The following is a 56371-nucleotide window of genomic DNA, read 5'->3' as shown; positions in this document are numbered from 1 at the left end:
GGGGGGGGGGGGGGCTGGCGACGCTGCTCGCGGCCCCGGCGCCGGGCGCGGGGGGGGCGCCGCTGGCGGGCGGCCTCCGCCGCCCCCCCCCCGCGCCGCCCTGCCCGCGCTCTGCCTGACGCAGATCACCAGCTGGGGCATCGTCTACTACGCCTTCCCCGTGCTGAATCCCGAGATCACGCACGCGACCGGCTGGCCCGCGGGCGCGACCACCGCGGCCTTCTCCCTCGCCCTCGTCATCTCCGCGCTCGCCGGAATCCGCGTCGGCCGGATCCTGGACCGGCGCGGCCCGCGCACGGTCATGACCACCGGATCGGTGCTCGGCACGGCAAGCCTGCTGCTCATCGCCGCAGCGCCCAACCTGCCGGTGTTCTTCGCCGGTTGGACGTTGGCTGGGCTGGCCATGGCCGCCACCTTCTACCAGCCCGCCTTCGTCGCCCTCACCCGCTGGTGGGCCCCACACCACGTCCGGGCCCTGACGATCGTCACTCTCGCCGGCGGACTCGCCTCCACCGTCTTCGCCCCGCTGACCGCCACTCTCGCCGACCACCTGTCCTGGCGGAACACCTACCTGGTGCTCGCCACGGTGCTCGCCCTGGTCACGGTCCCCGCGCACGCCCTGGCGCTCCGCGCGCCCTGGCCAGCAACCGGAGAGCAGGGCAGCCAAAGAGACGCACGGGCTGGGACCGTTGCCCGCACCCGGCCGTTCTGGATACTCGCCGCCGCCTTCGCCCTTTCGGCGTTCGCGATGTACGCCGTCGTCATTGCTCTTGTGCCCCTCCTGCTGGAACGCGGCTACACCACCAGCCAGGCAGCCTGGGCCCTTGGCCTCGGCGGCGCCGGGCAAACCCTCGGTCGCACCCTGTACGCCACGCTCGCCCGCCGCACCACCGCCCCGGCCCGCACCACCGCGCTGATCGCCCTCGGCGGCCTCACCACCGCAGCCTTCGCCGTAGCGCCGGGGCCTTACGCCCTGCTCGTGGCCGTATCCGTCGTTGCCGGCATGGCCCGCGGCACCCTCACCCTCCTGCAGGCCACCGCCATCACCGACCGCTGGGGCACCACCCACTACGGACGCCTCTCCGGAATTCTCGCCACCCCGGCGACCGCCGCCGCAGCCGTGGCCCCGTTCGCCGGCGCCGCCCTCGCGGCCCCCCTCGGCGGCTACGGCCCCCTCTTTGGCCTCCTGGCAGCAGTCTCCATGGCCGCTGCGCTCATCGCCCCATGGACAGCCGCTGGCGCAGCAGGCCGCCCAGCGCCACGGAGCTGACAGCGCCTGCGCTTTAGCCGACGCCCAGTGCCTCGTCTGGCCAGAGCAGACCGCTGACTGTGCGACGAGGCTCTGGGATCATCGGCGGATGGTCGACAACAGGGATCGCTCGGCACTTCGGCAGATGGTGAGTGATGTCGTCTCACCCCTCGGCGATGAGAACACGCACGCCGCGCTCAACACAGCATTTGCCCAGCTGGGCATGCCGCCGGTCCCCGAAGACGAAGGGTCGAAGCGCGTACGGGTCGAACGCAGCCTCGCCCAGGTATCCGACGGCGACCTTCCCCGAGTCGCGGAACACATCCTGGCCCGAAGGAACTTGACCCCCGCAACGCGCAACGCGATAGAGGACCTGCGGTGGGCGGAGACTTCACCGCCGGAGATACCCAAGAGGGTCCGTCGCGAGCTGGCACGCGCCCTGGACCTGACGGACATGGCCCGAAGCGAAGCCCGGTTCATGGCGCTCCTGGAGCGCTTCTGGGTGCTCGACCGCGAGGAATCCCTCGCTGACTTGCTGCTGCCCAGCGCCGACCGCACGCCGAGTTTGAGACAGCACATCCAGCAGCACGTCTTCCGCAACCCGGAGGACTGGTCGGCCGAGGACCTCTTCGAACACCTGGGGGCGTTCGAAACCGGCGACGCACGGTTCGCCCGGTTCCTCGAGCAGGTGGTCTCCGCAGATATCCTCCTCGACGAGCCCGCCCAGCGTCACCTCGTGAACGCGATCAACCAGCACATCCGCAACGCAGGGATCGAACTCCGCGAGACCGGATCCGACGGGGGCTACCCGCGCTTCACCATGGTCTCAACCCGCCTCGCCGACAACCGACGGCCGAAGAACGTCATCTTCGCCTCGCTCACCAAGCCGGACATCCGCTTCATGTCCACAGTGGACAACGACATCGAGATCGTCGGCGACCCCGACAACGTCCTCGTCTACGACCGCCAGATCACGGGCGACGGCATCCGCTGGCGAGACCTCCAGACCTGGTGGCAGGACGCTCAACAGCTCGCCAGCGAAGCCGAAGCCAAAAAGACCCTCTACCACCGGCTCCGCCGCAGCCTGCCCGGCAACTCCCCCGGACAGCGCAACCTCTTCGAGCTCTACCACCAAATTCTCGGGCCCGCCGTCTATGACCTGCCGGCACTCCTGCCCGAGGTGTGGCTCCACTGGGACCATAAGACGGTCCGCGAGCGGGGCCCCGAAGCGCTACTGCGCTCCCGCATGGACTTTCTGCTCCTACTGCCCCACGGACAGCGCATCGTTTTCGAGGTCGACGGATCCCAGCACTACACCCGAGACGACGGCCAGGTCCCCGACAGCTCCAAGTACGCGGAGATGGTGGCCGGCGACCGCGACCTCAAGCTCAGAGGCTACGAAGTCTTTCGGTTCGGCCACGACGAGCTCAGGGACATCGAACACGCTCGGGAACTCCTGCGGGAGTTCCTACCAGCCCTGTTCCAGCGCTTCGACGTGAACGGCTGGACCAGCTGACGATGACGCCCCGGCGCGGCGGGGCAGCACCAAGCGGGAGACCGGCCGCGCGACGGCAATAGGACCCGAACCCGTGCGACGATCCCCGACGCAGGGAGATGGCGTACGGGTTCGATAGGCATCGGCTTCGGGATTCCGCGAACCCGCGCGCTTCGACATGGCCACGCAGAAGATGACCGCGCCCCAGCTCGGTGACGAGCGGTGGAGCCAGCTGCTGGCTTTCTCTGCAGGCGGGCACGACACCGTGGTGAAGCAGACCACGGTCCGCGACGGCAGCGTGCTGCTGATCATCTCCGGCTCGCCGGCCCTGGTGGACCGGCACCTCGACAAGGCCGTCGCCAAGGCCACAGCAGCCCGCTGACAGCCAGCCAGCCAGCCAGCCAGCCACATGACGATGCCGGCGCTCCCGGCCACCACGGTCGGGAGCGCCGGCGCGCGTGGTCCCTGCGATACTCCACGGCGCCCGGTCCGGTACTGCTACAAGTGGAGCGGGTCGGGAGCGAGGGTGACGGTCATCCACGGCACGGCGCGCTGACGGAAGCTGTGCCCCACGGGCTCCAGGCCGCCGCTCTGCTCAGTGAGGCTGAACGTCGTCACCATGACCATGTCCGAGCCGTCGGCTACGGAGACGAGGTGGGTGCCGTAGCGCGCGCAGTGGCCGCGGCGCAGGGTCGGCCAGGTCGAGTACCACGTCGGCTCCCCGCCGCGGCCGGTCCAGGTCAGCGTCTCCCGGCGGAACCCGACCCACGCCATTGCCGGTGAACCGGACAACAGAGTGCAATGGCCACAGGAACATAAGTGCGGATCGTCCGGAACGCCTGCCACCTCGTACGCGATATCACCGCACTGGCAACGGCCCGTCCGCAGATCGGATGCGGTGGTCGATTCGGTCACTGCGGCATCTCCTTCGACGCGACGTGCACTTGCGGTGCCAGTGTGCTGCCCCCAAAGCAGCCCGCGCTGGTGTTCGGGGTTCCGCGCCCCGCGTGGAGAGGCATGTTCACTCCTCGCGGTGAACAGCGGCCCCGAGCACAAGAAGCCCGGCTGCCCCGAATCGGGCTGGCCGAGCTTCACGTGCGGCGGGCGGGCGCTCCGGCCGGCCTCGCCCTTCAGCCGGCCGGAGCGCGCAGGAGCCGCTCCCGCGTGCTCTCGGGCAGCACCCGGCGCAGGACCGGTGCGGTGGAGCTGAGCGCGTTGGCGAAGCACGCGACGAGGTCGTGCGGCACGCCGGCACCGAAGGACGCTGCCCACAGACATGGTGAACCCGGCGCCGGCTCGGCCCACGCCTGCCACCCGCCCGGCCCCACCTCATCGGCCTCAGCCGTCAGGGCGCGCGGGTCGGCGTCCTGGATGAGGGGTGGCACCTCGCCGAGGCTGATGTGCGAGGTGAAGGTCGGGTCCATCGCTCCCGCATGGGGCTGGTCGATGTCGCGGAACCAGCCGTGCGCGGTGACCGCGTCGAGGACCAGCTCGGGGCCGCCCAGCGGGACACCGGGCTGACCGCGGGCGTCGAGCGCGACGAGGAAGTCGACGAGGACCTCCCCCGGGACGTCGGGGGTGAAGTAGGCGGACCACTGCGCGAGCGGGCTGCTGGTGTCCGCGCGGGCGGAGACCTGCCAGGCGATCGGCAGCTCGCCCAGGTGGAACGGCTCGTCCGCCAGCACCCATTGGGCCCAGCGGAGGGTGTCGGGGCTGATGTGCAGGACGGTGCTGCGCAGGACCTGGCGGTCCTCCGGCGCCTCGTCCGGCTCCTGCCGTCCGCGGACGATCGTCAGGCTCGTCCAGCCGAGGCTGGCAAGCGTGTCGGCGACGGCGTCGTAGAGACGTCCGTCGTCACCGGCCAGGTAGCGGGGACCGACCCAGTACGCGCCCTGGGCTTTGTGCCAGTGGGACGGGTCGAACGGGAAGTCGGGGTTCAGGGCGCCTCCAACGGCACTGATGGGGATCTACTGTCCGCCGGCGGTACGGCGGGGACGGCGCGGAGGCGCCTGGACCGGAGGCTGCCAGGCCAGCAGGACGGCGACCTCGGGCGGAAGATGGCCGAGCTGCGTGTCCGCGTCCCGGCCCTCAGCGAGATAGACGACCTTCTGTCCGGTCTCGTCCATGGCCTGAACCACCTGTTCGAGGCGGTGCGCCATCGGGAAGAAGGGGTTCATCGCCTGGCGCACCGGAGCGCTCCGGTCGCAGGCGGACAACAGGTCGATGAGATCGCCGACGGTCAACTCCGTGTGAGTCACGGACAGCCTCCTGGTGCAAGAGAACGCAGTGAGCGGCGGCCTGTGATGCCGCCGGGGTACGGAGAGCAACCTCCAGTGTCGGACTTCCGGCTCGAGCCTCCGGGATTACGGACGCCGGGAGGTCTCCAGCACGCGCGCCACTGCGGCGGCGACGATATCGGCCGGCGTCTCGGTATCGAAGGACAGGTGGTAGCCGCGCACCTTGGCCGTGCCGGTGACGGCGATCTTCCACCCCTCGCCGTCGGTGCCGGGGCGCCCGAGCGGGAACCACCCGAGGTAGAAGCGACCGTCCTTGCTGCTGATGTGCACGTCCGCCCGGTCGTCCACAATCAGGTTGAAGTCCTCGGCAGAGAACTGGTCCATGACGAGCGTGGGCTGGCCCGGGCCGAGCTGCCACTCGCGCAGCCGCAGGGCTTCGACGGTGGTAGAGAATCCGGGGCTGGCGGGAGCCACGGTCACGAACAATCACCTCACTGACCTGGGATTTCCTACAAGGTCGTCTACGTTGACATGCCCCTGTCCGCATTGGCCAGTCTTTCGTGGATCTTCCCTGTCTGCCCCCGGCGAACTCCTGACTCCTGCCATCCAATCGAGGCGTTTGAAGCAGCGGGCAAGGACGGCAGAGACGCTGAACGCCGACAGTGGTGCCTCTCTCGCCTGTTCCTCCTCACCGCAAACCGATCAGCGTGATGAGACATCAGTTTTTGTCAGTGGCCGCTGATACACCCATATCCAGGAGGACGGCCTCATCAGGTTGCCAGGTCACAGGAGGGGGAACAGCATGCCTCCTGAGAGGTTCCACATCGTCCGCCAGCACATCCGCCGCAATCCGAGGGGCCCGGGTGCACTGCGGCGCTGCGCACCGAACTGGGGCGAACATGACCGCCAACGAAACTGCCACCGCCGCCCCGGCTCCCGCACCGGTCACCGGGCCCGGTGCCCAAGTCGTCGCCGCACTGCTGCGCCGCGACGACCACATCGTCCTGGTCCAGGAACAGCGCGATGGCAAGGAGATGTGGTCCGTCCCCGGCGGCGGCGTCGAGCGCGGCGAACTCCTCACCGAGGCCCTGGTGCGCGAGGTCAAGGAAGAGACCGGTCTGAACCTCACGACGGTGGGCCCGCTGGCCTACCTGGTCAACACGACAACCGACCGATACCCCTCCACCGTGGTGTTGACCTTCGATTGCACCGAGTGGGACGGCGAGATCGCGGTGCACGACCCGGACGGCAAAGTGACCGGCGCGGTCCTGCTGCCGCTGACCGAGGCCAGGGCCGTCCTGGCGTCTTCCACCGCGCCCCGACCCGAGATCGAACCCCTGCTGGACTACCTCAACAGCCTCAGCACCGGCCGCGTGTGGTCCTACCGGGACGACCAGCCCATCGAATGACCACTCCCAGGGCTCTGGCCTCGGGAGCTGGGAGAGACCCTATGACGCTCACCCGCGACCTCGGCTTGGCCACGGCCGCGTTCGCTTCGTTCAACGCCGACGCAGTGATGGGGCTTTGCCCGGGATCGTTATGCCTGGGTTCCGCGTAATTCCGCGGCCTGGAGATGCGAATCTGGGGTGTGACCTGGGCGGACATGGGTGAGAGCACCTGAGAGGCGTTTCTCTAGGTGCTGATGTTCGCGCAGGTCAGCGGGCTTCCTGCGACGGTCGGCGGGGTGGCAGTCCGACCGCCAAGTTCGATCTACACGATAGAGGCCCAGGGCTTCACTCGGCGTACAGGTGGCGTTTTGTGCCGCCTTGCGGTGCTTTGGTGGGGCGAGCTGCTGGGGCATTGTCGGCCGACCAGCATGGTCTGGCGCTTTGCTGACCTGCGCGTTTCTCTATGCCTAGAGAAACGCGCCACCGATGCGCTCCTACCTGTTTTCGCAGGTCACCGGCCTGTTCGAGCCTCTAGGCGTGACGAATTACGCGGAACGCAGGCTATGGAGTGACTTTGATGAGTGCCGAGGAGCAGTAAGCCGAGCATGCGAGCACCCAGAAGATGTACATGTCCATGGAGGCGGACGACTGGGTGGCTTCGTGCACTGCTAACAGCAGCATTTGTCCACCGATCGGGGAGGCACTGGGAGATCCGAGCGCACGCCGATGTTCATGGAAAATGACGGCACTCCGGGAGCCGCGAGCGCAGGAACGGCCGGCTGCGGCTGCTGGCGTCTGCCCGATGCGCTGCGTGCGGGCCGCGGCGATCAGTTGACGGCATCGGGTCCGCTGTCGGCGAACCCGCCTGAGTGCTCGGCGTTCGCGGTGCTTGGGTGTCGGGATGGAGATCTTGGTTCTGGGCGGGACGGCGTGGGTGGGCCGGGAGCTGTCGCGGCAGGCGATCGAGCGCGGTCATCGGGTGACCTGCCTCGCCCGCGGCGAAAGCGGAGAAGTCGCAAACGGAGCGGTGCTGGTGGCCGCCGACCGAAGTGATCCTTCGGCATACGCACCACTGCTCGACCGGCAATGGGACGCGGTCATCGAGGTGTCCTGGCAGCCGGGCTTCGTGCGTGCGGCGCTCAACGCACTGGGCGGCCGGGCCGGGCACTGGGTCTATGTCTCCTCCGGCAACGCATACGCCTCCCATGCCACGCCGGGCGCGGACGAGTCCGCAGCCCTCCTTGCTCCCACCGACCGCAGCGAGGTCGACCGCACGCTGTACGGCGAGGCGAAGGTTGCCTGCGAGCAGGCGTCCACGGCCGCCGTGGGCGACCGTCTCCTCATCGCGCGCGCCGGCCTCATCGGCGGCCCGGGCGATCACAGTGGACGCTCCGGCTACTGGGTGGCCCGTGCCGCACGCGATCCGCAAGAGCCGCTGCTGGTTCCCGACACACCGACCATGCCGACCCAGGCAGTCGACGTGCGGGACCTCACCGCCTGGCTGCTCGACACCGCGGAGACGGGAAGCACCGGCACCTACAACGCTGTCGGTCCGCTCGTTCCGTTCGGAGAATGGATCGAGCTGTGCCGCGCCATCGGCGGGCACACCGGCCCGGTGATCACCGCCGACTCGGCATGGCTGCTCGCGCACGGGGTGGCCCAGTACATGGGGCCCGAATCGCTGGCGATGTGGCTGGTCGAGCCGGGCTGGGAAGGGTGGTCGGCCCGGAACGGCTCTGCGGCGCGCGCCGCGGGGCTGCGTCATCGGCCCCGGGCGGAGATGCTGGCCGACACGCTGCACTGGGAACGCGAACAGGGTCTGGACCGGACAAGGCGTGCCGGCCTCAGCCCCCAACGTGAGCGCGAGTTGCTCGAGGCTCTGGGCTGACGGCTTCGGTCCACTGCCGTGTGCACCGCACCCCGATGCTGCCCTGGCAAGAACCCCGGCGCCTCCCCAACTCGTCGACATCGCCCATCCGTGGATTCGGGCGCCTCCCAAGCCCATCGACAACTGACTTCACTGCTGCTCGATAAAGCCAACGGGAGGGGGAGAAGGCGGAGTGACGTCGCTCGATACGCATTTCGGCCTGCACCACCAACGCGGTGGTGCAGGCCGAAATGATGAATGAGGCGCATTCGCCAACAGCGTCGGAGAGACCCGGAGGCTTGCTGGCCGAGGAGTGATCGTGGGTCAGCTGGTCTCGCCGTTGTCGTCGTGCTCGGGCTCGGCCGCCGTGTGGCGACGGGCGGCGACCACGGTGCCGATGCCGACAGCCACGAGGAGTCCAGCAGCACCGACGATCCACGGGGTGGCATCGGCGCCGGTGTCGGCGAGGGAGCCGGCCGAAGTCTTCGGCGTCGCGTCGTCGCCCGGGTCGGCCGCCAGGACGGGCGACGAGTCGGCGTCCGGCGTGCTGGTGCCCGTCGGGGCGGGCTTCGACCCGCCGGAGCCTCTCTCGCTCGGCTTGTTCCCGGGGGCGGAGGGGGTGGCGGTGGGCTTGTCCGTCGGCGTCCCCGACGGGTCGGGCTTCGGGGTGGTCGCGGTCTTGGCGTTGGCGACGGTCACGGTGACCGGGGCGCCGGGGCCGGCGGTGAACCTCTTGGACGGCTTGTAGAGGTCGTAGCCCTCGGGAGCCTTGATCTGCTTGACCCAGAACTCCGTCTTCCGGCTGGACACCGGGAGTTCGCCGAACGCCGTCCCCTTGGGACCGGTCGTGAGGGTGAGCAGGGTCTTGTCGCCGCTGCCGATGTTCACGGTGGAACCGGGCAGGAGCTTGCCTGTCTTGTCGTCCTTGGCCTTCAGGACAACCTGTGCGGCCTTGAACGGGTCGGTGATCGTCAGGTGGGCCGTGGCGCCGGGAGTGACGATGACGTCCTGGTCGGCGGCGACGTCGTGGAGCGGGCTGCCGCTGGAGGTTTCCTTGAGCCGGTACACGCCCGGGGCGAGGCCGGGGAATGTCAGCTTCCCCCGGGCGTCGGTCTTCCCGCGTCCGACTTCCTGCCCGGTGGTGTCCAGGAGGAGGAACGAGGCCCCTGCGAGGGGATCGCCGACCGGGTCCGTCTTGGTGATGGTGATGCTGCCGGCGTCGGGGGCGGGAGCCTCGACGGGAGTCTCGGCGGGAGCTGTGGAGGCAGAGGGCGTCGGCTCGGCCGACTGCGCGGTCGCGGTGGGTGCCCAGGTGAGGGTGCCGGTCACCGCGGTGGCGAGGGCGGCGGATCGGACGGCGCCGCGGATCATACGAGCGTGCACGAGAAGAAGGGCTCCTTGATCAGGTGGTGGGGAGGTCATCGGGTCCGGCCGGGACCTGGACCCGGAGGAGGCGGGACGACCTTGTGAGCGGTACGGCCGGCAGCGTGGCTCGGCGTCGACGCCTGCCACGCGCCGGGGAACCAGACGGCGGTGTACTGCTCGATGGCATCGCGCAGCCCGGTGGTGACGGCACCCTCCCACGGCGGCCGGCCGGGGCGGTGGTACTTGCCGAACGTGCCGTACTGCTTGCTGTTCGCGGAGGTGTGGTGGGCTTCGTCGCGGCGGTGGAAGGTGCCGTGGTCCACGAAGCTGAGAGCCACCGCATCGATCTCGCCCCGGTCCGCGTGGACGACCGCCAGGCGCAGACCACCGTAGGTGTCCGCGTGGATGGTGCCGGTGAAGCCGATGCGCAGCCGCAGCGGTGCGCCCGCGACGGGGGTGGCGTAGTAGGTGTTGCCCACGACGGTGCTGTCGGTGAAGGGGAGGCACAGTTCGGCGAAGAACTCGGGGGCCTGCAGGGACAAGAGGGGTCTCCGGTCGAGGTCGTGCCGGCGTTACCGGCGGGGGCCCGGTAGGGCCGGGCGGCTGGTAGTGCTCCAGCGCGGGACGCTGGCGGCGGGGAGGGCGGCCGGGCGACGGGCGACGGCCCGCTGGACGTCGAGCGGCGTCGGGGCCGGTGGGCGCGGCGGGAGGATCGGGGTGAGGCGGGCCATGCCCTCGACGTAGCTGTGGGTGTCCTCGCGCCAGCGGGGCAGGGGGGCGGGGTCGGAGACGCACTCGGTGACGGCCCGGACGAGGGCGACGGGGGTGTCGGTGCTGGCGGTGGCGTACCAGAAGGGGCAGTCAAGGGACTTGCCGGCCCACAGCTGCCAGCGGGCGTCGCGGGTGGTCAGCTCGGCTTCCGGATCGAGGGCCCCGGTGGTGAACTCCAGCCCGGCGAGTCCGTCGGCGGACCGGACGGCGAATACTCCCCAGCGGGGGCGGTCGATCTGCCAGCCGCGGTTGATGAGCGGTACGACCGCGAGGAACGGGTCGCGGTCCTTGCTTCTGGGGTCGGGGGCGGCGAGGTAGGCGTCGGGGCCCTGTTCGTATGCCTTGGCGAGCGCGGTGGTGAAGGCGGTGACGAACTCCGTGGGACAGGAGTCGTTGAAGCAGACGCCCCAGGCCGGCGGTCCGAACGGGTCCTGGTAGGCGTTGATGCGCCACAGGCCGTCGTCCTCACCTTCCGGCAGGTAGCCGAGGGTGACCTTGCGGTCGGGAGCGTTCAGGTAGGCGTTGCCGAGGTCGTCGTTTGCCAGTTCCCAGCCGAGGTCGCGGAGCGGGGTGAAGCCGGGGTCGCCGATCGCGGTGCTGCCGGCGAGGTAGCGCGGGGAGACGTAGACGTCTCCGTCGATGTCGTAGCGCAGGTCGGGCTGAGGGCTCACCGGGCCGCCTGTGTGGTCACGGTGATTTCGTCGGTGGCTGTGTCGAGGCGTTCGTTGACCTCGGTGGTGTCACGGCCGGTGACGATGTAGAACCCGGCCCTGGCGGTGAACAGGTCCCCATCGGGCGGCAGAAGGAGCGGATCGCCGACCTGGTGGGTCCACTGGACCTGCTGCAGCCAGGGGGTGTGGGCGGCGAACGGCTGGTTGATCTTCCGTTCGGTGAGGGTGCCGGAGGCGGCCGGGTAGAGCATGCGGATGCCGGCGGCCCCGCGACGGGTCGGGGTGAGGTCCGGGGTGCGCCCGCAGGCGAGGTCAGCGGCGGCCTTCGGCAGGTCGATGCCGGTGGCGATGCGGACGAGGTGGCCGATCATGTCGCCGCCGATCCTGGCGTTGACCTCGATCAGGCGGGGGCGGCCGTCGACCAGGCGCATCTCGACGTGCTGGATGCCATCGGTGATGCCCAGGGCCCTGATGGCGGCGGAGGCGACTGGGGCGACCAGGGCGAGGAGCGGATCGCGGGCGTCGACGGTGTGCCCCGTCTCGTTGAAGTACGGTGCCGGGCCGAGGCTCTTGCGGGTGACGGCGACGGCGGTGGTCACCCCGTGATGGGTGACGCACTCGACGGAGATCTCCGGGCCGTCGAGGTACTCCTCGACCAGGACCACGGTGTTCTCACGGCTCTGGCTCGCGCCGGCCGAGGCGAACTCGAAGGCGCTGGGCAGTTCTTCGGGCCGGTCGACACGGATCACGCCGATGCTTCCGGCGAAAGCAGCGGGCTTGAACACGGCGGGGTAGCCGATGGTCATCGTCGCCAGCCCGGCCTCCAGCAAGGACCGGGCCGTCCTCGAGGCGGCCGACGGCACCCCGTGGCGGGCGAACAAGGTGCGGGCGATGGCCTTGTTACGGCAGGCCCGCATCACCTCGACGGAGTTCGAGGGCAGACCGAGCGCCCGGGCAAGGCGAGCGGTGGGAACGAGATGCCACTCCGACCAGGTGACGACGCCGGCGAGTTCGTGCCGTGCCGCCAGGGCCCGCCCGGCGGCGAACAGGGCAGTGGTGTCGTGGAGGTCGGCAACGGCATGGTCGACGATGTACGGCTTCTCCCACGACGGCTCGGTGCCGGTGAGCAGGACGACGTCGTAGAAGGCGGCGACCTGCTCCAGACAGTAGCCGCGATAGGTCTGGTCACCGGAATCGACGACGAGCACGAGGGGGCGAGCGGACAAGAAGGGATTCTCCGAATCAATGAAGGACAAGGACGAATAGAGGGGACGCGCTGTCAGGCGGCGCGGCGACGGCGCAGTTCGAAGGCTGCGGCCCACTCGGGATGTGCGGCGATCAGCCGCCTGGCATAGAGGGCGGTGAAGTTGTTGTTCAGCCCGGCTACGCCGTACGGAAGTTGTCGGCGCAGGTCTTCGAAGAGGTTCTTGAGGCCGACGCGTGTGGCACCGGCGGCAAGCCGACGGGCGGTCATGCGTTCCAGGGCGCGGTAGACGTGCGGGTTCTGGGCGTCGAAGGCGTGGAACTGCTCGGTGATGGTGCGAGCACGCGCACGGTTCGGCCCGGGGCAGGCAGAGGGCATGGCGAGTTCTCCACAGGTTGGGGGAAGAGAATCTGGTCAGGTGCGCACGGCGGGGTCTTTGCGCATACGGGTGAAGGCGAGTGCCAGACCGAGGGCTTGCAGGACGCCGCACGCGGTGATGACGTGGCTGAGCGCGTCGGGCGGCGTGAGTGCGGTCAGCACGCCGGCGATGGGAAAGGGCAGCAGGAGGATGAGGATGGTCGCCGACAGGGTGCTGCCGAACCTGTCCGGGGGGATCAGGCGGGAGCGCAGGGTGCGCAGGACTACCGTCATGCCGCCCTCTGCGGCCATCAGGACCGCGACCAGGACCAGGTAGGAGAGGTAGTCGGGGGCCTGGGCGGCGGCCAGGCAGGCGAGCGAGGCGAGAGCGGCGCAGGTGGCGCCAACGGGCCACAGGCCGAGGCGGTCGATCGTGAATCGGCAGGCAGTGACGGTGAGGAGGGTGGCTGCTGCTGCGGCGGACCAGACCAGGCCGACGGCGGTGGTGGACTGCCCGTAGTGGTTGACGACGATCACGGGGCCAGCGGCCTGGAGGAAGCCGATGGCGAGGTTGGAGAGTGTCAGGCCGGTGACGAGCCAGCCGAGTGCCGGTAGGGAACGGATGGTGCGCCAGCCGGTGAGCAGTCCCGCGCCCGTGCTGTTCTTCGACGCGCGGGCCGGGGCGACCGGCGACGGCGGTGTGCGCAACGCGAGCAGCGCGGCGAGCAGCGAGAACACCGTGATCACGGCGAGCATCCGGGGCGGGCCGGCGAGCAGCAGCAGACCCGCCAGCGCCGGGCCGGCCAGGATCGCGGTCTGGTCGATCCCCAGCAGGACGGCCTGCACGCGGTGGGCATGCGCCCCTGCCCTGCGTCCGGCGACAGCGCCTGCGGTCTCGGCCGCGATGTAACTGAACTCCGTGAGCACCCCGGTGACAGCCGCGAGAGCCATCACCGTCACGCTCGCCACGGTGCCGGCCGGATAGAGGGAGAGGACGACCACGCCGACGGCGATCACGAGCGCGCGGCCGAGGGAGGCGAGGAAGAAGACGACCGAGGCCCCGCGCCGGTCGACGACCGCGCCGGCCCACCCGAACGTCGCCAGCCGGGGCACCCATTCCAGGGCGAAGGCCAGACCCGTGAGTGCTGCGGAGCGGGTGATGGCCAGGACCATGAGCGGGATGCCGTAGGTGGACATGGCGGACGCGAGGGCGTCCGCCGTGCGCGGCAGGTAGATGCTGCGGAGCAGTCCTGCAGTGTGGCGGGCGTGCTGGGAGGCGGTGTGCGCCGTCACGCGGCAGGCTCGGACTCGGCGAGCCGAGCGGTCGGCGGGTACGCGTTCAGCCACTGGTACAGCAGTTCGCGGGGTCGGGTCAGGTCCACGTCGGCCTGCGCACCCGGCAGATGGTCGCCTGCCGGGCAGTGGGGGCCATCGGCCGTGACGGGGACGAGTCTCTCGGCCAGGAGACCGAGGGTGTGCTGTACACGGCTGGTGAAGTCCGAAGCCCCGGTCGGGTAGGCGTGGTGCCGGGCCCAACGGGCGGTGGCGTCGTAGACGTCGGCCAGCTCCGAGCCGGCCGTGGTCAGGCCCAGCCCGGCGCCGGGACGGACCCGGATGAGGCCGAGGGCACGGGCCACGTCGGTGGTCTGGTGGAGGTGGTGTGCAGAGAGGTCGGCGAGCGTGCGTGCCAGCCCTCGCGGCGGGATCGGGCCGTTGTCGTCGATCTCGGTGATCAGGCGGATCAAGGGGAGCGAGGACAGCACGGTGACGGTGTCCCGGAGTTCGGCCGTGGTGACGGGGGCAGTCATCGGCGTGGGCCTCCCGCCGGAAGCGCGGCCTTCGGGCGGGCCGTCGCGGCGTGGGAGAACAGGTCGCGGTTCTGCCACGTCGGGGGTGAGGTCTGTCCCACTCGGGTCGGCGCTGACACTCCTGTTGGGACCGGCAGCCGCGATGGGTTGCTGACCCATCTCTTCGGGGTGGCTGCGGCATCCGGGCGTCCCCAGACCGGATGCCGGGCGGCCTGCGCCAGGGGGTGTCCGGCGGACCACGCGGACAGGGCCCCGAAGACGGGCGCCAGGCCGGCGCCCGCGTCGGCCAGGCGGTAGGGCTGCCCGATGCCGTCGGTGTCGACCAGACCGTCGGCCACGAGCTGTCGCAGTGGCGGGTAGATGTTGGTCCAGTCGCTGCTGGGCATGACGATCCTGGCCAGGGCCCGGCCGCTGACCTCTTCGCGGGACTTCAGCACCCACAGGATGGCGGCGGCGTGCCGCCGGGTGAGGAGGGTGAGGCTGTCCTCGATCTGCTCGATCGCGGGCAGCGGCCGGTACGTCTTCTCCAGATGCTCCTCGGCCCAGGTGACGATGAGCGGCAGTACCGGCAGCAGTGCTGCCCCGCGGTCGGTGTGGCCGTAGGTGACGTGACGCGAGGTGTGCTCGGTGCGCTGGACGAGGCCGGCCTCGCACAGGTCCCGCAGCTTGGGGTGGAGCTGACCGTTCTGCAGCCAGGACACCTTGCCCGCTATCTCGCTGTACCGCTGCGGCGGGCCGGAAAGGGCCAGCATGATCCGCACGTTCCATCGCGGAGTGATCATGGCGAGGGCCTCCGTGACCCGGGCGATGTCAGCGTCGGTGTCGGGGGGCAGACCGAGGATGGCCAAGGGAGGAACTCCTGGGTGGGTGAAGGGGGCCGCAGAGGTCAGCGGCTTCGAGCAGCGCTCGCGGCCGGGACGGGAGGGGCGGGCACGGTGGGTACGGCTGGCACGGGGTCCGAGGGCGCCTGGGGCGCGGGGACGCGTCCGAGGCTCTGGAGAACGGCGGAGACCGCCTTGGCCTGGATGTCGCGGACGGCGACCGCTTCGGTGAGCCGGCGGGCGCAGTCGAGAACGTGGGAGACCTCGTGTCCGCCGATCTGCCGCTCGGGATGGACGAGCTGGGCGAGGCGGTCGCGGTGGTAGGCGATGCTCCGCTCGGCGAGGGCGAGGTCGTTGTGCATGCCGAGCAGGGCGGAGAGCATGCCGGGCGGCTGGCCCTGTGCGTGGGTTTCGAGGTCGGCCAACGGTGCGGCGTACAGGTCCTCGATCCGTCCGGCTATCTCGGTGGACGTGAAGTCGGGCAATCGGGGGCTTTCACGGTCGGCGGGCCTGGGCCGCCCTGGCACGCTGCGGTGCCGGGGCTGCGACGGCCGGGGGCAGGGTGGTGGTGACCTTGTGCTGTGCCGGCTGGACGGTCCGGTGCTGGCGGCCGGGAGACGGCATGGTGCGCAGCAGGTCATCGAGCGCGGCGTGGTAGCCGTCGCGGGCATCGAGCGCCGCCTCCAGCCACTGCGCGTCAAAGCGCAGGTCTTTCGCGGAGAGTTCGCCGATGTCGCGGTCGGGCGCCATGGCGTCGTGCACACGGTCGCGGACACGGGCGACCTGCTCCTCGGCCAGGGCGAGGAACGATCGCAGCTCCAGGGCGCGGGTCATCGCCGGAGAGGGATCGGCCCTGGTCACCGTCTTGTACAGCTCGGGGACGGGGGCGCCGAAGACCTCCTGCAGCCGGCCGTCGACGGTACTGGACTTGAGCCGGGCGCTCATCGCTGCGCAACCCTTCCCGTTCGCGGTGCCATTGTCGGCGCAGCCGAGGGCGGGCGCGGAGCGCTGGTCTGCACGGCCGGCCCCTGACGGGTGCCGCGGCCCAGACGGGCGAGGCGTTCGGCAGCGAGATCCTTCTTCCCCGGAGCGCCCGGGTCGAGAAGCCACCGCACGACCAGAGCCCGCCCATCGCGTGCGGCGACGGCCGCGTTGACGCGGTGGGCGAGGCCCATCGTCGGATCGTCCACTTCGCTGGGCTGTGTCTCCAGCGCGGCAAGGAGGGCGTCCTCCGCGCGATCGAGCACCGCCTGGGACTCGGCCAGAAGACCGTGCCACTTGACGACGTCGGTGGCATCAGAGTGGGCAGCCGGTGCCACGGCGACCACGGCCTTCAACTGATCCATGCCCATCCCGAAGCGCGCTTCGATCTGTTCGGTGAGCACGCCCACGACATCCTCTGTGCCGTCAGCTTTCTCGTCGGACAAGGAGAACTCCTCTCTGGAGGGGGCACAGCGGCCCTGTTGTTCACGGGACGGGATTCGATGAACCTGCAAGCAACTCAACGTGGATTTTGTGGCGGCCTTAGACAGATTGGTCACGTCCTTCTCGTGGACCGCGTATGGAAACGGCGAAAGGGACGAACAGCTGCTGGCGGCGGCAGTCGCCACAGCGGGTGTGGTCGCCGCGCTTGCGGTGGGAACCGAAAGCAGTGGCAGAGCAACTGCTCCGAACATCGCAACGGATACGGCAATTCAGGTTGAGCGCACGCGAAAAACCTCCGTACGGGAAATAGGAGCGATTGGGAAGACGTCGGGTTGTTACCCCGGCGCTGTACAAGAGTCCGGAGAATCGCCGGTTTGGCCAACCGGCGATCGTCGGCTATGTTTCACCGCGCCAATCTGCTCTGTTGCTCAGCGCGACCGGCCAAGCATCTTCTCCGAAACCAGGGCTGATGCCATCTCAGCTTTCAAGATCGAGTAGTTGGAGTGCGTGGTCGGTCCGTGACCGGTAGTGGTTGGTGGCGGCGGCGATGTTCGTTCAGCCGGTCTGGCGGATGAGGCCGATGGCGAGGTTTCGGAACGTCACCATTGCGCGGGGCGCGGTTCTGGTGCGGACGTGGGAGGCGTCCTCGGCGAAGGTCACGTCCCGCACGTGGTACAGGGCCTCGGCCTGCCAATGCCCACGGATCAGTTCGGCGAGCTGGGACACGGTGGCCTGCTCGGGGGTGAGGCTGATGACCGCGCAGATCGTCTTGATGGTGATCCTCCCGGTCGTGCGGTCCGTGCGACGGCGCTTGACCTCGATGGCCTGGACGGCGTGCGGAAAGAGCAGGCCAGGCTGGACCGTGCAGACTTTGAGGCGGCGTATCTCGCCTCGCCCGTGCGCCCGTTCGCGGGTGCGGTGCTAAAGCGGGACCTCGCGCCGGGGCAGTCGCCGTAGCTGGCGGCGAAGCTTTTTCTGGTTGCCCTTGACGACGAGCATGCAGTGGGTATCCCAGGCGATGATCTGCTCGGCGTGATCGGTCTGGGTTGTGCATCGCGTCGGCGGTAATGACGTGGCGTGCAGGTCGAGCCGGTCCAGCAGCGGGGCGAAGGGGGGATATGGCGTTGTCGAAGGCGTCACTGTCGATGCGGGACAGCAGGCGGCCCAGGGTGGTGCCGCGTGGGAGGCCCCGAGCCCAATCCCCGTGCACACTTCGGTGGGGGCGTCCGTGGCGAACCGGGCGATGCTGGCCAGGGTGGTCGCCCCACCCAGGACCACGAGCAAGCACAGGGTGATCAGAGAACTCAGCCGGTAACGGCGGCCCCGCACCCGCCTGGGATCCGGGAGCTGGTCCAGCATCACGCGGAGCGAGGTGAGTTCCTCGGGCGGGCGGCATGGATCGATGCCCCCGCAGTGGCGCTGCAGGACTCTGATCAGAGAGGATGACACGCGAACGGGCCCCCTGTTCGTGATCAAAGGCTTCGAGAATCTTGATCATCAGAGGTCGCGTTCGCCATCTCCAACCCAGACAACCAGCCCGTCCCGTCGCAGATAACCGCAATCAGCACGTCTCGCCGAGTGAGAAGGCATCAGCCCTGGCAGCGGGAGGAGCACCTTGGGACTGGCCGTAAGCCTATATCTTGTGTGCATCATTAAAAGACAGGGGGTGTGATGCGGGTTCAGGTCAGCATCGAAACGGGCGATAGCGGTACGGTGATCACCGATTTGTACCGCTGGCTACGCCAGGACGACCAGTTGCGCCGCTATGCCGAGGTGCGACTGTTGCCACCGCGTCAGACAGGCGGCTTCATGAACGCCGTCGAGATCATCGAACTGGTCCTAGGCCAGGGTGTCGCAGTGGCCAACTTCGCTATTGCTTATGCCGTTTGGCGGCGAGGGCGTGCAGCAATAACGCCTGTCACGATCACGGTTGGCGAGGTATCAGTCACAGTGACGGACGGTTCGGAGGAAGCAATTCGGCGAATCGTGGACCTCTTGCAGTCCGAGAGCGGCGAATGATTCTTCCCGATCCTACAAGGTCTCGTGCGGTCTTAATCGGGAGCGACCGCTATCGTCACCTGGCGAACCTGCCTGCTGTGGGCAATAACGTCCGCGAACTCGCCACTTTATTCATGGATCCCAGCCTGTGGGGTCTACCTTCGCAGCACTGCATGGTACTGCACAACCCTTCCTCCGTTGACACCGTGCTGGACGTGGTTCACGATGCGGCGGCTAAGGCGTCGGACTGCCTCGTGGTGTACTTCGCAGGCCACGGGCTGTTGTCTCCCGACGCCGATCTACTGCTCGCTCTACCTGAGTCTGACAACGAGAGGCTATATCGGAGCGTTCCCTACCACCTGCTCCGCCATGAACTGGTCGACACATGCACGGCTTCCAGCCGCGTGGTCATATTGGACTGTTGCTACAGCGGACGCGCGCTGCAGGGCCACATGACCGCATCAGTCGAAGTGGCGGATTGCGCTGACGTTGAGGGCACGTACGTGATGACCGCTTCGTCCGAGACCAAGTTGGCTTGGTCCCCGGAGGGTGAGGAGTTCACGGCCTTCTCAGGCGAACTGGTGAAGGCGCTGACCGAAGGAGTGCCCAATGCGTCGGACCCGCTGGAAATGGGCTCGCTCTTCCAGCATGTGCGCAGGGAACTGGTCGCGAAGGGGCGTCCGGTGCCGCAACAGAGAGCCCGCAATAGCGGACACAGCATCGCGCTGACTCGGAATCGCTGGGCGGCGCCGAAAGTCGCCAATCATATGGACACCCAAACCAAGGACGAACCCCTGCGGCAGGTGGATCTCGCGCTGACACCGGGCACAGGGTTGGCCGACTTGGATCCCGGGCATACGGGGCTGGTCACGATCGAAACGGTACTTTCGTCGCCGATCGAGGGAGCGCCGTCCGACAATGCCCCGGAACCGCCCACGTCGCAGCTCCGGAGCATACTTCTGGGAACTCCCTCCGTCATCACGTTCGTTACCTTCACCCTCTTTATAACAGTTGGGATCTTACTGTGGTTGTTTCTTCCGCAGCGAAATGACGACCAGGTCAGGCCGGCCACCAACCCGTGTAACCTACTCACAAAGGATCAAGCAAAGCTGATTCTCGGAAGCAACGCCTACGAGGCAGAGGGTTCCACCGCGAAGGGAGAATGGGTCAAATACTGCTCCTGGGTGACCACCGACCCGAGAGTCGAATACCCCTATCACCTGACTATGGAACTGCAAACCTATTCCTCACCGGAAAGTGCACGCATCGCCTTCAGTAACCTGAAATTGAAAACCGACCGCACGGAAACACGCTATTGCGACAGCGACGATGTCGCAGAATATTGGAATCCCCTCAATGAAGATATCGGCGACGGAGCCACTTCAGTCACGGGGTATGTCGAAAAAATCGGATACAATAACTGCGGCAAATATCTACTGGCATTCCACAGGGGCTCGAATGTCGTCAATATCACATACGACTTTGCAATCAAGAACCTGTCGGACAGCCAAGACAAACTTCAGCTAGCAGCAATGCGGGCCGACGACGTAGTCAAAAGCCTGGACTGACGCTCCTCGCAACCACTTAACTCGGCGCGAGTAAAGAGGATGCCGCCGTCGGCAAGAGCGAGCGCCACGGAAGAAAACGTTGCCGCTTGGGCCCGTGGTCGGAGTGGAACGCCGAGCCGTCCAGGCCGCGGCGGGTCGCGGCCGCAGGGCGTCTGCGACCAGGCCGGTGCGGATGTGGTCGGCGATGGACCAATCGACGACCTTGCGGCTGAAGCAGTCCAGCACGGTCGCAAAATAGAGGAACTCCCCGCCCACGAGCGGGAGACAGGTGGTGTCGCCCATTTATTTCCGCCCCGGCTCGGTGGCGGTGAAGTCCCACTGGAACAGGTCCGGAACCTGGGAGGCTGTCGGGTCCGGGACGGTGGTGCGGACACGTCTGCGCAGGCGGATGCCGGTGATGGCGAACGTCCGTCTCACCCGGGCGATCCGCTTCTCGTTGACCCGCAGCCCCTTCTCCCGGAACTTGGCGGTCACCCGTGGGGTGCACCGCTGGAGGGCTTCTTCGACCGCGACGAAGCCGCCCTCACGCAGGGTCGGCGCGGGGTCAGGGGGCCATAGGCAGGGCTCCAGGAAATCAGCGGGAGTGATGGTGCGAGGGGTTCTGCGCTGGGCCTGGGAGGCCCGGGATCGCGGTGGGCAGCGGCCCTGGCCTCGGTGCCGGACCGCGGGTGGTGAGCTGCGGGGTGCGGGAGCGGGCTGCATGGGTGCGGGCGCTCAGCGGTCGGCGGGTCATCCCCAGGCGGCGTCCGACCTCGTCGTAGACGTCGTTGCCGGCCCGCGGCCTGACCGCAACGACATGGATCTCCCGTCGATGCGCGGACTCCTCGGGCGCAGGACGCACGCCATAGACGACGCGCCAGTCTTTCCGGGAGTCCACGAACAGCTTGCGGTAGCCCTCCAGGTCGCCCGTGAGCCTGAGCCCGAAGCGCTCGGCGTTCACCACTTCCTGCAGGTAGGCGAGGGTGAGGTCGCGGATGTCGCTGGGGGCCTGGAGGAGATCAGTCAGCGCGCGGGGGTCGAAACTCAGGCCGAAGGCCGCCCGCTGCTGCCCCCCGTTCACGCCGTCAGCTCGTAGGACTCACCGGGCTCGGAAGGTTCCGGTTCGGTCGCCGTCGCCTTCTCCGTACGGGCCGAGGGCGGGGGGCCGGGAAGGATCCGGTGGGCGGGACGCTCCGGGGAGGTCATGCAGGCCGACAGCGGCCCTCCTGGCGCACGGATCGCAGCAATCGCGTGCGTGAGGAAGTCCCGGTGCCACACGAACAGACCGGACAAGCCCGCCTCGGGGTCCTTGTGCTGCTGGTAGGCCAGCCACAGGGCGTGAAGCCACGCCACGACATCGTCGTGCTCCTGCCACTGCAGGCACCAGGGTGCTGCCGTGGTGACCTCCGCCCCGTAGACGGGCAGGAGAAAGTCGTCGACCCAGTCCGACAAGGCATCGAGTTCGTCCTCGCGTTCCTCCCCGTCCAGCTCCAGAATCGGGCGCGGCTCCGGCGGCGCCACCAGAGGTGGCCCGCCGAGCCCCGGCATACCGAACGCCGCGAACGGCGAGGAACCGCCGGGGGCCGGCGCGGAGGCCAGATGGTCGAGCTGCTGCGCCTGCTGCGCCGACTGTTCCATCAGTCGCCGGACGCTGGCCTCGATCCCCTCCAGTTGGGGATCTGGGATACGGACCGGCTCCAACTCCCCGTCAGCCGGGGGTTCTACGGGTTCGGACATGAAGAGGGTGGCCTCCTGGAAGACGTGGAAACGGGGAAGGAAGCGGTGACGAGCAGACCACCCGTCGGACCATGGATGAGGCGTGGCGAGGCGCCTCCCTTGGCCAGGAGATGGCGCCGGTTACCGCCGCAGGGAAATGCCGTTGCGGCGTCAGACGGTGAGGACCATGTCGTCCTGGGTGAGGGTTTCGCGGATCGTCTCCGTGAGCCGGTCGGTCGCGATGGACGCGTAGTGCTCGGTCTTCTCCACGCCGATGAAGTCCCTGCCTTCAAGCAGGGCGGCGACGCCCGTGGAGCCGGAGCCGGCGCAGAAGTCGAGCACTGTGCCGCCTTCGGGGCTGATCTTGACCAGCTCGCGCATTACCTCGACGGGCTTCTGGGTGATGTGCTGGCGCTTCGCCCCTGACGGCTGCGAGGCCGAGTACATGCCGGGCAGGTAGACCGGGTTCCGGGAGCCATCGATCGGTCCCTTCGATGCCCAGACGATGAACTCGCAGTTCTGGGTGAACCTGCCGCGTTGTGGCCTGGCCTGCGGCTTGTGCCAGGCCAGCACTCCCCGCCACAGCCAGCCGGCGGCCTGGATCGCGTCCGTCGTGGTGGGGAGCTGGCGCCAGTCGGTGAACAGGAGCGCGGTGCCGCCGGTGCGGGTGAGCCGGTGGGCTTCGGTCATGATCTGCGTCAGCCAGAACCCGTACGACCTTTGGTCCATGTTCTCGCCGGTGAAGTCGGCCAGGGTGTGCTTGGCATCGGCGGAGGTGTACTTCTGCTTCGCCGAGCGGCTGGTGCGTTCCTTCGCGGTTCGTCCGCCTGAGTTGTACGGCGGGTCGGTGATCACGGAGTCGACGCAGTCGTCCGGCAGATCGGCGAGAACGGCGAGGGCGTCGCCCTGGTGCAGGGAAAAAGGCAAAGAAGAACCCCGATTCGGGTGTGGAAGCGCGGAGGGAACTACCCATCTCGCGTGCGAGTCCCCGCGAGCCGAATCGGGCGTGCAGAAGCCCGGGGCCACAGACCGGAGAGGCGAGGGAAGTTCCAAAACTGTAGAGGCGAATTCGCCGACGCCCAAGAAGTCCGTTGCCGAGGTGTCGGATTCCGGTACCTCACGCCGGCTTTTTGGTCAACGGCCGATCCGGGCCTACTGTTTTTGAACCGCCTGGCGCACACCGTCGCCGACTTCCCCACCCCATGTCTCTCGGAGGTTCCCCCCTGCCCCGGCACACCTAGCTCACCTGCCGGCCCGCCGAGCAAGCGGCAACTCGCCCGCGCTGGCCAGCACCCCCGATCACCCACCTCGGCCGCCGTGCCCCTTCCACCACGCCACGCGCACACGGCGCGCCGGACACCGCACCGCAAGGACACCCGCATGACATCTCGCTGCCCTCCCCTGCCCGGACGTCGTGAGCGGCGAGCGGACCGCACGGGTTGAAGGCGCTCGCCGCCGGCATCGGTGCCGTCTGTCTCTCCCCCTTCCTTCTCGGCGGCGCGGCCATGATGATGGCCAGCTCCAGCGAAGCCGCCACCACCAGCACCATCAGTCAGTGCCTCCCCGACCTGGACATCGGCAAGGTCACCGAGCAGGTCACCAAGATCCTCGACGGCGCGGAGGCATCCGACGTCCGCATCGAGGGCCTGGACCTGCCCGGTGAGCAGGTCCCGCACGCCCAGACCATCGTCGCCACCGGCATCAGCCTGCAGGTTCCCCGGCGGGGGCAGATCGTCGCGCTGGCCACCGCGATGCAGGAGAGTCGGCTGCGCAACCTCGCCTACGGCGACCGCGACTCGCTCGGCCTGTTCCAGCAGCGGCCCAGCCAGGGGTGGGGCACCGCCGGGCAGATCCGTGACCCCGTGTACGCGTCCGAGCGGTTCTACAAGGCGCTTCTGCAGGTGAGCGGCTGGCAGCAGCTGACCGTCACGCAGGCCGCGCAGGCCGTGCAGAAATCCGGCTACCCGGACGCATACGCCCAGTGGGAGCCGCTTGCCACCGCGCTGCAGCAGGCCATCGCCGCGGCCTTCCCCGGCGGCAGCAACGATGACGCCGCCTCCGGCACCGAGCCATCGCCCACCGCGTCCGGCTGTGGCACGGCAGGCGACGGCTCGTCGTTCGGGAACATCCCCGAGGGCGAAGTCCCGAAGGGGTACAAGATCCCGAAGGACACCGACCCGCGAGCCCGAAAGGCGATCGTCTGGGCGCTGCACCAGCTCGGCACGATGTACCAGTGGGGCGGCTCGTGCACGGCCCCGCACGGCCCCGACCCGATGGGCCGCTGCGACTGCAGCTCACTGATGCAGCAGGCGTACAAGCAGGTCGGCATCGCCCTCACCCGCACCACCTACACGCAGATCTCCGACGGCAAGGCCGTCTCGGTGAAGGCCCTCGAGCCCGGCGACCTGGTCTTCAGCCGGGGAAGCGCCGCCCGCCCCGAGCACGTCGCGATGTACATCGGCGAGGGGCTGGTCATCGAAGCCCCGCGCACCGGTAAGCCCGTGCGGATCGCACCGATCACGAGCATGGACGTTCTCACCGCCCGCCGCGTCGCCTGACGCCGGCCTCCTCGCGCCGGTCGCGCACTTTTCTCCCCTCGCCCAACTTCACGCCTGCCGGGCCTTGTTGGCCTGCGTACACAAGGAGCCCGCCATTCCCGTGTCACCACTCGCCGACCGCTTCATCCAGCTCGCCTACGACCCAGGCATCACCCCTGCGGACGGCGGCCTGCCGGGCCTGGCCGTACTGAAGAACGTCGTCAACTCGATCAACCTGTTCGGCATCGTGGCCGTCGTCGGAGCCCTCGCCGTCAGCCTCGCGGTCTGGGCATGGGGCCACCACACCGGCGGCCACCAGGCCGAGGCCAACGGCAAGAAGGGCGCCACCGTCGCTGCCGGCGCCGCGCTCGGCCTCGGCGCCGCGAACGGCGTCGTGGCGTTCTTCTCCGCCCTGGGCTCGCAGGTCCACTGATGCGGAGGCACTTCTTCGAATACGGCACCGGCTGGCCACCCAACCGCCGCATCGCCCTCGTGGCGATCGGGCTGGCGTGCCTGCTGACCGCCGCTGCCGCGACCGCCTTCTTCACCGGCCGGGACGAGCAGCACGACGCTCCCTCCAGCGCCCCGTCACCGAAGCGGAGTTCCGCTCCGCAGAAAGAGGAGCCGGCCGCCGAGACCGGCCCGGTGGCCCGCCCACCGCGGATATCCGATCCGGTCCAGTTCGCCAAGGCCGCCGCCGAGATGCTCTGGACGTACGACACCCGCACCACCAGCCACGATCAGCAACTCGCAGGCATGGAGGCGTGGATGACGAAGGAGGGCCAGTACAACGACTGGGCCTCGGTCTCCGCGCAGATGCCAGACCCCCTCCTGTGGTCGCGGATGGCTGACCAGAAGCAGCACGCCAGCGCCACCGTTGCCGAGGCCCACTACCCGGCTGCCTTCAAGCAGGCACTGGCGGAGAACCCCTCGGAAATCACCAAGGCGTACATCTATGCCGTCACCGTCACCGGCAAGCAGACCATCGCCTGGGCCAGGGGCGGCGGCGGAGCGGAAGACCGCTCGATCACTCTCGCCGTGCAGTGCCGCCCGTCCCACGACTGCTCGCTCGTCGCCATCGCCCCGCGCGTCGCGCCCTGACCGAAAGGAGTCCCCATGGGGTTCTGTGATCTCCCCCTCGCGGACAAGGTCTGCGCGGTCGGTGAGGCCGTGGACTTCGCCTCCGACCCGGGCAAGGCCATCGGCGACTGGATGGCCAAGTCCGCGGGCGAACTCGCCGCCGCCTCCGCCGATCTGGCGGCGAAGGCCGTCGACAGCACGACCCGCGTCGACCTCAACGCGGGTTGGTTCCGCGACAACTACGAGATGATCCTGCCGATCGGCCTCGTGCTGCTGGTCGCCACGTTCTGCGCCCAGCTCATCCGGGCCGCCGTCCGCCGCGACGGACAGGCGCTCACGCAGGCGTTCGCCGGCACCATGTCCGGTGTCCTGTTCTCGTTCGCCGCCATCGCCCTGACAACCGTCGCCATTGAAGTGGTCGACGCGCTGTCCGCCGGCCTGTTCAAAGCCGCGAACCTGAACATCGAGACCGCAGTACGCCGCATCGTCAAGGTCGGCCAACTCCCCGCGCTCTCGGGCCTGGGATGGCTCGTGATGGTCTTTGTCTCGCTCGGCGCAGCCATCGGCGCCGTTCTCTACTGGTGCGTGATGATGGTGCGCAAGGTGGGCATTCTGGTCATGGTCACCTTGGCTGTTTTCGCCGGTGCCGGGGGCGGCTGGGAAGCCACACGCCGCTGGCGCAAGGGCTGGATCGAGGCCACTGCCACGTTGGTCGTCAGCAAGCTCTTGATGACGATCATCTTCGTGCTCGGCATCGCCGCGATGGGCGAGACCGAGGCCAAGGACGGTCTGGCCGCACTCGCCGACGTCCTCGCAGGCATTGTGATCATGGTGTTGGTCCTGCTTTGCCCGTACGCGACCTTCAAGTTCGTCCACTGGGCTGCTGAGAGCAGCGACGGAGAGTCTCTGCACCGTGCCGGCGGAGCTGGTGCCCAGCTCGCCAAGCAACACGCCGAACGCGCCGGGAAGAAGGCCGCCGCAGCCGCAGCCACCGCCGGAACCGGCGGCGCCGCGGCCGGAGCCGGCGCAGGTGCGGGGGCCGCTCCGCAGGGACCGGACTCCATCCCCGGCGGCGGAGGTTTCCCCGGCGACATCGCCCCCGCCTCGGCCGGCGGAGACCAGGACAGTTCCCACAGCGGAGGCCCGGGCGTCTCGCCCGGCGGTGACTCCGTCAAGTCCGGCCTGGAAAAGGCGGTCCAGCCGCCTCCCACCAGCGTCACCGACGACACCAGCGGCCAGATGGGCGGCAGCCCGGGAACGGGGGGCTCCGGACAGGGCGCTGCGGAAGACCAGGCCGGCGGATGGCAGTCCAGCCCGCCGACCACGACCCCGCCGCCGCAGGGCGCCCCGCCGTCCGCCGGCATGCAGAACTCCGGCACGAACGGGTCGGCCTCGCCGCCGCCTTCCCCGACCGGCCTCTGACCACCTGCCCAACCCCTGGGGTGGGAGGTGCCTCACCTCCCACCCCAGGCCCCGCGCCTCCAGGACCACCTCTTGTCCGATCTCTCCATCGCTCCGGTCACGGTGAAGTTCCCGCACCGGTCCCGCCGCGGCATCCTCCTCGGTCTCACCCTTCCCCAACTCGTTCTCGTCTCCTCGGCCCTGGCACTGTTGCTGGTGACGGTCGTCTCCACCGGGCTGCTCGGTGCCATCGCTCTGACCCCGCTGTGGGCGGCTGTCGCAGCCCTGGTCGCGGTCCGCCGGCATGGTCGGTCCCTGATCGACTGGGCTCCGGTCGTCGCCCGCTACGCGCACCGCCGCCGCACCGGGCAGACCCTGTGGCTCGCCCGGCCCGTCACCCGGCCCCGGCAGGACGGCGTCCTCCACCTGCCCGGCAGCGCCGCCTCCCTCAAGGTCGTCACCCCGGGCGACTCCGCCAACCAGGCCGCGGCCGTCCACGACCCGCACCAGCAGACGCTCACAGCCATCGCCCGCGTTTCCTCCCGGGCCTTCGTCCTGCTCGATCCGGCCACGCAGAACCACAACGTGAACGGCTGGGGTCGTGCGCTCGCCGGCATCGCCCGCACCGGGAACGTCGCCACCGTGCAGGTCCTGGAGCGCACCGTCCCCGACTCCGGCGACACCCTCGCCCGGCACTGGTCCCAGCACGGCCGTCCGGAAACCCCGGTCGCCGGACAGGTCTACTCCGAACTGGTCGCCGCCGCCGGCCCCGCCGCCGCCCCGCACGAGACGTACGTCGCGATCTCCCTCGACCTCAAGGCTGCCCGACGCCTGATATCGCAGGCAGGCGGGGGGCTGCCCGGAGCCTTCACCGTCATGGAGCAGACCACGGCCAGCGTCGCCCAGGCCGCCCGGAACGCAGGACTGGTGATCACCGGATGGCTGAGTGCCCGGGAGATCGCCGCCGTCATCCGCACCGCCTACGACCCCAAAGCCCTCTCCGCCCTGCAGCAGTGGTCCGAGACCGGCCGTGCGGCAGCTGACCCCGCAGCCGCTGGGCCCGTCGTCCAGGTCGAGGAGCACGACCGGGTCGCCACGGACAGCGCGCGGCATGCGACGTACTGGGTGGAGAACTGGCCGAGGATCGAGATGGGCGCCGGGTTCCTGCACGGTCTGATGTTCACTGCCGGTGTCCGCCGCTGCCTCTCCCTCATCTACGTCCCCCAGAAGCTCGAGTCCGCGCTGCGCGACGTCCAGCGCAAGAAGGCACAGATCATCGCGGACGCCAACGAGCGTGTCCGGCGCGGCCAGGTCGACAACGAAGAGGACTCCGTCGAGTACGCCGACGTCAAACAGCGCGAACGGCAGCTCATCGCCGGGCACGCCGACGTCGCCCTGACCGGTCTGGTCACCGTCACCGCCGGGACCGACGCCCTCCTCGACGCCGCCTGCGCGCAGATCGAGACCGCCGCCGTCACCGCCGGCGTCGACCTGCGCCGCCTCAACTACCAGCAGTCCGAAGCCTTCTCCGTCGCCGCACTGCCGCTGGCCCGCACCATCCTCTGACCCCGCCGCCCTCCGCACCGATACGGCGGCAGGAAGGACCCCGTCCCTTTGATCTCTCCTCCGCGTGCCGACGACGCGCACCCCTACCTCCGCGCTTCCACCGCCGGCATTCGCCACCACGCCCGCACCCTGGACCGGTCGGTGCCGCCGGAGCCGGTGGACCGCCTCCACCTCGACGTACTCCACGCCCACCTCACTGCGCTCCACCGGCTCCTCGACCAGCTCGCCGAGACAGCGCGTTCCCCCTATCCCGGCGCCGGGCGGCACCTCGCCGCCGCGCACACCCGGCTGTGGCAGGCCACCGCCGAGGTCCACGCGGCCTTCCACCTGCTGCCGGCCGCGACCACGGAATCCACCGAGTGCCACCCCGAGCGGCTACCGGAAGGACCACCGGTCCTCACGATCTGCCAGCGCCACCTCGCCGCCGGACACATCGTCCGCCGCAAGACCACCCCCACCGACCTCAACCGCCCGCCGCACACCACCGCATGCGTGCGATGAGCATCACCTGCCGAAACGAGGGCCCCCGATGAGCCACCGGCCCGCCCGCCGTGCACGTCGCGCCTCCGCCTCTCCCCTGTTCACCCCGCACGGCACCGACCGGGCCGGCCGCAAGGCCGCCCGCCGCCGGCTCGCCGAAGCCTCGGCCAAAGCCCGTGCCGAAGCCGCCGGTCATGCGGCAGGCACGGCCCCCGCCGAGCACGAGACCCCGGCCCCCCTCTACCCGCCCAGCGGACGCCCCGGCCCCGCCTCGGCCCGCGGAAACCGGCTCAGGCTCCCCGCCCATCGCATGACCACCGCCATCGCCGCCGGGGCGTACCCCTTCCTCGCCGAAGGCGGGCTCGGCGCCGAGGGCATCTACATCGGCCGCGACGTGCACGCCGAAGCGTCGTTCGTTTTCGACCCGTTCGCGCTGTACGGGAAGGTCGAGGGCTTCACCAACCCAAACGTGCTGTTGGCCGGGGTGATCGGACAGGGCAAGAGCGCACTGGCCAAGAGCTTCGCACTCCGCTCCGTCGCCTTCGGCTACCGCGTCTACGTGCCCTGCGATCCCAAGGGCGAGTGGACTCCTGTGGCGCAGGCACTGGGCGGCATGTCCGTGGCCCTCGGCCCCGGACTGCCCGGCCGCCTCAACCCGTTGGACGCTGCCCCCCGGCCGGAGAGCATCTCCGAAGCCGACTGGATCGGCGAGATCCGCAAGCGTCGGCTGCTCCTGCTCGGCTCCCTGGCCCGCACCGTCCTCGGCCGGGACCTGCTGCCCATGGAGCACACCGCCCTGGACATCGCCCTCGACGCTGTCGTCACCCACGCCGCCCAGACCGGCCGTACCCCTCTCCTCGGCGACGTCGCCGCCGCCCTCAACAAACCCGAGCTACTCGACGAGGTCGCCGGTCTCCTGTCCGGACGGCTCGGGGACGCCGCACGCGACCTCGCCCACGCCATGCGCCGACTCGTCCACGGCGACCTGGCGGGCATGTTCGACGCGCCCTCCACCGTGCGCTTCGATCCCAGCTCCCCGATGCTCACCATCGACCTCTCGCGGCTGGGCGGATCCGGCGACGACACCGCCCTCGTCCTCGCCATGACCTGCGCCTCCGCCTGGATGGAATCCGCCCTCACCGACCCGCGCGGCGGCCGACGCTGGATCGTCTACGACGAAGCCTGGCGCCTCATGCGGCACCCGGGCCTGCTCCAGCGCATGCAGGCCCAGTGGAAACTCTCCCGCGGCCTGGGCATCGCCAACCTGATGGTCATCCACCGGCTGTCCGACCTGCTCACCGCCGGCGACGCCGGATCACAGGGCCGCGCCCTCGCGGAGGGGCTGCTCGCCGACTGCTCCACCCGGATCATCTACCGCCAGGAGACCGACCAACTCCACGCCGCAGCCACCCTCCTCGGCCTCACCTCCGTCGAAGCCGAAGCCATCGCCCACCTCAACCGCGGGCGCGGCCTGTGGAAGGTCGCCGGCCGGAGCTTCATCGTCCAACACCTCCTCCACGCCCACGAGCTGGCCCTCTTCGACACGGACGCCCGCATGCACTGACAAGCCGGTGCGTCCACGAACACCGATCCGCGCTCTCGGCCACTCATCCGCCCCACAACCGCCGACGGTTCCCGCCCTGGCCGATCACAGCCCCGCTACCTCCAGGAGGCCCACCTGTATCCGAGCCGCGCCAGTGCCTTCGCCACAGCACTCGCACCGCATCTGCCCGAAGGGTGGTGCCGCAAGTACATCGGGTTCCGGCTCCCCAGCGACCCTCCCCTGGCCGACCAGGTCTGGGACCGCGGCCCGACCCATTCGGCCCTGCTCGACCGGCCCGACACCCGTACGGGCTTCGTCGGAGGACCAGACGGCGAGGAACTCTGCGTGCTGGAGCGCCCCCGCCATCCCCATCAGTACCTGGTGGCTCCCCTGCGACCCGCCGAGTTCCGACCGCACCACTTCAGGGGAGCCGACGAGCCCAACGGAATCGCGGTCCCCGACGATCCGGCCCGTGCCGCAGCCGCCGTCAGCCGACGGGTCCTACCCCGCCTCCAAATCGCCCTGGCAGCCGTACGGCACAACGCAGCCGTCCAGCCCAAGCCTCCCCACCGGCCTGAGCCGCCGCAGGTGGCGCGCGTCGTCACCCTGACCTGGTACCAGGACGGCGCCCTCGGCACGCCGTACAACAGCGTCCCCGAGGACGCCCGCACGGACCTGTACGTGCTCGGCTTCCAGTACCACCCCCACCAGGCAGCGTTCCTGCTCCCTGCCGCGTACGGCGAGGACGGCCGCGACCTGCGCCTGCGAGCGCTGGTCCACCAGCTCGCCCAGAAGGGCATCGGCGTGAACCTCCGCCACACCCCCACGCCCGCCATCGCCACAACGCGCCCGGCCGCCCCCGTACCGACCAGCCCTTCGGTGACTGCCCACCGCCGGTGAGCCGACCGCTCACCGCGCCCTTACCGTCCCCAGCAAACAGGAGCCCCCATCCGCCCCGCCCGCCGCACTCTGCCCCTGATCACCGCCGCTGTCTGTCTCACTCTCGCCGCGACCGCCTGCTCCAACCACACGGACGGCACCACCCCGGCTGCCGCCGACCAGACGAAGGCACCCAGCGTCGCACCGAAGCCGGCCCCCGCGCTCACCCCGGCCGAGGCCCGTAACGCCATCGCCGCCTACTCAACGACGAACAACCTCGCCCACGCCAAGCGCGACCGCGCGCTCCTCGACTCCGTCGAGGGCGGCCCCCGGTACGCGATGTCGCTGGCCGGCTTCAAGGAAGACGACGCCCTGCCGAAAGCGGACCGCAAGCCGTACCGGCCGTGGTCGTACGACCTCACCGCAACCGACCTCTACATCCCGCGCCTGCAGCACGGGCAGCAGCGGTGGTTCGCCGCCATCACCCGGGCCGGCAGCAAGAAGCGGTACGCCCGTGTCCTGGTCCTGGCCGAAAACGCGAAGTCGAAGCGGTGGGAGATGGTCGCCACCGTCGACCTCGACACCCCCTCCCAGCTCCCGAAGATCATGCTGGACAAGGACGGCTACGCCACAGCGGTCGACTCAGCTTCCACGTCCCTGGCCACCCCCGTCGACCTGCTGCGCTCGGCCGTGATCGACAATTTCGCCACCGGAGGCGACCTCACCGGACGCAAGGTGCTGGCCCCCACCGAGGCCGCCAAGCGGCAGGTCAAGGTCCACCACGACACGATCCACAAGTTCGGCACCCGGGGCACCACCCAGTTCGCCTCCGCGGACACGAAGTTCCCCGACAGCTACGCGTTGAAGACCTCCACAGGCGCGCTCGTCGTCTTCTCCCACAACCACACCCAGCACGACGCCGTCGCCGCGCCGGGTCTGGAGATCGTGCCGGAGAAGCGGGACCGCGCCTGGCTCGGCACCAGCCCGAGTCCCGCCTTCACCTACACCTTCACCTGCTCGGACGTCGCCGCCGTCCCGACCACGCCCGAGCCGTCCCGTCTGCTGGGCTACGGATGCCGCCGCACGGACGCCAAGTCCAGCGGGCCCAGCGCCGCCGTCTAGGCCCGGACGGGTTTGTCCGATGTCGGTGCCGAGGAGATCGAGGAGGTGGAGTTGGACGCCACGAGTGATCTGGACAGTGGGTGGGTCGGTGATGTGGCCGATCCGCAGGGTGAGTTCGCCGAGGTGGTAGAAGATCATGCGGCCGGTCGGGCGGACCCGGCGGTTGTCGGGGTAGAGGCCGGCCATGGTCTGCTCGGGACCGAGGGCGCGTCTGACCTGCCGCTCGATCAGGCAGAACACCAGCAGGGCCAGGCAGATGACCTGGATCAGGGCGGCGACACGCCGGTTGTGCTGGACGAAGACCGGTGCGACCGCGAGGGGCCCTTTGAAGTCGTGGTAGCGGCGCTCGACCGCGCCTTGGCCCTTGTAGTGGATCAGGACCTGGCCGGGATCGGCCTGATCGGCCGGGATGCTGGTCAGCAACGCGTACCAGCCGTCGACCGCGGCTTCGCCGTCCAGGACGTCTTGGTCGAAGGACCAGGTCAGGGTGGGTGTGCCCCGCTCGTTCTCGGTGATGCTCCAGCGCAGGCAGGAGGTGACGCGGCGCCTGGCGGTGATGACACCGATCCGGGCAACGATCTTCTCCCGGGTCTTGTAGTGCCGCCCGCCTGCTGCGGCGGCGAGCTTGCCGAGGTCCTCGCCGGCCTTGGCCAGGCGTTTGTCCCGGGCCGCCTGCTGACCGGCCGCCACGGCGGTGGAGTGGACCAGGATCCGGCGCACGGTGAGCTCGGGATCCTTCTTCCTCGGCCCCTTCAGGGTGTGGGTGTCCTCCAGCACCCGGTACCTCTCGCGCCGCTCGGGCGGCTTGTCCGCGTCCCGGTCGGGCACCCAGTTCACGGCGGTGGCCCGGTCGAGGTCGAGGGCGGCGTAGACCTGGTCCTTGACCTGCGCGGCCGGTGCCGGTGCGACGAAGTGCACCCCGGAGGCCAGCAGCGCGGTGAGGTTGGCGTAGGACACCAGCTTGGAGTCGGCGACCATCAGGAAGTCGCGGGTGCCGGCCATCGTGCGCAGGTCCTTCATCGCGCCGACGACCTGGCTGACCTCGGCCGCCGGTCCGTCGAAGACGCGGGCGTGGAGCGGGATGCCACCGTCGGCCGTCACCGCGAGCCCGGCCTGGACCTGTTTCAGGTCCACCCGCCGGTCCTTGGGATGCCCGTAATTGATGACCGGGAAGTCCTCGTCCTGGCCCTCGACCGGATAGTCCCCGTGCACGGACATGCTGGTCATGTCCCAGTGCAGCCGGGACACGTCGATGCCGAACTCGCCGATCGCCCGCGCGCCGACCGTCCCGGCGATGTGCTCCAGATGCGGGGCGATCGCGTCCAGGGCACGGGCGAGACGGTCGTCGTTGAGCAGGCCCGCCTCGATGCCGAAGACCTCCTCCACCGCCCAGGTCCGGGCCCAGTCACCGACCCGCACCAACGGCGCGGGCGCGGTCAGCCGGTTGGCCACCAACGCCTCGATCACCTGCCCGTGCGTCACGTGCGCACTCGCGCCACCAGGGCACACCGCATCGACGATCCCGGCCAGATCCAGCCGACGAGTGAACTCGGAAACGACAGGCAGAGCGCCCAGACGTTTCTCCACCACGGACGTCACCGCTACTTCGAAGCGCTGGCGCTGGGACCGTGGCCGCGGGGACCGGGAAGACTTCGACACACCCCACCCAACGCCACACCCCGGTCCGGGGACACCCCCGGACCGGTCACACCATACGAATCAACGACCCGCGAAGTACGGGTCTAGGAGACCGCATGCACCATCCCGACTTCGAGCTGTACGACAACGTCGGCCGCGACGCCGAACAGATCGCCGTCGCGCACTTCGGCATCGCCACCCGCGACGACCTGCTGCGCTGGGCGAAGCGGGACGCCGAGCCCTTCCTGGCCGAACACCCGCTGCCGGACGAGCCCCGGCCCAGCCCGGACCTGGCCCCCTACCTCGCCGCACTTGGCGCCGCCCAGACGCCCGCCGAGGTCAGCGCCGTCACCCAGCATCTGCTGGACGCCGCCGAACCCGTGCTCCGCGCTGTGAGCGACTACCTCGTCGCCGCCGCCCAGTGGCGCGGCCAGAACCACGGAGCGGAGAAGGGCTCGCCGCCCAAGCTGCTGATGGAAGCGGCCGGCCGCAGCCTGTCCGTGCTGGCCATCGCGGACGAAGCCGACCTTGCCCTCCTGCACGCCGAGTACGACCCCGCACCAGCACCGCCGAAGACACCCGCCTCCGGCCGCCCCCAGGCACCGTCCGGTCTGCCCCCGGCCCCACCGCCCACCCCGCGCACCGGGCCCGCACCCGGCCGGTAGCCGCTTGACGCCCCGGGAAGCCCACCCTGTCCACCCGCTCGTTCACCGCCCGCACCGAGCTGGTGCGCGCGGCCTCGACGGGCGGCCTCGTCCACGACAAGGACTACTTGGTGGCGGCCGTCCACATCACCAGCCCCGCCTCCGGAATCCTGCGACCGCTGCCGGCCCGCCGCTCCCCCAAGCACTCCCACGCGGCCCACACGCGCCCCGCCGCTGCCCCCTCCCCTGCCCACCGTAAGGAGCTCTCCTCTTTGGATCCTGACACGCACTTCATCTTCGGCACCCACAACGATCACGGCTTCGTCGCCTCCGCCACCACCTCGATGCCCGCTCACCTGGCCCACTGGTTCCTCGTACGGGAGCAGTTCGAACCCGTACCCGGTGAGCCGGGCCTGTACCGGCTCACCGACCCCGAGCATGACGGGCCGCGCCGCACTCGGCAGGCCGCCCGAGACCTGCGCCGCCACGGCTACGCCGTGCACGTCGACGCCGGCATCGCCCTTGCACCGGCCAACCCGCCACGCCCGCACCGACCGAACGGACTTACCGAACGCCGCAACCGCATCGCCCGGGCCGCCGCCAGCCAGTCATCGCAGCGCCGCGCGGCGCCGACGACCTCGCCGCCGTCCGCACGTCCCATCCCGCCGAAGCCCACCTACGCGCCGACCGTTCACCTGACCGCTTCCGCAACCGGACGGTCCCGGTGAGCCCCGGCGCCGAGCCGATCCGCATCATCCGCGGGCCAGGGGGCGAAGTCGAAGCCGAAGGCCGCTTCGACTCCCTCGCCGCGGACATCCTGCGCCACGCCGGCTTTCTCTTCGAGCCAGCCCTGCGCGGCCACTGGATCCGGCTCCCCTTCGACATGGGACGCGACTGGGAGAACCAGCACGCAACCTGGACCGCGGAGATGCTCACCGCCGCCCGCTACCGAGTACATCTCGCTCTCGACCTGCGTCCAGGCGCCCCCGAGTCGTCGAGGCCACTCACACCGGCCATGACGGCGCAGGCTCCGCCTGGGCGACGGCCGCGCCGCTGACACCGACCACCAGGAGGATCCGATCCCGGACACACTCTTGCCCGACACCGCGCAACTTGCCACCCGAGCACGTGACTTCCGGTTGTGCATGGCGATCATCGATCGGCAGACGGAGACCGCACTCGACGCGGTCCGCGACGGCTATGGCCGTACGGGAGATCACGGGGCCAGGTCGCTACCGAACCTTTCACCCGGGTGGCGAACACTCCGCAGGCCGGGCAGGCCCTTGCGGTCTCATCGGCCGTGTCCAGATGGCCCCGGCGCCTTCCGGCGCCAGCCGCTCGACCCGCGCAACGGACACCCCGTCGAGGTCGAGCAGCAACGTCGTATCGTTGAGCAAGCCCGTGGCTCTTGCATGATCGTTCTGTGTAGAGAACAGAAATGATCACGCTGGATCGCGGGCGCCCTGCATCCAGGGGGCGCGAGTCCGCCGATCCATCACGCACGGTGACGCCACCTCAGCAACGAGGGCGGGTGCACCACTCAAGTTCGAAAACCCGTCTTCGCTCTCCTACTTCTGACGCATCCCGCGAGCGCGCCAGTCCAGCGCACATCAGTGGTTAAGTACGGCCCGCAGATCGCCCGTTCACTTGATGGTCGAAGCGCCGCTGACCTGGCCGACGTTGCCTGTGAGATCGCTCGCAGCCGCCTAGCCACGATGGGGTCTGTGACGAGCGGTACGATCCCCACAGGCACAGCCTTCGGTATCGACGTGGCGATCAATTACCTTCTCACCTCCGTGAATAGGCATGTCTGAGAGGGCCAGTCAATTTCAACGAGGTGTGAGCACGCTCGAAGCGGGTTGCACGGTGAACCGACGGGCGTGTATCAACTTGTTGGTCAACAGCCGGGGGTGTCGGTGTGAGCCGATCATGGGCAAGGCGATTACTGTCTTTTGCCGGTGTCCTGCTTGTCGTCTCAGTGGGTTGCGAGGGACCCGCCGCTTCACCAGAGAAGGCGTCGCCGAGTCCTAGCCAGCCGCGACCTTCAGAGAGTGTGTCAAAACCTGCGCCACCTCTTCCGCCGCCGAGCCGTGGCGCTGCGAACAAGCCGCCGCGGTCGAAACCTTCGCCAACTTGGGGAACTCAGTCCGGCCCTCGCTACATCGGCTCCGTCGGCGATCGCCCCATCCGGCCTGCGCCAGAACTCCCCGGCGCCCAGAACGCGGCTGGCGCTCGGTTCGAAATCAGTGACGGCTGGATAGCAAAGCTGCGGATCACGAAGGCTGGGTCTCACGAACGTGTTCAATGCTATACACGGCCCTACGGAACGTCGGGTAAGAGCCGCGTCTGGGTGTACACGATAACTAGCCGTCCCGGGCTCAACGAATACGGCCTACCGCGACGCGGCATGTTTCTCCAGATAGAACGTGTGCCCGTCGGGAGCGGCGGCAAGGGCTGGCAGACGTCACTATCTGCTTCGTGGCAGTCCCCTGGTGACCACCGTTTCTCAATATACGAGAGCAACAACGTCGACGGGTTCGACGCTGCCGCAAGCAGACCCAGCACGATCCGGATGCGAGTAAGCGCCGACCATCATCGGCTGAGTTTCGCGGCAGCTAGTACCGCTTTGCCGCAGATGACAAGTGATCAGCCGATTACCGGAGTGACGGTACAGGGAACTGTGGTTTGTCCCAGCTCCTAACTAATTAGGGATCACCTCGATGCCACCTCGGGGAGATTGCGTGCTTGATCCCAACCGGTCGAAGCAACTGATTCCAGCAGCACCGCGTCACTGACCGGATGGTTGCCGCTGCTCACCCACCCTCCCCGGTCCGCACGCGGCCACCGCAGCGGTCGTCCTGCCCGACGCGTTCCTCACCGTCGTCGCCTACGCCTACGGAAGCACGAACACCCTCGCCCCCACGGACCGCACCAGCGAGGCATACACGTGGCTGATCCTCTCAATCGGCGTCGGACGGGCTGCCGGCACCGCGCTCGCCGGACGCCTCGCCGACCACGCCATCGCCATCGCCGCGCTCCCCGCCGCCGCCTTCGCTCTCACCGCCCTGCTCCTCGTCCATCCCGGCCAGGCCCCCGCCCGCCGCGGTCGGCACCACCGCGAACACGCCTGAGCAGGCACCCAACTTCCCGTCTTCGCACGTCTTCAAGGAAATTCATTTATGGCTGTCCGTACGCAGTGGACCGTCGAGCACCCCTGTGGCCACTCGATCGTCCATGATCTGTCCGACCGTCCCGCAGACCGGAGGTCCGGCTTCGCCCGTTGGCTCGCCGTCAGGGACTGCACCGACTGCTGGAAGTCGGCGCGCGATGCCGACACCGACTCCAAGGAGCAGTGGCTCGCCGCCAAGCGCGCCGACGAGCAGCAGGCCGCCGCCGAGTGGGCCGAGAAGTTCGACATGCCGCCGCTGGAGGGTCCGGAGCGGACTCTGGACTGGGGCGAGCGGTCCCGTCACCAGCTGATGACGGCCGCGCACACCGCGCTGGTCGTCGAGGGCACCTGGAACGAGGCGGACTGGGCGGAACTGGAGGAGAAGGCACGAGCGATCACTCGGGCCGCATGGTGGATCGACCAGAGGGACGCAGAGGGCTCTGACCTGCTCGAACTCCTCGACGCGGCAGGTGAGGCGGACCGCGGGACGGAGAACCCGTTCCGCTGACAGGACCGGAACATAGCCGGGGATCGCCGGTTAGCCAAACCGGCGATCCTCCGGACTATTTATCCTCCCGCCGCTACCCGCTCCGCGTGGAAGGACCTGCATGATCCCACCGTCCTGGACGCCTCCGCCGACTCCGGCCTTCGCGCCGACGCCCGACCCGCTCACCCCTGCGCGGGACATCACCCACCAGCACTTCCAGGCCGGCGACCAGGTCGTCGTCATCAAAGGGGTCACCGACGGGGAGCTGTGGGGAGATTCGATGCGCATCGTCGCCCCGTCCTGGCACACCCCGACTGACGAGGAGGGATGGCGGCTGCGCGACGCCACCGGAGGCGCCCAGACCTACATCACCGCCCATCCCCGCTACCTCGTGCACCTCTCGCGCCGCTGTCCGGACTGCCTGATCTACCTGCGCGCCATGGAGGACCGTCTCCTGGCGAAGCACACCGGGCGTAACACACTGATCGACTGCGGCTGGTACACCACCACGGCCCTCGGTCAGCTCGTGCACATCGCCGATGCCCGGGGCGGCCGGTGAGTCTCCCCGTCCGCCGCTCCGGCCGCGCCTTCGCCCGCAGTCAAAGCAGCGGCACGCCATTCACCGTAGGGGAAACGCTTCTTTGCCTCGTGCCGACCGCTTCCTGACCGTGCGCCGCGATCCGCACTCCGAGGAGGTCCTCGCCCGCGGCGGCGATCTGGAGGCACCCAGCATCCTCCAGAGAGCCGGGCTCGTACCCATCGTCCACGAGACCTACCACCGCGCCCCGGCTCACCTCGCCCACGACGAGGAAATCCGCATCGGCACCGGACGCGAACACTCCGCCGTGTGCGCCTGCCCGCACCCGCCGCGCACGGTTCCGGCCCCGCCGCCCCATGTGGCCGCCGGGCTGCGTCACTGACCCCACTCGCCCAAGGACCCCATGCACGACCACCACAACTCCGAGCGCCTCGCCTCATACGCCGACGTCCTCGCCGGTGAACTCCCCGGCGCCTGGACCAGCGCCTACCACCCGCCCGAGAACAAGGACGACCTCGCCGAACTTGCCGACCGGGTCTGGGACCTGGACCTCGTCGCCGAGTCCCTCGCCGAGCACCCTCTCCAGCAGGCAGCCGTCCTGAGCCGCACGGACGGCGCCCAGCTCGTCATTTTCGACCGGCACGACGAACGCGACGGATACCTCATCGCCGCCGTCGCCCCCCACGAGCTCCCCGCCGAGACATACCACGGAGTACGCGAGCCCAACGGCATCGCGCTGACGGACGACCCCTTCCTGAGCGCCGAGCAGGTCGCCGGCGACCTGCTCGCCCGCTACGACACCGCGCTCGCCCGGGTCCGCCACAACGCCGTGGCCGGCGTCCAGCCGTCCCAGCCGGAACGGGTCGTCCTGACCTGGCAGCAGGACGGCTGTCTCGCCGCCGCGCCCGTCGGCGAGACAGCCGTCGCCGTCCTTGTGGCCAACGGCTTCGTCCAGGACAAGCAGACCGGTATCTACCGCCTCAGCGGAGACGACACCACAGCACAGGCCCGCGCCGTGCGCGAGACCGGTCGCCAACTCAACGCGCACGGCATCAACACCGCGCTCCAGCACCCGTCGGGCCGGATCGCGCCCACCGCCACCCCGGCCGCGATGCCGCCCGCCCCGGCCGCCTCCTCCTCGCGCCCCGCACGGTCCCGGCGCACCCCGTAAGGCCGCCCGCACCGCACCGCCCGACCCATCGGAGAAACCCGTAGCACCCCGCACGCCCCCACCGATCTCCCACCGCATCAAGCCCCGCCTCACGACGGCCCTGTTCCGCCGCTATCTGCGCGCCTGTATCCCCACCGGTCCGGACCGCGCCTGCCTGCTGGCCGGTGCACGCCCGGAGGCCGTTCTCGCTGAGTCGCAGCGGACCGGGCACCGCCACCACCACTGACCATCCCCGACCCGGAGGAGCATGTCCCACCCCACCTCGTACCCGGTGCGGCTGGCCGACGAGATCACCCGCCAGCTCGGCCGGCTCGCCGACCATCTCGCCCAACTGCCCCCGCGTGAGGCCACGCAGGTCATCGCCCGCATCCTCGACCCGGACGACGGAGTCCTCGGCGGCGTCACCCACCTCGTAGCCACTGGCAGCGTGTTCGCCAAGGTCCAGGCCGAGCGGGGAGCGCTGCCGGCAGAAGTGTGGCTCGCCCTCGGCCGGGCCTCGAACGAACTCGACGCCCTCGGCGGGGACCTGGATGAACACCGCGAGACCCTCCGGCACGTCGGCACACAGCCCGCCACCACGGCAGCGAAGCCGCCGGCCCCCGCTCCGCTCGTCGTCCGGCGGCGCCGGTGAAGAGTAAGCAATGGCAGGGCTGGGGGCCGGGCGAGCAGGCCCAGCAGCACTACCTCATCGAGCCCCGCGCCCTCGCAGGCGGCGGCGACGTCCGGCACGTCTCGGAATTCCTGCGCGCCTCCGGCTGGCGGGACAAGTCCAAGGCAGGCGGCCCCCTCTCCATGGAGAGCCCGGACCGAACGGTCCGCATCACCTACGACCCCTACGTCCTGCCAGGCGGATGGACGATCCACGGCACCGCGAACGGGCACCAGGACGAGTGGTGGGCGCATCTCGGCCGGCAGACGCCGGTGGAAATCGTCGCCGGTCTCACCGACGCCCTCACCCGACCCCGCTCCGCACATGCCCCCAACGTGTGGGCGCCGCTGAAGGAGCAGCACTGGCGCACACCGCCCAACGCCGAGCACGTCACCGCCACCAGCCCCGACGGCAGCGCCTGGATGCAGTACCACCAGACCCCCGACGGCGAGGCGATGTGGTGGTCCGGAGCGAAGGACCAGCAAGGCAACGGCTGGACCGCCCAGTTCACACCCAGCACCCCGATGCACCTCGTACAAGCCTTCTCGACCGCTCTCGCCAGCCCCGATCCGGTGATGCGCCCACTCGGCCGTGTTCCGCACAGCGCACGGATCCAGACCACGTCCGTTTCCGTCCTGCCCTCCCAGCTCAGCGCCTGGCAGCAGGCCCGGATCACGGCCGCCCGCGCCGCCACCTGGGCCCGCAACACCGCCCGAAGCGCTCGGCCGCGCACCACGGCCCGCCCCCACGCCCACGCGGGCGGCACCCGAGCCCGCCGCTGACCCCCGACGCCGACCACCCGAGGATCCCCATGCCGGCACTCACCCCGGACACCATCCGCACCGCGACCGAGACCCTGTCCCGCCTCACCGACTACCTGCGCGACACCCCCGATCCGGACGAGGCGCTCGCCCTCGTCGAGCCGCTGCTCGACGAGTACGCGGGTCTCCCCGTCCAGCTCGCCGACGTCCTGCGCGCCCTCGCCCGCGCCGTACAGGAACACCCGGACACCCCCCGCAGCGCCGAAGCCGACCTCCTGATCATGGAGTTGCGCACCGCCGCGTGGGAACAGGCCGACCAGCACGCCCTCCACTACGTCCTCGACGACCTCCGCGCCCTGTACGACAGCGCCCCCGCAACCGAGCCGGGGGGCGGCTGGTGCCGGTGAGTGAGCGGCAGCTCGCCGCCTTCGCAGACAAGCACGCCTGGCAGATCCCGTTCGACACCAGCCCCCGTCACCTCGCCGGCCCCGGTGACGCCCGCCACGTCACCCACGGCCTCGCCACCGCCGGATGGACCCGTACGTCCGACCCGCTCAGCCCCGAAATCATGCTGCGCAGCCCAGACCACCGGCTCACCCTCCAGCTCGACCCGCAGTCCCCCACCTCCGCGTGGTGGCGGCTGCGGGCCGAGCCCACCGACACCGAGCCGGGCTGGTACGCCGAATTCGGCGAACTCGTCCCCGCCGAAATCCTCGGCCACCTCACCGACGCCCTCACCGCCCCGCCGCCCACCCAGCGACCGGCCCCGTTCCAGGTCCTGAAGTCAGCCGGATGGCTGCTGGCCCCAGCGACCACAGCCCACTCCCCCGACGGCATGTGCCATGTAGAACAGCGACCCGACCAGGAAGACGCCCGCGTGTCGTCCTGGCACATCGAGACCCGCGAGCCGGGCTACGGCACGCCGATGGGCCCCCAGATCTGGCACGCCTGGTTCGCCGGCCGCGCCCCCGAGCACCTCGTAGGCGCCTTCATCACCGCACTCGCCGACACCGCCCCACTCCAGCGCGCCATGTTCGACCGCACCGCCCACCACAGCGTCGTGCAGAAGCCCAGCCCGCTCACCCCCGAGCAGGTCGTCGCAGCACACACCGCCCGGCTCGACACCGTCCGCGCGCAGGCCCGCGCCGCCCGCCGCCAGCAACGGCCGAGTCTCGCCACGGCCCCGGCGACGACCGGCATCGCCCGTCCGGCCAAGCGCCGCTGACCCTGATTGGACCCCCACCATCTCCTTCGATCACATCGCTCACCGCGAGTTCCTGCAGCACGTCGACGACTACGTCCGCGCCAGCAAGAAGATCCTCGACGCCTGGGACGCCTACTCCGACGAGCACACCGACCTTGACGGCTGGCCGCACGACGACCACGCCTACGGGCTCCGCCAGAGCCGGCGCGACGCCGACACCGCCGAAGCGTTCGAGAACATCCGCGTCGGCGCCCGCCACCTATTGGCCACGGCTGACATGCAGCTCAGGAACATGCCTGCCGACGCGGTGCAGAACCACTGGGGGTACCAGCTCGGCGTCCTGCACGCCGCGCTCGACCGCCTCGACGCCCTGCACGAGGAATGGCTGCTCACCCGCGACGATCTCCCCGCCGAAGCCCGGCCCGGCACCCCCGTCTTCGACGACGCCGAGGCTGAGTACCACGCCGAATCCTGGAGTTACCTCGACGACTGGGCCATCCACGGCTCCGTCCTACGAGAGATCAACACAGCAGCGAGGCACAACTCCTCGCCCCTGGCTCCGTCACCGACCGCGACCGCCGTCCCCGCGCTCGGCCGGACCACTTCGGTACGGAGGTGACCGTGCCCCCCGACACCCGAAACCGTCGAGGTTGAGTTCATCGCCCCGCGGCACCTGGCCGGCGGAGATCCCGCCGGATCACCGTCCCCTCCACCACGCGTCCGGCTGGAGTTACGGCCACGACTCCCTGATGCCGCGCGTCATCCTCTCCGGCTCCGACCAGAAAGCTCTCCTTCGCCTCGAGCGCGACCCGGACGGCCAGTGGTGGGCTCTCCGCCACGCTCGCCTCCCGACCGGTGTGGCAGGCCCGGTTCGGTGAACACACGCCGACGCACCTGATCGCCGCGTTCACCGCCGCGCTCGCCGATCCGAGCCCCTTGCCGCGCACCAGCAGTCCGCTCAGCATCCCGCCCCGCAACCCGAATCTCGTGACCCGCACCCACCGGGAACTACCCGCCGTGCAGATCGCCTCCGCACTGGAAGAACGCGTCCACACCCTCTCTACGCGCCGCGCCAACCCGCCAGCGAGCCCGAGCGCCCTGCGACGGCCGCCGGCCAGGAACGGCCGCAGCCGCTGACTCCTCCGTCCCCGCCCGGAAGCACGTAGCCCCTTTGTCCCCTTCTTCCAATAGCTCCAGCGACGGGTACGACATCGCGTTCCGGCTCCTCCTCGGAGTCCTCGCCGTCGTCGTCCCCCTCTCGAACCTCGCCTGGCTGTCCGGCAACATCACCGCCTGCCTCACCGGCCTTCCGTGGGTGCCGTACCAGCCGACCGCCGCCCTGCTCCACCCCGACCAGCTCTGGCCCAACGCCGGAGAAACGTCCCTGCTCATCGGCACCCGCATCGTTCCCGTCGCCGTCCTCCTCGCCCTCGGCACCGCAGCCGGCGTCCTGTGGGCTCGGCACAAGAACCGCGGCGGCGGCCGGAAGAGGATCACCGGCATGGCCAAGGCCCGGGACATCGAGCCGCTCCTGGCGAAGGCGATCGAGGCCAAGGCACGATCCCTGCGCCCGAGCCTGAAGACCGCCAAGCGCATCGATGCGAGGGACACCGGCATCCTCCTCGGCAACCTCCAGGGGACACAGCACGAGGTCCGCATGGGGTACGAGGACGTCGCCGTCGCGATCATGGCCCCGCGATCGGGGAAGACCACCAGCCTGGCGATCCCCTCCATCCTCGCCGCACCCGGACCCGTCCTCCTGACCTCGAACAAAGCGGCGGGGGACGCCTACACGGCGACGCTCGAGGCCCGGGCGGAGGTAGGGCGGGTGTGGTCGATGGACCCGCAGCAGATCGCCCACGCCGCCCGCGAGATGTGGTGGAATCCCCTCGCCAGCGCGAAGACCCTGGACGGCGCCAACAGGCTGGCCGGCCACTTCCTCGCCGCCTCGGTGGACGCCTCGCAGCAGGGGGACTTCTGGTCCAAGGCCGGCAGCAACATCCTGAGCCAGCTGCTCCTGGCCGCCGCACTCGACGAGCGGCCGATCACCGACATCATGCAGTGGCTCGCCTTCCCCGCCGACCGCACCCCGCTCGACATCCTCCGCGACCATGATTTCGCCGCCGTCGCCGCCCAGCTCAAGGGAACCGTCGAGGGGCCGCCCGAGACGCGGGATGGCATTTACGAGACGGCCCGCCAGTACGCCGCCGCCCTGCTCAACGCGGAGATCGCCGCGTGGGTGACGCCGCAGAAGGACGTCGCCGAGTTCCGGCCGTCGGAGTTCGTCACCTCCACCGACACCCTCTACCTACTCAGCAAGGACGGCGGAGGCGGAGCTTCGGCGTTGATCGCGGCGTGCGCGGACGCGGTGATGCGGGCCGCGACCGCACAGGCCGAGCGTGCCGGGGGACGTCTGGACCCGCCGGCCCTCGCGATCCTCGACGAGGCCGCCAACGTGTGCAAGATCAGCGACCTTCCGGACCTGTACTCCCACCTCGGCAGCCGCGGAATCATCCCCATCACGATCCTCCAGTCCTACCGCCAGGGCCAGAAGGTCTGGGGAGACGCCGGCATGGACGCCATGTGGTCCGCCTCGACCGTGAAGGTGATCGGCAGCGGGATCGATGATCCGGATTTCGCGGACAAGCTCAGCAAGCTGATCGGCGACCACGACGTGGAGACCACGTCCACCTCGCACTCCGAGTCCGGGAAGTCGACCTCCGTGTCCATGCGGCAGGAGCGGATCCTGCCCGCCGACGCCATCCGCGCCCTCCCCAAGGGCACCGCCCTGTGCTTCGCCACCGGCATGCGGGCCGCCATGCTCGACCTGCGCCCCTGGTACCTGGAGCCCGGCGCCGACGAACTGTCCGCCTCCTCCGCCCGCGCCTCGAAGGCCATCACCGCCCGTGCCGTCGCCAAACACGCTCCCCAGCAAGACGACCACGGCACCGCCGCGTAGTTCTCCGCCGCCGCTCAGGACGAGGACCAGCAGCTCATCGACTGGAGCCTCGTCGGCCTCGGAATTACCACCACCTCACCCGCAGCAGCACGTACAGCGGTCAACGCCCCGTCCCCGATCCCCAGCGTGCAGCCGCGCCAAGGACACGCCGACCGCGACCGGCTCAACGACGGGATCGGCACAGAACCCGGTGAAAGCCACCGCCTGCTTCCTTCGAGCCTCAGTCGGCGTCGCTGAGCGGCACGCCCTCAGGCCGACCTGGGCCGCGTCTTTCCTCCCCTGTTTCCCTACTGCACAAGGATGTTCTGCCATCAGCCCCCACGTCCCTGCCCCTACCAGCACGCACCGCATCCGTCTGCCCGATGGAGCGGAGATAGCGGCCTACCTCGACGGGCCGGCCGACGCACCCGTCACCGTCGTTCTGGTTCACGGGCTGTCCGTCACCGCCGATCTGTGGCGCCTGCACACTCAGCAGCTCACCGACCGCAACCTGCGGGTCGTGCGTTACGACCAGCGCGCGCATGGGCGGTCCACTCGGGGAACCGCGCTGATCACACTTGAGGGTCTCGCCGACGACCTGGCCCACGTCATCGACCGCCTTGTCCCGCATGGCCCGCTGGTGCTCGCCGGACACTCGATGGGCGGCATGATCCTGCAGACCCTGACGACGCTGCGTCCCGACCTGCTGCCCCGCTTCCACGGACTGCTACTGATCTCCACCCCCGACGGACCCGTCACCACCCGCCCACAACCCGGACTCCGCACCCGCATCCGCGGCTGGGGCCGCGACCTGCTCGTGACCGCCTGCACCCGCGCCCCCTCGGCCATGGATGCCGTGCGGCGCCGCCTACCGCACTCCAGTCCCTGGGCCCTGCTCGACACGAAACCCCGCTCCGGTGACACCGACTCCCCTCTCCCGTGCCGGCGCGGCCTGCACCGCACCGCCACCCGCGACATCGCCTCCTTCTGGCAGCCGCTGGCCACCAGCGGCTCTCGCCCCATCGCCGGACTGCTGGCCCTCGGCCCGCGCCTGACCCTGCTGGCGGGCACCGCCGACGCCCACGTACCCGCCGACCACACCCGAGCCCTCGCCCACCGTGTTCCCCAGGCGCAGTTCGTCCTGGCCGAACAGGCCACCCACACGCTGCCCGTCCGCCACCCCCAGCTGATCGTCGACATCCTCGCCTGCCTCGCCTCCCAGGCCGCACTCCAGCATCCTCACCCGTCCCAGGAGGGCTGCCCCCGGCAGACCGCGCGTTCTCTTCACCACCATCCGGCCACTGGCCCAGCCGTCGAAAGGATCCATGCCCAGCCCTCTTGAGTCCCTCCAGGCCGTGCTGCGCCAACCCCACCGCGCGCTCGCCACGTTCCTTCCCGCCGGCCTTCACCACACCGCTGCCGCGAGCGCCGAAACATCATGGCACTCGCCGAGGCGGGCGCCGACCTGTTCGAGATCGGCCTGCCCCGCCACTCTCCGTGCCTCGACGACCCCCGCATCCAGGCCGCATACCGCCGCGCCCTCCAAGACGGGCATGCCCTCGACCGCACCCTCCGCTCGGTCCAGCACACTGCCAGCCTCCGCCCGACCGTGGTCATGACCTACTGGGAACCCATCGCCCACTACGGCTCCGAGCGAGGGGTGCGCCTGTTCGCCGACGCTGCCGGGTGATGGTCGTCGACCTCCCCGGCGACGCGGCACCTGGAAGCAGCTCACCACCGCGGTTGGCCTGGCCGCCCCGCGTCTCGCCTCGCGCACAGCGACAGACCGGCAGCTCGCCACAATCCAACAGGCCGCGTCTGGTTGGCTCTACGCCCCCGCCAGCACCGGCATGACCGGATACCGCGGCCCCCTCGATCACCCGGCGCTGTTCGCGGCAGTAGGGCGCCCGCGCTCGACCAGCACGCTCCCCTGCCGTCTCCGGTGTCGGCATCTCCACCCGCACCTCGCCGCCACGGTGGTCCCGCTGGTCGACGCCGTGGTGATCGACACCCCCGTCGTCCGCGCCCTCGACCAAGGCGCCGACGAAGCACACCAGCGTCGCCGCCTTCACCCAAGCGCTCCATGCGGCACGGGGCTGACCGACCCCCTCCCACCACCAGGATCTCCCATTTCACCTTCCCCGATCCCGCAGTTCCGCGCCATATCCCTCGGCGCGGGCGTCCAATCCAGCGCCATGCTCGCCCTCTCCGCCGAAGGGATCCTCCCAAAGGTCGACTACGCGATCTTCGCCGATACCGGCTGGGAGCCGCGCGCCGTATACGCCCACCTCGACCGGCTCGAAAAGGAAGTAGCCGCACCAGCCGGAATACCCGTACTGCGGGTCACCGCCGGAAACATTCGCGACGACGCCCTCGACCCGAATCACCGATTCGCTTCCATGCCTCTCTACATTTTGAATCAGGACGGCAAGCAAGGCATGACCCGGCGCCAGTGCACAGTTATCTGCACCTCTTCTCCTCGTTGATCGCGGTGTCGGTCATCGCGATCAAGGAGAGTGAAGTGGATCTACGTCACGAACTGATGGAGGGTCGGGCCCAGCTGCCCCACGCTGGTTCCGTGGTGGAAACCGGTGAGGCCCACCCTCCCTTCATCGTCATCGACGGTCTCGGACGCGAGGTAGAGCCGGTCACCGCGTACCTGCGCGACCTGGCGCTGAGCGACAGCAGTCCGCTGACTGCCCGTAGCTACGGGTTCGGGATGCTGCGCTGGTTCCGGCTGCTGTGGCTGCTCGATGTGGCCTGGGAACGGGCAACCGAGGCGGAGACCGCCGTCCTGACCGGCTGGCTGCGTACGGCCCCGAACCCGCAGCGTCGTCGGCGCAACCCGCAGTCGCCGCCTCCGGGAACGGTCAATCCGCGGACCGGGAAGCCGTACCTCGGCCCTGGGTACGCACCCACGACGATCAACCACGCCCTGTCTGTGGTGAGCGGCTTCTACGCGTTCCACGCGCACTACGGACGAGGTCCGGTGGCGAACCCGGTGCCCATCTCGCCACAGCGACGCCGGGCCTTGAGTCACCTGAGCCCGCTGGCGCCCAGACCGGTGTTGGGCCGGGCCAGGCTGCGCCAGAAGGTGACCGGTCGGCCTCCGCGCTCCATCCCCGACCCGCTGTGGGACGAGCTGTTCGCCGCGATGGGCTGCGAGCGGGATCGAGCCCTGCTCGACTGCTACGTCTCCAGCGGCGCCCGGGCGGAGGAGCTGCTCGGTGTCGGCACCGACGATATCCACTGGGCCAAGCCGGGCCTCTACGTCATCACCAAGGGCACCCGGGAACGCGAGCTCGTGCCGATCTCACCGGAGGCATGTGTCCGACTGGCCCGCTACCTGGACAGCACCGGCACCCCAGAGGCTGGCGAGCCCGTCTGGCGGACCCGGCACGGTGAAGACCGGCCTCTGACCTACTGGGCTATGCGTCGAGTGGTGCAGCGGGCCCAGCAGAACCTGCGCACGAACTGGACGCTTCACGACCTGCGCCACACCGCGGCCCACCGGATGGCCAACAGCGGCAAGCTCACGCTGCCCGAGGTCCAGGCGGTGCTGCGCCATGCGAACATCCAGACCACCAGCCGCTACCTGGCGGTGCGGGTCGAGGAGATCTTCGACGCCCTACTGGAGCACTACAACCAGCCGCGCCCCCAGGTGAGTTACCCGACCGGCTACGCCGCCGACGACATCGCGGCGGTGTTCGGTGCCTAAGACCGCCGCGAGCCCCACCACCGGCGTCAGCCGCCGCCACGGCCCGATCGCCGAGGGCCTGGACTACCCCAGCCGCTTCGTCGGCGGCCCGATGACAGCCGAGCCGGCCACCGCCGCCATGCCACCCCGCCCGTTCGGCGACCTCTCCCGCAGCAGCTCGCGGTCGATCGCGAAGCTGGTCGTCGACACCTGGGACGGAGGTACGTCAACGCGACAGCAGCGCGGCCAGGCCGCCGGGCTCCTCCTGGACTACCTGGCCGGTTACCCCGGCCTGACCTGGCAGGAACGGTGGGACGCCAGCCCTGTCGGGCAAGGACTGGCCGACGTCAACGACCTGGAGTGCCGCCGCAGCCCCAGCGTCAAACTCACCACCGGCCTGCGAGCCCTGATCTGCCTGCGCGTCATCCAACCGTCCCTGGTGGCCTTCCGGCGCCACCACATGACCGGCTTCGCAGCCCACTTCATCTCCGCCCAGAGCGATCCGCTGCTGGACGAGTTCGCCAAGCAGGTCGAGGTGCACCAGCACACCTACGCGCACCGCACCGAGGCCCTGTTCGACCTGTGCGTTCTGCTCGCCGTTCAGGGGGTCGCGCTGAGCGACGTCACGGCTCCCGCGCTGCTGCACTTCGCGCAGGAGAACCGGCGGGCCTGGTCGGTGGTGGACCCCGGGAACAAGGCCGGGAACCGGCTCCGTGGCCAAGGCGTGTGGCACGTGCTCCACGCCACGGGCCACCTTCCACCGACCGTTCCGGCGACGATGCGCGCTGCTCTCATGCGGGGCCAGAAGAGCGTCGAGGAGCTCGTCGATCACTACCCGATCCGCAACCAGGCCGTTCGCGGGCTGTTGATCGACTACTTCACGCGGCGCCGCGCGGACACCGACTACGCCACCTTGAAGAACCTGGTCCTGCACCTGGCCCACCACTTCTGGGAGAAGATCGAACGCCTCAACCCCGACCAGGCTGACCTGCGGATCTCCCCGGAGATCTACACCGCCTGGCGGCAGATGATCGCCGTCAAGGACAACGGTGCTCCGCGCGCCGGAGCAGACAGCCTGGTCATCTCAGTCCGCAGCTTCTACTACGACCTGCACACCTGGGCCGCTCAGGAACCCGAGCGGTGGGCTACGTGGGTCGCTCCCTGCCCGGTCCCACCCTTCGACCTGCACGGGCTCGGCGCTCGCCGTCGACGGATCAACGAACGCAGCGCCGACCGCACGCGCCAGCGTCAGCCGCTGCTGCCGGTACTCGTCGAGCACGTCGAGTCCCGCTACGACCACTTCCGCCAGCTTCTGCAACTCGCCGAGGAAGCGGCCGAGGGAGAGTCGTTCACGTTCGCCGGCACCAGCTACACACGCGTGCTGAGCGAAACCGACCGCAAGCTCAGCCGTCACACAGCACCGATCCCGCCGCGTCTGCGCAACAACGACAGCGGCGAGATGGTCCACATCGCCGCCGAAGAGGAAACCACCTTCTGGGACTGGGCAGCGGTGGAGACGCTGCGGCACTCCGGCGTCCGCGTCGAGGAGCTGTGCGAACTCACCCACCTGAGCATCCGCCAGTACCAGCGGCCCGGTGGCGAGGTCATCGCACTGCTGGTCATCGCACCTTCGAAGACCGACCGCGAACGCGTGATCCCGATGTCCGCCGAGCTCTTCCACGTGATCGCCTCGATCATCCGCCGACACGCTCGCACCGGCCGGCCGATCCCGCTCGTGACTCGCTACGACCCGCACGACAAGGTCTGGAGTCCGCCGATGCCGTTCCTGTTCCAGCGACAGAACGGCACGGTTCCCGCGGTCTTCAACGTCGGCACGATCCAGAAGATGATCGAGCGGCGCTGCCTCGCCCTCGCCGAAGTGCACCCCGGCTTCAAGGGACTGAAGTTCACCCCGCACGACTTCCGCCGGATCTTCATCACCGAACTCGTCAACAGCGGCCTGCCGATCCACATCGGCGCGGCCCTGCTCGGGCACCTGAATGTCCAGACCACTCGCGGCTACGTCGCGGTGTTCGACGAAGACGTCATCCGCCACTACCAGGAGCACCTGGAACACCGGCGCCAGATCCGTCCCACCGACGAATACCGGGACACCACCTCAGACGAGTGGACCGAGTTCGAGGAGCACTTCGACCGCCGCAAGGTCGAGCTCGGATCCTGCGGACGCCCCTACGGCACCCCTTGCCAGCACGAACACGCCTGCATCCGCTGCCCCATGCTCCACGTCAATCCCAAGATGCTCGCCCGGCTCTCCGAGCTCGAAGCCGACCTCCTGCAACGCAGGACGCAGGCCGAGACCGAAGGCTGGATCGGTGAGATCGAGGGCATCGACCTCACCCTCACCTTCCTCCGCGCGAAGCGCGACGAGACCCAACGCCGAGCCCAGCGACCAGCCGTCCACCTCGGCATCCCCGCACGCCGCCGTCCGCAGGAGTCCGAATGACGACCCCCAGACCGATGCCTCGAAGCAACGAGCTGTCACCGAAGGATGACGCTCACACCCCGTTCCTCGAAGATCTCCAGGAGCAGGTCGAACAGCACAAGCTCGCGATCACCGGCGGGCACGCGCTCTGCCAACCGCGTCCGAGCCTCGGCCGAGGAGTCCCAGTGCAAGGTGAACGGAGTCGTCGCGCCCCAGCCGCCTCTCAGACAGTCGTCCAGAGCGTCCAGGTTCCAGCCGAAGTACCCACCGGGGCCGTTGATGGCCTCACCGATCGCGCAGTAGAAGGTGTCCCTGTCATTGATGTGTCGGCCGTCCAAGGTGAACACCTGACCTGCAGGCGCATCGGGCTTCCCCCGGCGTTGGTACTCCCGGGACCACAGGGCCACCGACAGCCACGCGTGTCGGTCCTCGGGCGCGAGTTCGTGCCACATTCCGGTGTGGTTCAAGTGACCGCTGCGGATCAGCTCCCACAGTCGTTCCGCTCCGGGCAGGGCGTTCTCGCACCAGAGCGTCACCGTGAGGTCCACGAGGTCGGCGCTGCGGGCGGAGGGCTTGACGTCGATGACGGTGACCTCGTTGACAAAGTAGGACCCCATGGTGGCACCGTCACCGTCGAGGAGCTCGAACCAGGCGTTCCCCGCCACGGCACGACGACTGCCGACGTGGTCAACGCACCTCACTAGGCCGCCCTGCGGGAGGCAACCCGCAAGGTGCACTCGGCGCGCTCCTTCCTCCTCCGGCAGGGGCGTGAACAGCCCCTCGGCCTCGTGAGCGAAGCCCCAGAAATCGCTGTCGTCCTCATCCGAGGTCAGCGCGTACTTCTGCCCCTCGCCGCCCAGCCCCGATGTTCGCATCGCACCCCCATGAGAGCGCTGATCTTACCGACGTCGGGGATCTGCCCGGCGGCCGCCAGCGCCGTCACCACCCCTGACCCCATCCCATCCATCTCGGAGGCCCTTTGACGAGCCACATACCCGCCTTCACCCATGAGAGTGAAGTGCAGAGAAGCACTGGCGAGTACAAAATCAAACCGATCAAGAAGAAGGTCCGCGAACTCCTCGGATACCCCTACCCGCAGCGCATCCCGAAGGACGTTTTCGTCGAGCAGTGGATCGGCATTTCGACGGACGAATTCCATCGCGCCAAGGACGCCGACGTCCGCTACATGAAGAACGTCCATCCGTTGATCGAGATGGGCTGGTCCCGTAGCGACTGTGTCCGTTACCTGGCGTCGCTCGGCCTCGCGGACACACCGAAATCGTCGTGCCTGGGATGCCCCTTCCACGGCAACGCGCAATGGCGCCACATCCGCGACACGAGCCCCGAAGAATGGCAGGACGTCGTCGAATTCGACGCCGTGATCCGAAAGGGCAACGCCCGCGCCAACGCCACCGGCAACAAGCTGCTCGGCCAGGCGTTCCTTCATCGCTCACGCGTACCCCTCAGCGAGGCACCGATCGACCACGTCACCGCCGCCGAACGAGCAGCTCTCCAGGACGAGCCGGCGGACGTGTACGAGCTGGAGCACGGTGTGGCCGACGGGTGCTCGCCCTGGGCGTGCCGGGGTGATGTGGACGCGCCAGCACAGGACGACTTCGGGCTGACCTCTTGATCCTCGACCTCTTCGCCGGACCGGGCGGCTGGAGCCACGCCCTGGCCGTGCTGGGTGCTCGGGACGTCGGCCTGGAGTGGGACAAGTGGGCCTGCAAGACCCGTACTGCCGCAGGCCAGTTGACCATCCGGACGGACGTGGCCCTGTACCCGACGTGGCCGTGGGTCGGCCGAACGTGGGGACTGATCGCGAGCCCGCCGTGCCAAGCATGGTCGATGGCCGGCAAGCGCCTGGGGCTGGTGGACCAGCCGCTGGTGCACGAGGCGGTCGCCGACCTCGCCGTCGGCCGAGACACGCGTGACCGGCTCCTTGCCGCCTGCCAGGATGATCGCTCGCTTTTCGCGGCCGAACCGATGCGCTACCTCCACGCCCTGAACCTCGCCGGGGAGCCGGAATGGGTCGCCATGGAGGAAGTGCCGGACGTTCTGCCCCTGTGGAAGCAGTACGCGGCCACCCTGCGGTCCTGGGGATTCTCCGTATGGACCGGTATCCTCAACGCCGCCGACTACGGGGTACCGCAGACACGGCGGCGGGCAATCCTGCTCGCCTCCCGCGTCCGCACCGCCGAACCGCCCCCGCCAACCCACTCCCGAACGGCCGAACCCGAGTCGCTGTTCGGGCCGGGCCGCGCCCGCTGGGTCAGCATGGCGGAGGCTTTGGGCTGGGGCGCAACCGACCGGCCTGTCCCGACGGTCTGCGCCGGCGGTGGGCCTGGAGGCGGGCCCGAGCCGTTCCCCTCCGGCTCCCGCCAGGCTCTCGCTAACGCTCGCGACCGCGGCCACTGGCAGCCCCAGCACGCCGACACACATGTAGTGCTCGAACCCCAGACCCGCGGTGCGGGGTGGACCGCCCGGCACGGTGCGCGCGCCGCCACTCCTGCCCACGGGCCGGCGTCCACCTTCACCAGCAAGGCCACCCACTGGAAGTGGTCCCTGCGCAGCAACAACCAGGCCAATGCCACCGTCCGGCCGCTGGACGAGCCGGCAGGAACGCTGTTCTTCGGGCACCGCGCCAACGAGTGCACCTGGATCGCCGAGCCTGCCAGCACTCCACCGCACGAGGACGCACACCCCGCTCCCGAACCCATCCGGATCACCGCCCCGGAGGCCGGCATTCTGCAGAGCTTCCCCGCCGACTACCCCTGGCAGGGAAACAAGGGCCAGCAGTTCTCCCAGATCGGCAACGCCGTCCCCCCGCTGCTCGCCGCCCACCTCCTCGCACCGCACCTGCGCGTGCCCCTCAACCCCGACGACTTTGCTCTGGCTTCCTGATGCCCCGCACCCCCGACCTCGACGAGGACGATCTCGACCCCATCCCGCCGCCAGGGCCCGTGTTCTACGCGGAGCAGGCTCTCCTCGGCGCGCTCCTCCTGGAACCATGGCGACTCGACGACGTGACGGATATCGGCCCCGAGGCGTTCTCCACCGCAGTGCACGCCGCCGTGTTCGCCGCGATCCGCTCCCTGCCTGCCCCGGCCCCGGTTCAGCACGCCGAGAACGTGAAGTGGCTCGATGCCGTGCTCAGCTCCGCCCGCGAGCAGACCCGCGGGCTGAATGCCGCCTACCTCCACACTTTGATCCAGATGTGTCCGTGGCCGCGCCACGCGTCCGCCTACGCAGAGATGGTGGAGGCCGATCATGCCCACCGGACGCTGCGCACCCATGCCCAGCGCCTCGCCCAGACTGCGACGGACCCCACCCTGCCCCACCCCGTCGAGACGGCTCTGGCGGAAGCCGCCGCCCTCTCAGGTCTCCTGGAAGCACTCTCGGCCCGGTTCCGTCCTCATCCAAACTCGCTGCCGCGCACCCCCTCACTCGCGCCTGTGAATGCGCCCCAGGTCCACGAAGAAGCCATGGACGAGGAACGACTGCTGCTCGCCACGGCGACCGCGCACCCCGCCGAAGTGGAGCAGATGCGGTGGCTGACCGCGGACGACCTCACCCTCCCGCTCCACGCCGGTCTGTGGCGGTGTCTGACCTCCCTATCCCGGCGGGCGGCCCCCGTCGATCCGGTCACCGTGCTGTGGGAGGCCCAGCGAAACGGTCTCCTCACCGCCGGGGCGGAACCCGCCGACATCATCAGCCTCCTCACGGCCGGGGCCGGCTCCCCCCAGTACTGGGGCGAGCGCATCCTCCAGCGCGCCCTCCTGGCAACAGCCCACGAGACCGGACGCCGCATCGAGGCATACACCGACGACCCGGCGACCACCCCGTACCAGCTCGTCACCGGCAGCCGCCGCGCCCTGGCCGACCTCAACGCGCTCCGTACCCGCTGGCACCACGCCACCTCGCCAACCCCTCCCAGCAGCCGCCCTCCACGCCCCCAACTCTCGGCCCCACCCCGGGCCGGGCCACCGCGGACCGCCATGGCCACCTCCCGTATCCCCCGCTGACCCCGACCGCCGGTGGCCGAACCCGCAATCGGCCCGGCCACCGGCAGAAACGAGCGCCTCTTCATGACGCCGCCCGCCACCGACGCGCGCATCCGCCGCGACACCGACCCTACGAACAGCAACACCAAGCGCACCAGTTCTGCACCAACGACCGACGCCGAACGCCAGTCCGCCGATGTCTGCACCTCGCTCAACGCCGCCTCCGAGCCTGGACCAGCCGCGCCGACGCCGGAGACCGTGCCGACCTACGCCGCAGACCCCGGCGACCACGACACCATCCTGGGCCAGTTCCTCGATGTCCACGGAGACTGGGAGAAGTGGCGCACCTGGTCCGACGACACCACCCACGCCATCCATGAGTCTCAAACCCTGCGTGTCGAGCGCGTACATGAGGCCCATCCCAGCGAGAGCGCCTGGACCGTGGCCGCGTACGAGACGCCCGTCTCCGACCGCCTGTGGCACCTCACCATGACCGGCACC

60 protein-coding genes and 2 pseudogenes (1 of these 62 running past the window's edge) are annotated in these 56371 nt (G+C 69.5%); 38 read left to right on the top strand and 24 right to left on the bottom strand.

Annotation, left to right across the window (positions count from 1 at the left end; genetic code table 11):
- From AB0I73_RS14440 to AB0I73_RS14430, 3 genes and pseudogenes are all read left to right on the top strand, one after another.
- A partial coding sequence (locus AB0I73_RS14440) for an MFS transporter (RefSeq protein ID WP_363037152.1) occupies window positions 1-1270 on the top strand: 1270 nt, incomplete at its 5' end.
- 319 nt (window positions 1271-1589) lie between these two features.
- Window positions 1590-2765 carry a hypothetical protein gene (locus AB0I73_RS14435; RefSeq protein WP_363037150.1) on the top strand — a complete coding sequence of 392 codons (1176 nt, stop codon included), beginning with the start codon at window positions 1590-1592 and terminating at the stop codon, window positions 2763-2765.
- A 154-nt stretch (window positions 2766-2919) separates the two neighbouring features.
- A pseudogene (locus AB0I73_RS14430) lies at window positions 2920-3126 on the top strand (hypothetical protein); the annotation flags it as partial.
- Window positions 3127-3242: 116 nt separating this feature from the next.
- On the opposite strand, the gene AB0I73_RS14425 reads toward AB0I73_RS14430, so the two are convergent.
- From AB0I73_RS14425 to AB0I73_RS14410, 4 genes are all read right to left on the bottom strand, one after another.
- The gene (locus tag AB0I73_RS14425) at window positions 3243-3518 is read right to left on the bottom strand and encodes an aldehyde-activating protein (RefSeq protein WP_363037148.1); all 276 of its coding nucleotides are present in this window, start codon (window positions 3516-3518) and stop codon (window positions 3243-3245) included.
- A 356-nt stretch (window positions 3519-3874) separates the two neighbouring features.
- Window positions 3875-4684, bottom strand: a complete 810-nt coding sequence (locus tag AB0I73_RS14420; RefSeq protein WP_363037168.1) for a DUF317 domain-containing protein — start codon at window positions 4682-4684, stop codon at window positions 3875-3877.
- A 27-nt stretch (window positions 4685-4711) separates the two neighbouring features.
- Window positions 4712-5002 (bottom strand): hypothetical protein, encoded by a 291-nt coding sequence (locus AB0I73_RS14415; protein WP_363037146.1) that lies wholly within the window; start codon window positions 5000-5002, stop codon window positions 4712-4714.
- A gap of 105 nt (window positions 5003-5107) precedes the next feature.
- Window positions 5108-5461 carry a DUF317 domain-containing protein gene (locus AB0I73_RS14410; protein WP_363037144.1) on the bottom strand — a complete coding sequence of 118 codons (354 nt, stop codon included), beginning with the start codon at window positions 5459-5461 and terminating at the stop codon, window positions 5108-5110.
- A 419-nt stretch (window positions 5462-5880) separates the two neighbouring features.
- Here AB0I73_RS14410 and AB0I73_RS14405 point away from each other — a divergent pair, with 419 nt between their 5' ends.
- Complete coding sequence (locus AB0I73_RS14405) at window positions 5881-6390, top strand: NUDIX hydrolase (protein WP_363037142.1); 510 nt, start codon at window positions 5881-5883, stop codon at window positions 6388-6390.
- A gap of 880 nt (window positions 6391-7270) precedes the next feature.
- On the top strand, window positions 7271-8257 hold the full coding sequence (locus AB0I73_RS14400; RefSeq protein WP_363037140.1) for an NAD-dependent epimerase/dehydratase family protein: 987 nt from the start codon (window positions 7271-7273) through the stop codon (window positions 8255-8257).
- Window positions 8258-8560: 303 nt separating this feature from the next.
- Here AB0I73_RS14400 and AB0I73_RS14395 read toward each other — a convergent pair whose 3' ends face one another.
- The 13 genes from AB0I73_RS14395 to AB0I73_RS14335 all read right to left on the bottom strand — a co-directional run bounded on the left by AB0I73_RS14395 (window position 8561) and on the right by AB0I73_RS14335 (window position 18107).
- A complete protein-coding gene (locus AB0I73_RS14395) occupies window positions 8561-9619 on the bottom strand; it encodes a SpaA isopeptide-forming pilin-related protein (RefSeq protein ID WP_363037138.1) in 1059 nt (352 codons plus the stop codon).
- Between the two features lie 35 nt (window positions 9620-9654).
- Window positions 9655-10143 (bottom strand): hypothetical protein, encoded by a 489-nt coding sequence (locus AB0I73_RS14390; RefSeq protein ID WP_363037136.1) that lies wholly within the window; start codon window positions 10141-10143, stop codon window positions 9655-9657.
- A 30-nt stretch (window positions 10144-10173) separates the two neighbouring features.
- Window positions 10174-11043, bottom strand: coding sequence for a DUF317 domain-containing protein (locus tag AB0I73_RS14385; protein WP_363037134.1), 870 nt, complete (start codon window positions 11041-11043; stop codon window positions 10174-10176).
- Window positions 11040-12269 carry an ATP-grasp domain-containing protein gene (locus AB0I73_RS14380; RefSeq protein WP_363037132.1) on the bottom strand — a complete coding sequence of 410 codons (1230 nt, stop codon included), beginning with the start codon at window positions 12267-12269 and terminating at the stop codon, window positions 11040-11042. The genes AB0I73_RS14385 and AB0I73_RS14380 overlap by 4 nt, the downstream gene beginning before the upstream one ends.
- Before the next feature lie 53 nt (window positions 12270-12322).
- Window positions 12323-12625, bottom strand: a complete 303-nt coding sequence (locus tag AB0I73_RS14375) for a hypothetical protein (RefSeq protein WP_363037130.1) — start codon at window positions 12623-12625, stop codon at window positions 12323-12325.
- A gap of 36 nt (window positions 12626-12661) precedes the next feature.
- Entirely contained in the window at window positions 12662-13897 is a 1236-nt protein-coding gene (locus AB0I73_RS14370) for an MFS transporter (RefSeq protein WP_363037128.1), read from the bottom strand.
- Entirely contained in the window at window positions 13894-14412 is a 519-nt protein-coding gene (locus AB0I73_RS14365) for a hypothetical protein (protein ID WP_363037126.1), read from the bottom strand. Before AB0I73_RS14365 ends, AB0I73_RS14370 begins: the two co-directional genes overlap by 4 nt.
- Window positions 14409-15260, bottom strand: a complete 852-nt coding sequence (locus AB0I73_RS14360) for a winged helix-turn-helix transcriptional regulator (protein WP_363037124.1) — start codon at window positions 15258-15260, stop codon at window positions 14409-14411. The genes AB0I73_RS14365 and AB0I73_RS14360 overlap by 4 nt, the downstream gene beginning before the upstream one ends.
- Window positions 15261-15298: 38 nt before the next feature.
- Window positions 15299-15718 (bottom strand): hypothetical protein, encoded by a 420-nt coding sequence (locus tag AB0I73_RS14355; protein WP_363037122.1) that lies wholly within the window; start codon window positions 15716-15718, stop codon window positions 15299-15301.
- A 10-nt stretch (window positions 15719-15728) separates the two neighbouring features.
- Window positions 15729-16178: a hypothetical protein gene (locus AB0I73_RS14350; RefSeq protein WP_363037120.1), complete on the bottom strand. Its 450-nt coding sequence runs from the start codon at window positions 16176-16178 to the stop codon at window positions 15729-15731.
- Window positions 16175-16660 (bottom strand): hypothetical protein, encoded by a 486-nt coding sequence (locus tag AB0I73_RS14345; protein WP_363037118.1) that lies wholly within the window; start codon window positions 16658-16660, stop codon window positions 16175-16177. Before AB0I73_RS14345 ends, AB0I73_RS14350 begins: the two co-directional genes overlap by 4 nt.
- A gap of 553 nt (window positions 16661-17213) precedes the next feature.
- On the bottom strand, window positions 17214-17480 hold the full coding sequence (locus AB0I73_RS14340) for a transposase (protein ID WP_363037166.1): 267 nt from the start codon (window positions 17478-17480) through the stop codon (window positions 17214-17216).
- A gap of 99 nt (window positions 17481-17579) precedes the next feature.
- Window positions 17580-18107 (bottom strand): transposase family protein, encoded by a 528-nt coding sequence (locus tag AB0I73_RS14335; protein ID WP_363037116.1) that lies wholly within the window; start codon window positions 18105-18107, stop codon window positions 17580-17582.
- A gap of 222 nt (window positions 18108-18329) precedes the next feature.
- Between AB0I73_RS14335 and AB0I73_RS14330 the strand changes: the two genes are divergently transcribed.
- Window positions 18330-18677, top strand: coding sequence for a hypothetical protein (locus AB0I73_RS14330; protein ID WP_363037114.1), 348 nt, complete (start codon window positions 18330-18332; stop codon window positions 18675-18677).
- Entirely contained in the window at window positions 18674-20224 is a 1551-nt protein-coding gene (locus AB0I73_RS14325) for a caspase family protein (RefSeq protein ID WP_363037112.1), read from the top strand. The genes AB0I73_RS14330 and AB0I73_RS14325 overlap by 4 nt, the downstream gene beginning before the upstream one ends.
- A 282-nt stretch (window positions 20225-20506) precedes the next feature.
- On the opposite strand, the gene AB0I73_RS14320 is transcribed toward AB0I73_RS14325, so the two are convergent.
- The 4 genes from AB0I73_RS14320 to AB0I73_RS14305 form a co-directional block, all read right to left on the bottom strand.
- Window positions 20507-20698, bottom strand: coding sequence for a hypothetical protein (locus AB0I73_RS14320; protein WP_363037110.1), 192 nt, complete (start codon window positions 20696-20698; stop codon window positions 20507-20509).
- Between the two features lie 100 nt (window positions 20699-20798).
- Window positions 20799-21284: a hypothetical protein gene (locus AB0I73_RS14315; RefSeq protein WP_363037108.1), complete on the bottom strand. Its 486-nt coding sequence runs from the start codon at window positions 21282-21284 to the stop codon at window positions 20799-20801.
- Entirely contained in the window at window positions 21281-21841 is a 561-nt protein-coding gene (locus AB0I73_RS14310; RefSeq protein WP_363037164.1) for a DUF4913 domain-containing protein, read from the bottom strand. Before AB0I73_RS14310 ends, AB0I73_RS14315 begins: the two co-directional genes overlap by 4 nt.
- Before the next feature lie 249 nt (window positions 21842-22090).
- Entirely contained in the window at window positions 22091-22846 is a 756-nt protein-coding gene (locus AB0I73_RS14305) for a site-specific DNA-methyltransferase (protein WP_363037106.1), read from the bottom strand.
- Window positions 22847-23358: 512 nt separating this feature from the next.
- On the opposite strand from AB0I73_RS14305, the gene AB0I73_RS14300 reads away from it, so the two are divergent.
- From AB0I73_RS14300 to AB0I73_RS14265, 8 genes are all read left to right on the top strand, one after another.
- Window positions 23359-24477: an NlpC/P60 family protein gene (locus AB0I73_RS14300; protein ID WP_363037104.1), complete on the top strand. Its 1119-nt coding sequence runs from the start codon at window positions 23359-23361 to the stop codon at window positions 24475-24477.
- A 94-nt stretch (window positions 24478-24571) separates the two neighbouring features.
- Window positions 24572-24889 carry a DUF6112 family protein gene (locus AB0I73_RS14295; protein WP_363037162.1) on the top strand — a complete coding sequence of 106 codons (318 nt, stop codon included), beginning with the start codon at window positions 24572-24574 and terminating at the stop codon, window positions 24887-24889.
- The gene (locus AB0I73_RS14290) at window positions 24889-25557 is read left to right on the top strand and encodes a hypothetical protein (RefSeq protein ID WP_363037102.1); all 669 of its coding nucleotides are present in this window, start codon (window positions 24889-24891) and stop codon (window positions 25555-25557) included. The genes AB0I73_RS14295 and AB0I73_RS14290 overlap by 1 nt, the downstream gene beginning before the upstream one ends.
- 15 nt (window positions 25558-25572) lie before the next feature.
- On the top strand, window positions 25573-26958 hold the full coding sequence (locus AB0I73_RS14285) for an ATP-binding protein (protein ID WP_363037100.1): 1386 nt from the start codon (window positions 25573-25575) through the stop codon (window positions 26956-26958).
- Between the two features lie 72 nt (window positions 26959-27030).
- Window positions 27031-28503 (top strand): SCO6880 family protein, encoded by a 1473-nt coding sequence (locus tag AB0I73_RS14280; RefSeq protein WP_363037098.1) that lies wholly within the window; start codon window positions 27031-27033, stop codon window positions 28501-28503.
- A 48-nt stretch (window positions 28504-28551) separates the two neighbouring features.
- Complete coding sequence (locus tag AB0I73_RS14275) at window positions 28552-29004, top strand: DUF6238 family protein (RefSeq protein ID WP_363037096.1); 453 nt, start codon at window positions 28552-28554, stop codon at window positions 29002-29004.
- A 28-nt stretch (window positions 29005-29032) separates the two neighbouring features.
- On the top strand, window positions 29033-30547 hold the full coding sequence (locus AB0I73_RS14270; protein ID WP_363037094.1) for an ATP-binding protein: 1515 nt from the start codon (window positions 29033-29035) through the stop codon (window positions 30545-30547).
- Between the two features lie 324 nt (window positions 30548-30871).
- The gene (locus AB0I73_RS14265; protein WP_363037092.1) at window positions 30872-31426 is read left to right on the top strand and encodes a hypothetical protein; all 555 of its coding nucleotides are present in this window, start codon (window positions 30872-30874) and stop codon (window positions 31424-31426) included.
- A gap of 621 nt (window positions 31427-32047) precedes the next feature.
- On the opposite strand, the gene AB0I73_RS14260 is transcribed toward AB0I73_RS14265, so the two are convergent.
- Complete coding sequence (locus AB0I73_RS14260) at window positions 32048-34114, bottom strand: IS1634 family transposase (protein ID WP_363037160.1); 2067 nt, start codon at window positions 34112-34114, stop codon at window positions 32048-32050.
- Window positions 34115-34281: 167 nt separating this feature from the next.
- Here AB0I73_RS14260 and AB0I73_RS14255 point away from each other — a divergent pair, with 167 nt between their 5' ends.
- The 3 genes from AB0I73_RS14255 (at window position 34282) to AB0I73_RS14245 (ending at window position 35866) form a co-directional block, all read left to right on the top strand.
- Window positions 34282-34830 carry a hypothetical protein gene (locus tag AB0I73_RS14255; RefSeq protein WP_363037090.1) on the top strand — a complete coding sequence of 183 codons (549 nt, stop codon included), beginning with the start codon at window positions 34282-34284 and terminating at the stop codon, window positions 34828-34830.
- A gap of 251 nt (window positions 34831-35081) precedes the next feature.
- A complete protein-coding gene (locus AB0I73_RS14250; protein WP_363037158.1) occupies window positions 35082-35537 on the top strand; it encodes a hypothetical protein in 456 nt (151 codons plus the stop codon).
- Window positions 35534-35866, top strand: a complete 333-nt coding sequence (locus tag AB0I73_RS14245; protein WP_363037088.1) for a hypothetical protein — start codon at window positions 35534-35536, stop codon at window positions 35864-35866. Before AB0I73_RS14250 ends, AB0I73_RS14245 begins: the two co-directional genes overlap by 4 nt.
- 1903 nt (window positions 35867-37769) lie before the next feature.
- On the opposite strand, the gene AB0I73_RS14240 is transcribed toward AB0I73_RS14245, so the two are convergent.
- Complete coding sequence (locus AB0I73_RS14240) at window positions 37770-37976, bottom strand: hypothetical protein (RefSeq protein WP_363037086.1); 207 nt, start codon at window positions 37974-37976, stop codon at window positions 37770-37772.
- Between the two features lie 12 nt (window positions 37977-37988).
- On the opposite strand from AB0I73_RS14240, the gene AB0I73_RS14235 reads away from it, so the two are divergent.
- From AB0I73_RS14235 to AB0I73_RS14160, 16 genes and pseudogenes are all read left to right on the top strand, one after another.
- A complete protein-coding gene (locus AB0I73_RS14235) occupies window positions 37989-38486 on the top strand; it encodes a hypothetical protein (protein WP_363037084.1) in 498 nt (165 codons plus the stop codon).
- A gap of 100 nt (window positions 38487-38586) precedes the next feature.
- Entirely contained in the window at window positions 38587-39024 is a 438-nt protein-coding gene (locus tag AB0I73_RS14230; protein WP_363037082.1) for a hypothetical protein, read from the top strand.
- Between the two features lie 82 nt (window positions 39025-39106).
- The gene (locus AB0I73_RS14225; RefSeq protein ID WP_363037080.1) at window positions 39107-39385 is read left to right on the top strand and encodes a hypothetical protein; all 279 of its coding nucleotides are present in this window, start codon (window positions 39107-39109) and stop codon (window positions 39383-39385) included.
- A gap of 21 nt (window positions 39386-39406) precedes the next feature.
- Window positions 39407-40174: a hypothetical protein gene (locus AB0I73_RS14220; protein WP_363037078.1), complete on the top strand. Its 768-nt coding sequence runs from the start codon at window positions 39407-39409 to the stop codon at window positions 40172-40174.
- Window positions 40175-40421: 247 nt separating this feature from the next.
- Window positions 40422-40805, top strand: a complete 384-nt coding sequence (locus AB0I73_RS14215) for a hypothetical protein (protein WP_363037076.1) — start codon at window positions 40422-40424, stop codon at window positions 40803-40805.
- Window positions 40802-41605: a DUF317 domain-containing protein gene (locus AB0I73_RS14210; protein WP_363037074.1), complete on the top strand. Its 804-nt coding sequence runs from the start codon at window positions 40802-40804 to the stop codon at window positions 41603-41605. The genes AB0I73_RS14215 and AB0I73_RS14210 overlap by 4 nt, the downstream gene beginning before the upstream one ends.
- Before the next feature lie 29 nt (window positions 41606-41634).
- Complete coding sequence (locus AB0I73_RS14205) at window positions 41635-41991, top strand: hypothetical protein (RefSeq protein WP_363037072.1); 357 nt, start codon at window positions 41635-41637, stop codon at window positions 41989-41991.
- Window positions 41982-42809 (top strand): DUF317 domain-containing protein, encoded by an 828-nt coding sequence (locus AB0I73_RS14200; RefSeq protein WP_363037070.1) that lies wholly within the window; start codon window positions 41982-41984, stop codon window positions 42807-42809. The genes AB0I73_RS14205 and AB0I73_RS14200 overlap by 10 nt, the downstream gene beginning before the upstream one ends.
- 256 nt (window positions 42810-43065) lie before the next feature.
- Window positions 43066-43407, top strand: coding sequence for a hypothetical protein (locus tag AB0I73_RS14195; RefSeq protein ID WP_363037069.1), 342 nt, complete (start codon window positions 43066-43068; stop codon window positions 43405-43407).
- A gap of 236 nt (window positions 43408-43643) precedes the next feature.
- Window positions 43644-43925: a DUF317 domain-containing protein gene (locus tag AB0I73_RS14190; protein ID WP_363037067.1), complete on the top strand. Its 282-nt coding sequence runs from the start codon at window positions 43644-43646 to the stop codon at window positions 43923-43925.
- A 34-nt stretch (window positions 43926-43959) separates the two neighbouring features.
- Window positions 43960-45747 (top strand): TraM recognition domain-containing protein, encoded by a 1788-nt coding sequence (locus AB0I73_RS14185; protein ID WP_363037065.1) that lies wholly within the window; start codon window positions 43960-43962, stop codon window positions 45745-45747.
- Complete coding sequence (locus AB0I73_RS14180; RefSeq protein WP_363037063.1) at window positions 45695-47068, top strand: alpha/beta hydrolase; 1374 nt, start codon at window positions 45695-45697, stop codon at window positions 47066-47068. Before AB0I73_RS14185 ends, AB0I73_RS14180 begins: the two co-directional genes overlap by 53 nt.
- Before the next feature lie 96 nt (window positions 47069-47164).
- Window positions 47165-47416, top strand: a complete 252-nt coding sequence (locus AB0I73_RS14175; protein ID WP_363037061.1) for a tryptophan synthase subunit alpha — start codon at window positions 47165-47167, stop codon at window positions 47414-47416.
- Between the two features lie 505 nt (window positions 47417-47921).
- Window positions 47922-48185: pseudogene (locus tag AB0I73_RS14170) on the top strand (hypothetical protein); the annotation flags it as partial.
- 62 nt (window positions 48186-48247) lie between these two features.
- Window positions 48248-49444, top strand: a complete 1197-nt coding sequence (locus AB0I73_RS14165; protein ID WP_363037156.1) for a site-specific integrase — start codon at window positions 48248-48250, stop codon at window positions 49442-49444.
- Window positions 49437-51887, top strand: coding sequence for a site-specific integrase (locus AB0I73_RS14160; RefSeq protein ID WP_363037059.1), 2451 nt, complete (start codon window positions 49437-49439; stop codon window positions 51885-51887). Before AB0I73_RS14165 ends, AB0I73_RS14160 begins: the two co-directional genes overlap by 8 nt.
- Before the next feature lie 35 nt (window positions 51888-51922).
- Here AB0I73_RS14160 and AB0I73_RS14155 read toward each other — a convergent pair whose 3' ends face one another.
- Window positions 51923-52741, bottom strand: coding sequence for a barstar family protein (locus tag AB0I73_RS14155; RefSeq protein ID WP_363037057.1), 819 nt, complete (start codon window positions 52739-52741; stop codon window positions 51923-51925).
- 104 nt (window positions 52742-52845) lie between these two features.
- Between AB0I73_RS14155 and AB0I73_RS14150 the strand changes: the two genes are divergently transcribed.
- The 4 genes in view from AB0I73_RS14150 to AB0I73_RS14135 are tightly spaced (at most 12 nt apart) and all read left to right on the top strand, a layout consistent with a single transcriptional unit that may run on beyond the window.
- A complete protein-coding gene (locus AB0I73_RS14150; RefSeq protein ID WP_363037055.1) occupies window positions 52846-53499 on the top strand; it encodes a hypothetical protein in 654 nt (217 codons plus the stop codon).
- A complete protein-coding gene (locus AB0I73_RS14145; RefSeq protein ID WP_363037053.1) occupies window positions 53496-54770 on the top strand; it encodes a DNA cytosine methyltransferase in 1275 nt (424 codons plus the stop codon). The genes AB0I73_RS14150 and AB0I73_RS14145 overlap by 4 nt, the downstream gene beginning before the upstream one ends.
- Window positions 54770-55891, top strand: coding sequence for a DnaB-like helicase N-terminal domain-containing protein (locus AB0I73_RS14140; RefSeq protein WP_363037051.1), 1122 nt, complete (start codon window positions 54770-54772; stop codon window positions 55889-55891). The genes AB0I73_RS14145 and AB0I73_RS14140 overlap by 1 nt, the downstream gene beginning before the upstream one ends.
- Window positions 55892-55903: 12 nt before the next feature.
- Window positions 55904-56371, top strand: partial view of a DUF317 domain-containing protein gene (locus tag AB0I73_RS14135; protein WP_363037049.1) — the 5' portion only. Its footprint extends 444 nt past the window's final position; the window shows 468 of its 912 coding nt (coding positions 1-468); it begins with the start codon at window positions 55904-55906; its stop codon lies off the right edge, out of view.

It is taken from the genome of Streptomyces sp. NPDC050388 (genome assembly GCF_040655635.1).
Classification (GTDB): Bacteria; Actinomycetota; Actinomycetes; order Streptomycetales; family Streptomycetaceae; genus Streptomyces.
The sequence above is the reverse complement of the archived record's forward strand: the minus strand, read 5'-3'. Positions and strand labels throughout refer to the sequence as shown.

Bases quoted from the DNA above. Each gene is read 5' to 3' on its own strand.
- AB0I73_RS14425 (WP_363037148.1), bottom strand. From the start codon at position 3,518: ATGGCGTGGGTCGGGTTCCGCCGGGAGACGCTGACCTGGACCGGCCGC.
- AB0I73_RS14405 (WP_363037142.1), top strand. From the start codon at position 5,881: ATGACCGCCAACGAAACTGCCACCGCCGCCCCGGCTCCCGCACCGGTC.
- AB0I73_RS14400 (WP_363037140.1), top strand. From the start codon at position 7,271: ATGGAGATCTTGGTTCTGGGCGGGACGGCGTGGGTGGGCCGGGAGCTG.
- AB0I73_RS14375 (WP_363037130.1), bottom strand. From the start codon at position 12,625: ATGCCCTCTGCCTGCCCCGGGCCGAACCGTGCGCGTGCTCGCACCATC.
- AB0I73_RS14365 (WP_363037126.1), bottom strand. From the start codon at position 14,412: ATGACTGCCCCCGTCACCACGGCCGAACTCCGGGACACCGTCACCGTG.
- AB0I73_RS14350 (WP_363037120.1), bottom strand. From the start codon at position 16,178: ATGAGCGCCCGGCTCAAGTCCAGTACCGTCGACGGCCGGCTGCAGGAG.
- AB0I73_RS14330 (WP_363037114.1), top strand. From the start codon at position 18,330: ATGCGGGTTCAGGTCAGCATCGAAACGGGCGATAGCGGTACGGTGATC.
- AB0I73_RS14325 (WP_363037112.1), top strand. From the start codon at position 18,674: ATGATTCTTCCCGATCCTACAAGGTCTCGTGCGGTCTTAATCGGGAGC.
- AB0I73_RS14310 (WP_363037164.1), bottom strand. From the start codon at position 21,841: ATGGAACAGTCGGCGCAGCAGGCGCAGCAGCTCGACCATCTGGCCTCC.
- AB0I73_RS14290 (WP_363037102.1), top strand. From the start codon at position 24,889: ATGCGGAGGCACTTCTTCGAATACGGCACCGGCTGGCCACCCAACCGC.
- AB0I73_RS14285 (WP_363037100.1), top strand. From the start codon at position 25,573: ATGGGGTTCTGTGATCTCCCCCTCGCGGACAAGGTCTGCGCGGTCGGT.
- AB0I73_RS14270 (WP_363037094.1), top strand. From the start codon at position 29,033: ATGAGCCACCGGCCCGCCCGCCGTGCACGTCGCGCCTCCGCCTCTCCC.
- AB0I73_RS14255 (WP_363037090.1), top strand. From the start codon at position 34,282: ATGCACCATCCCGACTTCGAGCTGTACGACAACGTCGGCCGCGACGCC.
- AB0I73_RS14235 (WP_363037084.1), top strand. From the start codon at position 37,989: ATGGCTGTCCGTACGCAGTGGACCGTCGAGCACCCCTGTGGCCACTCG.
- AB0I73_RS14230 (WP_363037082.1), top strand. From the start codon at position 38,587: ATGATCCCACCGTCCTGGACGCCTCCGCCGACTCCGGCCTTCGCGCCG.
- AB0I73_RS14220 (WP_363037078.1), top strand. From the start codon at position 39,407: ATGCACGACCACCACAACTCCGAGCGCCTCGCCTCATACGCCGACGTC.
- AB0I73_RS14215 (WP_363037076.1), top strand. From the start codon at position 40,422: ATGTCCCACCCCACCTCGTACCCGGTGCGGCTGGCCGACGAGATCACC.
- AB0I73_RS14205 (WP_363037072.1), top strand. From the start codon at position 41,635: ATGCCGGCACTCACCCCGGACACCATCCGCACCGCGACCGAGACCCTG.
- AB0I73_RS14195 (WP_363037069.1), top strand. From the start codon at position 43,066: ATGCAGCTCAGGAACATGCCTGCCGACGCGGTGCAGAACCACTGGGGG.
- AB0I73_RS14175 (WP_363037061.1), top strand. From the start codon at position 47,165: ATGGCACTCGCCGAGGCGGGCGCCGACCTGTTCGAGATCGGCCTGCCC.
- AB0I73_RS14155 (WP_363037057.1), bottom strand. From the start codon at position 52,741: ATGCGAACATCGGGGCTGGGCGGCGAGGGGCAGAAGTACGCGCTGACC.
- AB0I73_RS14140 (WP_363037051.1), top strand. From the start codon at position 54,770: ATGCCCCGCACCCCCGACCTCGACGAGGACGATCTCGACCCCATCCCG.